The following is a 40,517-nucleotide window of genomic DNA, read 5'->3' as shown; positions in this document are numbered from 1 at the left end:
CTTCGGAACCGGGCCCTGACGGCCTCGCTCCCTCCCGTGCTGCAGGAGACGGGCAACATAGCCGAAGAGGTAATGCACGTCAACAGCAATTTTAACAAATTTATTAAAAAAGCTCGCAAGCCAGACGGCGAAAACATGAAATCAGCAAGTTAAGCTGGCTGGAAGCACCCTGGCCCAAGCCCGGAACTTCCAGTCAGTCAGTTTGCCCTGCACCTTACAGCCCCCTTTTCTCCAGCCAGCGCAGCAAGAAAACCACGCCGATGATGAAGACGGGGATCACCAGCCAGTGGTTGACGCCCAAGACCTGCGGCACCGTCAGCTTGCCGAGATCGCCCCAGGTGTAAACGGTGCGCAGCAGCCAGGGGTAGGCCTCGGCAAACAGGGCGGCCCCGGTGACCATGCCCAGGATTCCCCAGAAGGCGTCCACCCGACCCTCGCCCAGGGCGCCGGCGGAGGTGCCGGGGCAGTAGCCCAACAGCCCCCAGCCTAGACCGAAGAGCAGGCCGCCGATAATCACCGGGCCGGCCACCATACTCTTGATCGATAACTCGGCCAGGCCCAGGTCCTGCAGCAGGTAAACCCCAACCATGCCCACCATGACGCTGGTGAGCATGAACTTGACGATGGTCATGTCCAGTAGCCGCAGGGCTCCCAACTGCTTGTCATAACGGATTACCCGGGCCTTCTGGAGCAGAAAGCCGAACAAAAAGCCGGTGATCAGACCATAAAGTAACGAACTCATGATTTGCCACCTCCATAGACGATGCGGGCCATGATTACCCCGGCCACAAAGAAACAAATTAATGCCACAAACCCACTGACCGCTAGTTGAAGCGAACCGCTCAACCCGTGACCGCTGGGTCAGCCGTCGGCCAGCCGAGCACCGAACATGGCCACCACCCCGCCGGCAAAAGCCACCACTGCCCGTTTTACCGGGGTGTGACCAAAGCGCCGCTGCCACATATCCGGTACCGTCTGCAGGCGAAAAGTGCCGGAAGCCAGGGCGGCGACCAAAGAACCCAGGAAAATGCCGAAAACAAACATCCACTGCCAGTCGATCCCGGGGACCACCTTGACAAAGTAATCCATTTCTGCGACCCGTTCCGGACCCAACAACTGCTCGATCATCCCGGCGGTTCGCACAAACGAGGTGGACGCACCGAAAAACTGACCGGCCAGCAGCACCGACAGCACCCCCAGCAGGCCGGCCAAACCGCCGGCCAGATAGGGACTCCAGGCACCATTCTGTTTCATGATTCTTCCTCCTTGCTCTTTAAATTTTAAATGCAATAATTAAAGAACTGCGTACACTAAACCCCATATCATCACCAACACGACAGTGTTCAGCTGATAACAATCAATTGTCGTTATTCTAGCTCCCGATTGTCAAGGAAAAACGTTTTTTTATCAGGCGTGCTGTTGAAAACGACGCATGAACCGGCGGTCGATATAGTCTTTGATACGGAAAGCCAAACGGCCGCCGAAAATCAGCCAGCGTTTCTGGAGCACCCCGGTGTCATCACCCAGGTTGTAAATCAGCAGGTAGTCGCCGCCCGGGGCAAACGTCCGCAACTCGCCACCTTCCAGGGCCGCCAGCAGGTTGTGGCGCAGCACCGGGTTTTGCCGCACCGCATAAACCCCGACCTTGTCCAACGGTTGGGGTTCAAAGTAAATACAGTCGCCACCGCCGAATATCTGCGACTTCCCCGGGCAGTGCAGATATTCGTTGACCAGCAGGCCGCCGTCGGGCCCCACCGGCAGGCCGGAGTCGGCAAAGATGGGCGCGGGCCTGATCCCTTGGGCAAGAAAGATAAAATCCGCCTTGCAGTTGTTGTTCCTGCCCTCTATCACCACCCTGCCGTCGTGTATTTCCTGCACCCGGCCCGGCTCCACCACCTCGATATGCCGCCGCGCCAAAGAAGCGTTGACCCGCCGGCGCACCTCTTCGGAAGCCCGGCCCATCAGTTTACGACCAGCAAAGATTCGGATGCAGGGGCGCTGGTGGCCGGCCTCCCGCAGCAAGCGCCAGGTGTTGCCGGCGATTTCCACCGCCGAAGGCCCGCCGCCGATCACCGCCACTTTGGGGGGGCCTTCGATGGCCAGGGCCAGCAACTGTTGGCGAGCTTCCCACAGCCGCTCGATGGGCTTAACGGTAAAAATCGGCACCCCTTCGCCCTCGGCGGCGGTAATGGGCAAACTGGTCGGCACCTGGCTGCCGGCGTTGCAGGAAACCACATCATATGGGATGCGGCCGCCGTCGGCCAACTCCACCTCGCCCGCCACCGGGTCAATGCGGGTCACCCGGCCCAGCACGAAGGTGCCGCCCAGCTTTTCCACCTGCTGCTGGGTAGCGAAGCGAATATCCTCCGGCTGGTAGGTACCCCCCAGCATCCCCGGCCCCATTCCCGAATAATAATGGTAGGGCGAGGGCGCCACCACGGTTACCGAATGCCCCCGGCGAACGAAGTTGCCGATGGCGGCCAGGGTTTGCATGTGGGCATGCCCGCCGCCCACCAGCACCAGTTTTTTACCTGTTTTATGCGGCATTGTCCCCTTCCCCGGCCTGCTCCAACTCACGGGCCAACAGGGCCAGATGCTCTTTTTCTTCCGCCGCCATGGCCAGAAAAAACTCTCGGCTGGCGGCCACTTCGCTTTGTGCGGCCAGGCGCAGGTAAAGATCCTGGGCCTGGAATTCAAGCCCCATGGCCTGATCCAGGGCTTGGGCCGGGGTGGCGGAGGTAAACGATGTCGGGGGCCGGCCGCCTTCCAGCAGTTCATCCTGCCCGGCCGGCTCCAGGTTTTGGCCGGTTTTCTTGCGGTACTCAGCGGCCAGCCGGGCCTTGTGGCCGTCTTCCAGGCCCGCCAGGCGCTGGTAGGTTTTTTGCAGGGCGGCATCGCCGCTGTCGGCCGCCAGTTTAAGGTAAAAACGCTGCAGGCCGTCCTCCATGGCGTAGGCCAAAGCGGCGGCTTCGTCATATTCGGCCTCGGCGGGCAGCAGTTCCAGGCCCGCCTCGACGGGTCCGGCGGCCTTGCCTCCTTCCCAGGCCTTGATGCCGCCGGCCACATTGTAGACCTCCTTGAAGCCTTGACCGTTCAAATACTGGGCCGCCGCCCGGCTGCGCCCTCCCACGGCGCAATAAACCAGCACCGGCCGGGCCGGGTCCAGCTCGGCCTGACGCTGGGCCAGTTCCTTGATGGGAATCAGGCGCGCCCCCGGCAGGTGCTCCGCCTCGTACTCCTTGGGCTGGCGAACATCCAACAACTGGTACTCAGCGGCCGAACGTTGATCCATAAACTTACGTGCCTCGGCGGGGTCCAAAGACGGCGTGCGGGAAAAAAGTCTTTTCCAGTTCATTATCTACCTCTTATGCCTCGGTTATGGCGGTTGATCAGTCGCAAGCACCGGCATGCCGGCGCGGTCAGACGGCGGCCCGGCTGTACAGCACCGCCATAGGCAGGGTGGCAAAAAGATCGCCGCAGGTCAAGTAATTCCCGTCCGGCCCCGACAACACCGGCACCTTGCGGCCGGTCAGCAGATCCTGCCAGCCAGTGGCCTGGTCGGCGGCCCGGTCCAGCGGGGTGCTATCCTCCGGCAACGGCAGAACGGTATTCTGCCAGAGCTGTGGATTGAGCAACGCCATGGCCGGGGCGACCCCACCGGTACCCCCGGCACTTTTAACGGCCGAATCAGCCGCCGCTTCCAGTCTCGACCGGCCGGCATTGCCGCCGCCGGACTCCGGTGGCGTCCCAACCGCCGCCAGGGTGGCAAACCAGCGACCGGTGATCACCAGCAGCCGATGTTCCCGCCACTGACGCACAAAAGCGCAGAGATGCTCGCCACGCTCCCCCGTCGCGGTAAGAGGTTGATAGCCGCCTTCCCCAAAAAGTTCAGGAATTTGCCGTCGCAGATGCAACAGGCGGCTGGTGAGCAACAGCTTGAGGCGGCCGTCTTCCAGGTTGGCCAGCAGTTCTTTGATCATCTCCGCCGTGGCGGGCCGGGTCGGGTCCGGCAAGGCCGCCAGCAGTTCCCGCCGACGGCGGTAATCCACCGGTCGGCGGTTGTCCGGGTCCACCAGGGAAAAATCCCAGAGTTCGGTGCCCTGATACAGATCGGGCACGCCGGGGCTGGTCAGTTTAAGCAGCACCTGGGCCAGGGCGTTGAGGAGGCCGTAAGGGGCCAGTTGCCGGACCAGGGGAACAAAGTCGGCCAGGAAAGGATTGGCGCCGGTTAAACCACCCGGCCCGGCTACCCCGGGAGGGCTCAAAAGTTGCTCCACAAAACGGGCGACGGCCTCTTCGTAGGCCGCGTCCGGATTGAGCCAGGAGGTATGGGTTTTGGCCTCACGAATGACTTTAAGCATGTATTCCCGGATGCGCCCGCGATAGTCGCCCAGGGAGTCGCCCCCCGGATTGTAACCGTTTTGGGCGTTCAGCGGCCAGGAACCCAGCAGGGTCTGGTAGAGAAAATATTCGTCGTTGGGGCTGGGGGCCAGGCGGCCGTTGACCCGGCTTTTGCGGGAACGGTTCAGTCGGCGCCAGCGTTTGAGGTACCGGCCCCACAGCTCCGGTACTTCGCTGAGCACGTTGATCCGGGACCGGACATCCTCACTGCGCTTGCTGTCGTGGGTGGAGGTGGCCAGCATGGCTACGGGCCAGCGGCGCAACCGTTCCTGGGCGGCGTGATGAAAGGCCGCCGGACTCACATAAAAGCGGCGGGGATCACCGCCCACCTCGTTCAAGGAAAGCAGACGATTGGCCACATAAAAGGTGGTGTCCTCCAGGGCCTTGGCCATCACCGGGGCGGTGTACTGCTGAAATTTACGGATGAAACGGGCCGATAACGAAAATTCCGACATTTGCCCCGCCGACTCCCCGGCGACGGTCAACGCCTGCTCAGCCAACACCGAACCGGCGGCGCCGGCTCGGTCCCCGACCCCGGAACCATGCGATTCACCGGTCAGCAGACTACGAATGAAGTCATACAGGCCGCCGTCTCTGGCCCAGGCCCGTTTGCGGGCCTGGGCCACGGCCCATTCCACATGGCGCCGGTCTTCCGGGGCAACCTGGTAAATTGCCGCCCCGGCTTCCGCCGGGATGATATAGGTGCGATAAACGGGAAAAGCCGCCGTTATTTCGATCAGCGCCTCCCGCAGGCCGTTTAAGGTAAAATCCCGGGTATGGCGATCACCCTCGGCGATGTCCTTGAGCAGCCGGGCCAGCACCGTCAGTTCGCTGGCCAACTGGCCGGTGATGATCAGCTTCTTGCGCCGGTAAAGCAGCTCGTCGAAGTCCTGGCGGCGACCGACAAAACGGTGATAGATGCGGCTCAATACCGCCTCGTGGGCCGGCTGGACAAAGAGGCCGTTGACCTGATTGACAAAATCGTAACCGGTGGTGCCGTGTACCTGCCAATTTTTCGGCAGATGCTCATGGACGGCGAGGATTTTTTCCACCACCAGATAAATCCCGGCCGTTTCCCCGCCGCTCTTCTCCGCTGGGGTCGAACCCGGCCCCGCCACCGAGGACGAACCCGGTACCAGTTCCGGGGCGGCGTTACCCTCCGACCATGAAACCGGTCCGGTGCCGGAGTCCGCCCTTACCGCCGCCACCGCGGCCTGCAGGCGGCGGAAATATCCCGCCGGATCGCTTAGCCCGTCGGGGTGGTCCACCCGCAGGCCGTCGATCCGGCCGGCGGCCACCAGTTCCAGCAGCAGGCCATGGGTGGCGGTAAAAACCTCTTCCCGTTCCGCCTGCAGCCCGGCCAGGGAGTTGATATCGAAAAAACGGCGGTAGTTGATTTCATCGCCGGCCACCACCCAATGGGCCGGGCGATAAACCTGCTGTTCCAGCAGTTGATGCAGCCGCTCACCCCGCCGGGCAACGGCCTCCGGCCGGTGGTCGCCGGGCTGGTTGAAGTAATCGAGACATTGTTGCCAGAAGGTGTTGACCCAGGAAAACCGGGCGCCGAGCTCGCGCAACCGCTGCTTGGTGATCTCCTTGTCCCGCCGCCGCTCCTGCCGCCGCTCCGGCTCCCGGTCGGCCCGACCCGGCAGGTGGGCCAGGGCGGTGAGCAGGTTTTCCAACTCCGCCCGGCCCGGGTCATCGGCGGGCAGCCGGCGGCGTAACGCTTCCAGGCCGGGAGCCGCCACCGCCGGGTAGGTGACCGGGTCCAAGGGCAACCGGTGTTCGTAGTAGGCAAAGTGGAAGCTGCCGGCGGTTGAATCATAATCCAGCTTGATCTCGCCCTTATCCAGCGCCGCACCGTAAGGCTGACCCAGCAGGGGCAGCAGGATCTTGCCCCGCAGGGTTTCATGGGCCGGCCGCCAGTCGATGTCGAAGAAATCGGCATACTCGGCGGCGGGGCCGTTTTCCAGCACATCCTGCCACCAGGCATTGTCGGCTCCGCCCACCCCCATGTGGTTGGGCACAATATCGACGATCAGTCCCATGCCGTGTTCATGCAAACCCGCCACCAGACGGTCGAAATCCGCCCGCCCGCCCAGTTCCGGGTTCAGTTGGTGATGATCGACAATGTCATAGCCATGCATGCTGCCGAGCCGGGCCTTGAGCAGGGGCGAGGCGTAGCAATGGCTGACCCCCAGGCGATGAAGATAGGGCACCAGTTGGGCGGCGGCGGCAAAGGTAAAATCCCGGTTGAACTGCAGCCGGTAGGTGGCATAAGGAAAACTACGGGGCCGGGACGACATGGGCGGGCCTCCTGCGGGGCTGATGAACGGTTGTTTTTTGCTGTACAATCACCTTTCATTCCCGCAGACTGAGCAAAAGATCATGCCCCGGGAGCAATCTTGACAGCGGCCAAAGCGGAATTATTGTATCAGCCAAAAGGCTGGTGCGTTAACCAAAAAAACTGATTTCCAAGGAGGTACGTTATGGACATCAAAAAATTTTCCCCCTGGAATTGGTTCAAGAAGGAAAACGAGGAAAGCGGTTCCGTGGTGCCGGTGCGCCGCAGCGGTGCAACGGAGCAACAGCCCTCCCGTCTGCCGACCGGCCGGGCGCATGACCCCATCATGCAGTTGCACCGGGAGATGGACCGGCTGTTTGAAGACGCCTTTCGCGGCTTCGGCCTCGGCCCCCTTGGTCGGGAAGGGCTGCCCACCCCGGTGGCCACCGGCGGTCTGCTGCGCCCCAGCGTCGATATCACCGCCGGCGAAAAGGAGTACACCATCACCGTGGAAGTTCCCGGGGTGGCTGAAAATGACGTCAAGGTGGAGATCAGCGGCGACACCATGACCATCGGTGGCGAAAAGAAGCAGGAAAAGGAAGAGAAGGAAAAGGATTACTACCGCATGGAGCGCACCTACGGCTCCTTCCAGCGGGTTCTCTCCCTGCCTGACGATGCCGACGCCGACGGAGTGGCGGCCAACTTCAAAAACGGGGTGCTGAACATCACCGTGCCCCGGCGGCCCACCAGCGACAAGGACGTCAAGCAGATCGAGATCAAAAGCGCCTGAGCGCTTAAACCAGCAACCACCGCACCGACCAAGGGGGTAACCGGCCTGGTTGCGGATCGGCAACCAGGCTGAACAACTCCCGACCCGCCACCTCCGGGGCCGCCACCGGGTGCTTGCCCAGATTAGCCAGCAACATCAGCCTTTGTCCAGCCGCCAGCGGCCAGCTTACTTTGAGGCCGGTGGCGGCAAAAATTTGATATTCGGCTGCACCAACCGCCAGTTGCGGCAGCAGGGGGATGATTTCCCGGTGGCGCAGGGCCAGCAGGCGGCGGTGCAGGGTTAGCCAAGCCCGGTTGGCCGTTTTTTCCTTTTCCGCCCAGTCCAGCTTGCTGGCCTGAAAGGTGGCCGGGGCGGCGGGATCGGGAATCAAATGTTGTTGTTCGGGCGTGGTGAAGGCCGGAAAATCGGCGAATTCCCGGCGGCGGCCCGCAGTGACCAGTTGGGCCAGTTCGGGCCCGAAATCGGCAAAAAAGAGAAAGGGGGTGGCAGCCCCCCACTCCTGGCCCATGAAGAGCAGGGGGGGCGAAGGGGCCGGCAGCAGGATGGCGGTCAGGGCGCGCAGGGCCGCCGACGGGGCCAGTCGGGTCAACCGTTCGCCCAAGGCGCGGTTGCCGATCTGGTCGTGATTCTGGAGAAAATTCACCATGGCGGTGGGCGGCAGGTGCCGACTGGACTCTCCCCGCCGGCGGCCGCCGCGAAAGGGGGACGGCTCACCTTGGTAGGCAAAACCCTGGCTGAGACAGCGGCCCAGCAGTGCCAAGGGCCGGTCGGCATAATCGCGGTAATAGCCTTCCCCTTCGCCGGTGAGCAAAACATGGGCGGCGTGGTGCCAGTCGTCGTTCCACTGGGCGTTGTAATGGCGGGGTAAAGGCTCACCAGGCGCCGCCGCAAGCGGCGACCGGGCCGGGTCACGGGCCAGGAAACGGGCCTGGTTGGCGTCGTTTTCCAGGATCAGGTGCCGGGGGCGGTAGCCCGCCGGTTTATCGTCAACCGCCGGCCTTTCGCAACAACGCTCAACCTCGGCGGCCAGTTCAAACAAAAAATGGGGCTCGGAATCATCAAAGATGGCGTGCACCGCGTCCAGCCGCAGGCCGTCGAAGTTGTATTCCGTAAGCCAGTAGAGGGCGTTGTCGATGAAAAAGCGGCGCACCCAGCGACTTTGTGCGCCGTCGAAGTTGATGGCCTCCCCCCAGGGGGTTTGATGCCGCCGGGTGAAAAAGGGCGGGGCGTAGGTATGCAGGTAATTGCCCTCGGGACCGAAGTGGTTGTAGACCACGTCCAGCAGGACCATCAGGCCGCGGGCGTGGGCGGCGGCCACCAGGCTTTTCAAATCTTCCGGCTCGCCGTAGGGGGCCGCCGGAGCAAAGGGCAGCACCCCGTCGTAGCCCCAGTTGCGTTGCCCCGGAAAGGCCGCCAGGGGCATCAGCTCCAGGGCCGTTACCCCCAATTCGGCCAGGTAATCCAGCCGCTGCTCGGCGGCGGCCAGGGTGCCCTCGGGAGTAAAGCCGCCGATGTGCAGTTCGTACACCACCGCCTCCGCCCAGGGGCGGCCTGGCCACGCCCGGTCCGGCCAGGACCGGGCGGCGGGATCAACCACCCGGCTGGGGCCGTGCACCCCGGCCGGCTGAAAACGGGAGGCCGGGTCCGGCACCAGCAAACCGCCATCAATCCGGTAACAGTATAGATCACCGGCGGCGGCCCGGTGGCTGATCAGTTCAAACCACCCTTCCCCCGCCGCCGCCATGGCGACAACCTCCACCAAATCACCACGCGCCGCATTTTCCCGCCACCAGGCCGCCTGCAAACTGCCCAGGCCCCCCTCGCCGTCAGCAGCGGGGGCGGCAGCACCGACCATGGCGGGGGCGGCGGGCGGCGTGGTACCGCTAACGACCCGGTTTCCGGCCCGCCCCCCAGCCTGGCTGCCGGGTTGGCTGGCGGTCAAGCCCCCAGCCGACCCGACCAGACGGCACAACTCCACCCGGTCGGCGGCCGGGGCCCAGAGCCGGAAACGCACCCCGCCGCCGGACAGGCAGGCGGCGCCAAAAGGCATGTCATGACAACGCTGCATCATTTTTTGCGCAAATCATGGTCAACGTTCAGCCGTGCCGCAGATTCGGGCAAGCGACCGTCCGGGTACGCAAGCTTGGCCGATCGCCCGTAGATGTGGTGCTGCTGGACGTTCACCTGTCGGGGATGGGCCACCAGCAGGGCCAGGGAACGGGGCGCCAGGGGGAATTGTTCGCCGGGGCGCAGAAAACGCCCGGAGGCCGGTTCTGCGCCGCCGGGCCAGAAGGTGTCCAGCTCCACCTGCCAGAGCTTGGCCGGCGGCAGTTCGGGGATGGTAAAGGGAATTTCTTCGTGGTGGGCGTTGATCAGCAGCAGGAAGGAGTCGTCCCGCACCGGCCGGCCCCGCTCGTCTTCCTCGGCCATGGCCTGGCCGGCGAGAAAGATGCCCAGGCAGCGGGCAAACTCATGGCTCCACTCTTCGTCGCTCATCTCGCTGCCGCTTGGCGTCAGCCAAATGATATCTTTGAACTCGGAACTTTTCAGACTTCTCCCCTGAAAGAAACGGCGACGGCGAAAAACCCGGTGTTGACGGTTGAGTTGCAGCAACCGCTGGGTGAAAGAGAGCAACCTCTGCTGCTCTTCATCCAGCTCCCAGTCAAGCCAGCTCAGTTCATTATCCTGACAGTAGGCGTTATTGTTGCCCTGCTGACTGCGGCCGAACTCATCACCGGCGCAAAGCATGGGCACCCCCTGGGAGAGCAGCAGGGTGGCCAGCAGGTTGCGTTGCTGGCGAGCCCGCAAGGCGTTGATCTCGGGGTCGTCGGTGGGGCCTTCGGCGCCGCAGTTCCAGCTCCGGTTGTGGCTCTCGCCGTCCCGATTGTCCTCGCCGTTGGCCTCGTTATGTTTGTCGTTGTAGCTCACCAGGTCGCGCAGGGTGAAGCCGTCGTGGCAGGTGATGAAGTTGATGCTGGCGTGGGGACGGCGGCCGCCCCGTTCATACAGGTCGCTGGAGCCGGTGAGCCGATAGGCCAGATCGCCGATGGCGCCGCCCTCCCCTTTCCAGAAGGAGCGTACCTCGTCGCGGTAGCGGCCGTTCCATTCAGTCCAACCCACCGGGAAGTTGCCCACCTGGTAGCCGCCCTCCCCCAGATCCCAGGGCTCGGCGATCAGCTTCACCTGGGAAAGCACCGGATCCTGGTGGATGATGTCAAAAAAAGCCCCCAGCCGGTTCACCTCGTGCAGTTCCCGGGCCAGGGCCGAGGCCAGGTCGAAACGGAAGCCGTCCACGTGCATCTCCAGCACCCAGTAGCGCAGGCTGTCCATGATCAATTGCAGCACCCTGGGGTGCTGCATGTTGAGGGTGTTGCCGCAGCCGGTGTAGTCGCGGTAGTAACGCAACTGGTCGGGTTCCAGGCGGTAGTAGGCCCGGTTGTCGATGCCCCGGAAGGAGAAGGTCGGCCCCAGCTGGTTGCCCTCGGCGGTGTGGTTGTAGACCACGTCCAGAATCACTTCAATGCCGGCGGCATGCAGCGCCTTGACCATGCTCTTGAACTCGTCGACCCCGCTGTCGAAGCTGTAACGCCGTTCCGGGGCAAAAAAGCCGATGGTGTTGTAGCCCCAGTAGTTGCGCAAATCCCTGTCCACCAGGTGGCGTTCGTCCACCATGGCATGCACCGGCATCAGTTCCACGGCGGTGATCCCCAGGCGGCGGAGGTAGTCAATGGCCGGCTCACTGGCCAGTCCGGCGTAGGTGCCGCGCAAGTTTTCGGGGATCTGCGGCAATAGCTTGGTAAAACCTTTGACGTGCAACTCGTAGATCACCGTGTCATGCCAGGGGGTGGCCGGCGGCCGATCATCGCCCCAGGTAAAGGCGGGATCGATGACCCGGCATTTGGGCAGATAACGGGCGCTGTCCCGGCGATCCGGCGACAGGTCTTCCCGGCGGCCCCCCACCCGGTAACCGAACAGGGCGTCATGCCAGCGCAGCTCCCCGGCCAGGTCCTTGGCGTAGGGGTCCAACAGCAGCTTGGCGGGGTTGAAACGGTGCCCCTCTTCCGGCGCATAGGGGCCGTGCACCCGGTAGGCGTAGAGCCAGCCGGGCCGGGCCTGGGGAATATAACAGTGCCAGACCTGATCGGTTTGTTCCTTGAGTTCAAGAGAAGCGGTCTGCCGTCCCCGATGATCAAAGAGACACAGTTCAACCTTGGTGGCGTTTTCCGAAAAAAGCGCGAAATTAACCCCCAAGCCGTCCCAGGTGGCCCCCAGGGGATAGGGATGCCCCGGCCAAAAGGCAATTTGCTGTTGGTTCATGATCCTTTGCAACCTCCATTCCGGCAACCGGGGGCCGACCGTTTACTGTTCACAGCCTGCCCGCCCCCACAGGCATCCATCCCGTTTATCAGCCCGTTGAAAAACGGGATGTTAGCTCTGCCCTCTGTCCTCCGACTTCCGGATCTCACAACTCGATCCGGTATTCGGCCTGGTGCAGCAGGCCGACAATCAGGGCCAGGTATTCCCGCAGGTGGCGGGTGAGCAGAAAATTTTCCCGCACGAACTGGCGGGCCTTCTCGCCCATCTCCGCCATCCGATCGCGGCGGTAGAGCAGGTAACGAATCCGCAGTGCCGCCCCCTGGGGGGTGCGGACCAGGAAACCGGTCTGGTAGTTGACCACCTGCAGACGGATACCACCGGTATCGCCGCCGATCACCGGCTTGCCCTTCCACAGCCCCTCGGTGACCGTCAGCCCGAAACCCTCCTTGGTGGATTTCTGGATCACGATATCCGCCGCCCGCTGCAGGGCGTTGATGGTGCGATGGGCGTCCGGCGGCAGCAACAGTACCTTGACGTCGGGATCATCGCCGGCGGCCCGGCGGACATCCTGCAAGACCACCTCCCCTTCCGGATCGTCGGTGGCAGTACCGCCGGCCAGCACCAGTTGCAGGCCGGGCACGAACTTGCGGGCCAGACGGTGGGCCTCGATGACCCCCACCGGGTCCTTGAAGCGATCGAAGCGGGAAACCTGCAGCACCATGGGCCGCTCCGGGTCCAGATCAAACTCCTTGCGCACCCGGTCGATTTCAGCAGTCGGCAGTTCGATGTTTTTGTCGCTCAAGGGGTCGATGCTGGGGGGGATGATATATTCAGGATGGGGCAGGGCCTGGGCAAAGTCCGGCAGGGAAAAGACACTGGCGTCGTAAGGGGCGATATGGTCGCGCAGGTAGCGCCAGAGCGGCCGGTAGGGGCGGCTGGCGTCGATATGGCAGCGCCAGATCCAGCGGCCCCGACGGTTGGGGCACAACCCCAGCAGGGGGGCGGGCTGGGGGTCGTGGATAAAGACGAAATCCGCCGCCTCCAGTTGCTCCCGCAGTTTTTCAGCGTTTTCCCGGTTGGCTTCTTCATAGGCACGCAACAGAGAGTCGGCGATGGGCCCCCGGTGGCCCTGCAACCCGTTGTGCATGGCCTTGGTGCAACGGTAAAATTCATCGTTGCCGCTGATCACCTCCCAGCTGGTGTCAATTCCCAGTTCGTTGCTCAGCGGCACCAGTTTCTCCAGGATCTCCGCCACCCCGCCACCCACCCGAGTGGAGTTGACATGCACCACCTTCATCCCCTGCAGGGGAAGGGACAACTGCTGCAGATGGGCAATGACATCCTGCCCCACCACCTCGGCATAGGCCGCCAGCATCTCCTTCATGATTTCTCCTCCCCGTCGCAGAACTGCCGGCACAGGCCCACCAGCTCTTCCCGTACCTGGCTCAAGCTGGCGAAGAAGGGGTCGATCTTGCCCAGGCCACGGCGCAACTCCTCGTATTCCGCCCCGAAACCGGCCAACCAGAAGCTGAAGTCATCCCCGCCATCTTCCAGGCGGCGACGGGCGTCGATAAAGTGGTAAAACACCGAACCGGTGGCGATCTCCGGCAAAACCGCGGACATCTCCGAGGGGTGCTGCAGGGTTTTGCCGGTGGCAAAGATCACCAGTTGTGAGCGGAGAAATTCAAAGGGCCGCTCGGCCCGCAACCAGGGGGCAAGTTCACTGCTGTCCAGCCGTTCATCGATGATATCCAGCAACTCCCGGCGCAGGCTTTCCAATTTACGGTGCTCGCCGGGGTCCACCACCGCCAGCTGCTCGGCCAGCCCCGGTTCGTGCAGGTGGTGGCGGCACCAGGCGGCAAAGTCGTTGTTGAACTCCCGCTCCTCGAAACGGGCCCCCAGCAACCCACCCCAGAAGTGATGATAAACACTGTCCAGGGTAACATCCCGCAGATGATCGCGAAATTCGACCAGAGTAAAGGCCTTACGCCCGGTGGCGATGGCTATCAGGGAGCAGTCCTTGAGGGCGAAGGGTTGTTGGGCATGAACGGCGGCAGTTGCATGGTCAGAGGAATTGGTGGCAGCGGCGGCAGTGGCGGTCATGTCTCGGCTCCGGGTAGATATTAGACCTCGCCAGGCAAGCAATTGCTCCGGATGCCAGCCTGAAAACCCAGTATCAGGCCGAGCATGAGTTCTTGTCAAGCGCTAATAAAATCTTCGTCCCAACTACGACATGGAGTGGGCGCAGGATGGTGACCGGTTCTGGCTGCTGCAGGCGCGACCAATCACCGCCACCAACATCTGCACCTATTTCGCATTGCAATCGCAACCCACCATACAATTGCAAATAACTTCAGCAGCTAAATCCTTGACTTTGATCCTTCTTTTCCTGATGATTAGTGGAGTCTCCGCGCAATTAAAACTTCATCCCCAACCGCAGAGGGGAGGATACAGGATGAACCAGCAGAAACTTTACTACAAGCTCAACCTTATCTTCACTCTGTTGCTGCTCTTTCCCGTAGCGGGCTTTCTTTACTTCGGCTTCCAATACGGCTTTCTCGAAGATACCTCGGTACAGCTGGTCGTGGTCGTCGGGCTGGTTTATATCTTTGTCGGCTATACGCTGATGCGCCGATTGTTCGACAACATCATCGCCATCTCACAAACCATCGCCGACAAGACCGGCATCGCCGACAACAGCCAAAGCGAACTCCAGCAGATTATCTCTTCCTTCAACGCAATCGAGCAGCGCTTCCGGCAGAGTTCCGAGCGGCTGACCCAGAAGGCGCACGAGATTTCCACCCTCCGGGAACTTTCCGATCTCTGTTATGTAACCCTGGACCCGGGGGAAATTCTCCAGCTCACCCTGGAGCGGGCCCTGACCTTGACAAGAGCGGACATCGGCTCGGTCCAACTGCTGGACCAGGCCAAGCAGCACTTCGTGGTCAAGGCCAGCATCGGCCTGGGTGACTTCGTCAAGATTAACGACCGAATCGCCTTCGAAACTTCCGTCGGGAAGTACGCGGTGATCAACAAGAGTCCCCTGGTCGTCGAGGACATCGAAAAGGAACGCCGTTTCGGCCGTGCCAACCGGTCCCATTACGGCAGCAAGTCTTTCGTGATCATGCCCATCAAGACCATCAAGGATGTTATCGGGGTGCTGAGTCTCTCCCGGCGCGACGAGGCCGCAATCTTTCACCAGGAGGATATCGAAGCCCTAATCCCGCTCTTGAGCAATGCCGCCTTTACCTATGAAAATATTCGCCTGACCAACGACCTGGAACACACCCGGGAGCACCTGCAGGCGATCCGCAAAATCTTCAAATCGTTGAACTCCAGCCTCCAGAACAGCGAACTGCTGCACACCATTTTAAGCGAAATCCAGGAGGTTATTCCCTTTGAAATCGCCATCGTCCTGCTCCGCGACGAGAAGCGGGCCAACAAGCTCAAGGTCATCGACCTGTTGAGCCGCGAACCGGTGGATATCTCCATCGGAACCAGCTTTTCCTTTATAAGGTAATCTCCTGGACCGGGTCATGCAGCAGGGGGCGATTCGAGTGCTCGATGAGGACGCGACTCTGCAGCAGGAGGTCGGCGATCTCGTGTTGCCCGCCGCCGGCCGGGCATGCCTGCTGGCCCCTCTGGTCATGCAGGGCCGGGTCAGCGGCGTGGTACTGCTTTATGCCCGGGAGCCAAGCGTCTTCCACGAAACCCGGGCGATCACCGAAGGCATTATCAACATTATCTCGTTTGCCATCGAAGAGAGCCGGATGACCTCCCTGGTGGCCCAGCGCAATCAGGAGTTGGAAGAAATCAAACATATCGGCAGCGCCCTGGCTTCCTCCACCTTCGACATCCAGCAGGTGCTTGACTACACCATGGAGATGATCCGTTCACTGATGAACGTCGAGGCCGGCTCACTGGCCCTGTTGAAAGACGACGAGCTGGAATTCGTGGTCGCGTTTGAGATCGACGTGGCCCGCCTCCGGCAATACCGGCTCAAGCTGGGCCAGGGGATCGCCGGCACCGTCGCCTCGCGAGGGGAGGCCGTGGTCGAAAACGATGTCATCAATTCCCGGCATTTTTTCACCACCCTCGACCAAGTTGCCGATTTCGAGACCCGCTCGGTCCTCTGTGTGCCGATGTTCTCGCAGGGGCGGGTGATCGGAGTCATTGAGGTCCTGAACCGACGAGAGGGGGAATTCAGCGACCAGGACAAGGAGCTGCTGCAGTCCATCGCCACCTCGGTCAGCATCGCCCTGGAAAACGCCCGTCTGTACAAGGAAACCGTGGCCATGGCCGATAACGAACGCGGCATTCGTAAGATGTTCCAAAAATTCGTTCCCAAGGAGGTCGTCAACAAGATCATCGGCAACGGCGCCGAGCAGGCCCTGATCGAAGAATTCAGGACCATCACCCTGCTTAACCTGGATATCCGCGGCTTTACCGAAATGACCCGGCAAATCGGCCCCCACAAGAGCGTTACCATGCTCAACCACTTTTTTTCAGTAATGGGCGGCATCGTCTTCACCAACCACGGCATCATCGACAAGTACCTGGGCGATGGTTTCCTGGCCCTGTTCGGGGCGCCGCTTTCCTCGGCTCACGATGCCGACCATGCCATCACCGCCGCCCTGGCCATGCAGGAAATCCTGGGTGAACTCAACGAGAAATATTTCCGGGAGATCCTGGGGGCCGACATCGTCATCGGCATCAGCATCTACACCGGTGACGTGATTCTGGGCAACATCGGTTTTGAAATGAAGATGGACTACACGGTGATCGGCGACCCGGTCAACAAAGTTTTTGAACTGCAGGAGCTCACCCGCGCGACCCCCAACGGCATCCTCATCGACCCGGCCACCTCGCGCGCCAGCAGCAGCCGACTCAAGCTGCGGGAATTGGCGGTTGAGGTGGCCGGCGAAAGCGGGGTTTTCGAGTTGCTGGGCAAGAACGAACTCCCGACCTCGCGGTAACACTTGATTTAGGTATGTGGAGCGTCCCATGTTCGTAATAAAAAGACCATCAATAAAGGAAGAAATATTCTTTTGGGGAGCTATTTTCTCCTTTATCACCCTTGTCGTATTCGGGTTACTGTATTTCTCCAGCCTGGCGGCGACCAACGTTGATAAGGCCAAGAAATCACTTCAGGAAACCAACACCCGGGTCGGGATCGTCACCGACAGTCTGTTTAAGGAGATGCGCTTCACCGTCGACACCTTGACCGCTATTCCCCAGGTTGCCCACATCACCTCGGCGAACAGTCCCCAAGCAGCGCGAGCGCTGCTTATCTACGAGAAGATCACCCAGGCCAACGAAGACATCGGCTACCTCTACTCCGGATACGAAGACGGTAGCCTTCTGATCAACGACTACACCCCACCCGAAGGCTTTTATGCCCCGGCAAGACCATGGTACATCGCAGCCATTGCCAAAAAGCCGGAGCAATCTTTTGGCCTGCCGTACCGGGAAGCCAAGACAAATGAGTGGCTTATTTCCCAATCCAAGGCCTTGACCGATACCACCGGCCGCATCACCGGCGTGGTAAGCATCGATGTTTCTCTTGCACGGATCAACAACCTACTGGCCGAAAACAAAGAATACTCCTCACAACGAACATTTCTCCTGGACCGGGAAGGAAAGCTGATCATCCATCCCGACGAAGAATTAATCGGTCATGAATTACCGCACATCACAAACCAAATCAAAGACCGACGCGGTGAGGGTGAGTTTCTGTATACCGAAAACGGGGACACCCGTTGGGCGTTTTTCACCCCCTTGGAGCCTGTTGGCTGGACGGTTGTGACCACTGTCAAACGCAGCGAGGTGATCGCCCCGATTCTGATCACAACTTTCTACTACACCCTGGGCGTAGCGCTCGTTGCTCTCATCCTGGGAGGCCTGCAGAGCCGTTATCTCGGCAAGAGACTGGCAGAACCGCTAACCCGGCTGGGGAAAAGGATCGCAGAAATCGTCGAAGGGCGACCCAAAACCGGCTTCGAATATAACCAGTCCAATCACGAAATTGCCACCATTGCCAACCACATCGAGGAGTTGACGGAACGAGCCCTGCAGAGAAAGGCCAATGAGTTGCAAACGATTCTAGAGTCCTCCAGGGACGGCATTCTGGTGACGGACAACCATGGCCGGGTTACCTATGCCAACTCTCACTATAAAGAGATGTGGCACCTCCCGCTGGAGCCCCCCCTCAAGGCGGATGTTCACCACCTGGCCACCATGATCGCCGGCCAGATCGCAGAGCCGGAAAGTTTTTTTGCCAGGGCCAAAGCCCTGAACTCCTCTCTAAACGAAGATACGGATAAGCTTAACCTCAATGATGGCCGAGTTTTTGAATGGTTTTCATGCCCGGTCATGGATGAGGCAAACATGCTTGAAGGCAGATTATGGAACTTCAGGGACATAACCACTCGTAAACGCGCCGAAGAGAGCCTGTTCCGAATGGCCACCACCGACCACCTGACCGAACTTTATAATCGTCAGTACTTTGAGGCGGAACTGGCTCAGGCGCTGTCCCGTACACAGCGCTACAGCAGCAAAATTTCGCTGGTCATGTTCGATGTTGATCACTTCAAGGCGGTCAATGATACATACGGCCATGATGCCGGCGACCGAGTGCTGTACGAACTGGGCCGGCGGGCCACCGCAACCCTGCGGGGACCGGACACCCTGGCACGATGGGGTGGCGAGGAGTTCGTCGTCATCATGCCGGAAACCATCGCAACCGAAGCCGGTCAGATGGCCGAGCGACTACGCCTGAAAACGGCGGGAAAACCTTTCCCGGGTGTGGGCTCGATCACCATCAGCCTGGGGGTCACCAGCATCCATCCGAGCGACAACAGCAATACCGTGCTGAAGCGGCTGGACAACGCCCTTTATGAAGCCAAGCGCTCGGGACGCAACAGGGTGGAGGTGGTCGGCGCGCATGCGCCATCCATCTCTGAACCATAAGTGCGTCTTAAGAGGAGCCTAGGAGTCTGTTGGTGAAGTCCTCCCCGGAAGCCGGGACCGAAGTCCGGCTCACGATAATTCTGTATACTGTCCCCGGAATACCCGAGCCCTACGTCATGCCGATATATATGGCATGGCACCGCACACCGGCCGCAAGGCCTGATCCCCATGGTGGACGACCGCCAGGAGCACCATGTCGAGGTGAGTTTGAACTGAAGACTATTATCGGCTTACCCGCCTCCCACTGAAGATGCCAGTTCGGCGCGACGCACATGGGTTTCTTTCGGCTGTTCGCTTTCTCGGAATCAGAACCAATTGACAACCCACTATTAAATCGCGCTTTTTGTTGCACAGAGTTCCGTTTTCGGGAAACCAGCCCTCCGACCCCGAGCTGGTCCGATTTAATGAGATGTGTGTTTTTTGCACCAGATACAGGCACAAGAGGTTGCGCGGAGCATTTGGCATGCATGTTGCAGTCATCTCCGACAGCAGCCATTACAGGAGGCGCGGCAAAGTTCTGCTGGCCTGGATTGCGCCCGGGTACCTAAGCACATGAGTTGAATCGTCAATTAAGTTCGGCAACTTCACAAGACAACAAACAGACAAGGAGCAAGCAATGAAAGCAAAAACGGTTGTAAGAAGTATGGTTTTGGCGACGGCGGGGCTGGTGTTCGGTGCTGGCAGCGCTTTGGCTGTTGAGTTCAGTTTTACCGGTGAATACGAATACACCGACGACAGTATTTCTTTTGGTGAAGGGATACTGGCCACTAATCCCGAAGGCGACTTGTTGGCTGGTGGAACCGTGATCATCGACCCGTTGCCGATTGACACCAACGGCGTTTTCGGCGATGGAGGGTATTTTGCGAATGCCTTTACGGTTGCCCATGATGGTCTTGGGGGCACTGTGTTTATCGCCGACTTTGAGGTGGCAGAATTGGAAGGTGAAGAATCCGTGGCCACCATCAATAGCACTCCGACTGTGAATCTATGGAACATCGTGGCAGGTGATTTCTACACTGGCGGCTCAGCGATCGCCGATATCTTCATCGGCATGGGGCAAGGATATACGGTCCTCACGATGCAGTCTGAAAATTTTTGGGGATTGCTGAACAGCGGAACCTCCTTTGAAGGCACTTTCTCCGGAACAGCCTACCCCGGTGATCCGTCACAGGTGCCGGAGCCTGCTTCCATGCTGCTCTTTGGCGCCGGTCTGGCCGGCGTGGCCGGGATTAGCCGGCGGCGGGGGCGGGTGCAGCGGAATGCTTAAGCAAAGCTGATTCATCTAGTTTGACGATTATAATGGCCTCGCCCCTGTTTTCAAAGTGGCGGGGCCGTCTTGTTTGTGCAGGGGGTCGGCACACCGGGGCGATCAGCGCCTGTTCCAGTTCCCGTTCGCTGTGTTCCTCGCCCAGTTCCAGAAAATCGAAGGTATATTCGTCCTTTACCGCCAATTTGGCCTGAGCGCGGAGCTCCGGTGTCAATGCCTGATCGAAATTTGTCTGGCCGAGCAGAGATTTCTCGTAGCTCTGATTTTCGATCTGGTGAAACAGCACATTTTTTGACCACCCAAACTTGCTGGTCATGCGGATGTAGAATTCTCGTTCCAGCGGATCGGAGCAGCGTTCCATGATGACGATGTTATGGCTCCAACCGATTTCTCGCACCAGCGGTGCGAGTTTTTCAACTTCTTGATAGGTTTCAAAAAAACCCTTCATTCGCCACAAGTTGGAGGCCGAGAAACCGCCCACGCCGGGAAATTCCGCCCGCAGATCTGCGGCCAGATTTTCCACCACCGCCTTGCCCCAGCCTTCAGCATCCTGTCGCTCCACGATCATCCGCCCGATGTCCCAGTAAAGCCCAACCAGCTCGGTGTTGACCGCCTTCAGTGCGGCATACTGCGCCGACCGCACCCGCTCCTTGACCAAAGCCAGCAGGCCCGCATAGTCTGTGGGAAGGTCCGAATTATCCTTTTTGCGCTTTTCGCGTGTTTCGCGGTTCATATCGAGCGCACCTCCGTACGAGTGTGGCCGGTTCCCTTGCCGGCCCGGATTCCGCGAGATTGGGAGCCGGCCTGGACGACAAATTCACCGCCATCCAGACGGGCGGTGGCGTGGATGCCGGGCCTGGGAGTATGCAACTCGAACAGGACGGGGGCGTCCTCGCCGTTTTCAAGCCGGACCTTGCCGATTTGCCGGGCTTCCTCAAAGTTTTTTCCGCACATAAAATCCTTTACTTTTTGCCCATATAGCCGATGGATACACGATTTAACCCGCTCTAAAATCTCAGAGGCCGTAATTTTTACGAATGGTTTTCCTGCATCGTTTTTCCGGATTTGAAATTATACATGAAAAATCTTATTATATTTTATAACGATAAAAACATAACAAAGATCAGCGTATTTCAGTTTCCATCCCTGAATATGTCTATATAACGCCTGAAGATGAAAATCCTGTTTCTCTGGAATCCGGTGACCTCCTGCAGGATACCCATATCCACCAGAGACGCGATCAGGCTATTGGCCGGCACATATTTGATTTTCAGCACTTCCATGGCTCTGTTGACGCTGATCGTCGGTGTCCCGTAGAGATAAAGAATGAGCTGCCGGGCGTTCTCAGCCCGGCGACCAAGTTTGAAAATTTCAGCGTCAAGTTCCTGCCGCAGCGCCAGGATGCGCTGAAAGGTCCTTTTGCCGCTTTCGGCGGTCTCAATTACCGCTTGCAGAAAAAAACGCACCCAATGACCGATGTCGTTGGATTCGCGCACACGGGTCAGGGCGTCGTAATAGGCTCCCCGGTGCTTTTCCAGATGAGCGGAAAGGTAGAGCGACGGCTTGCTCAGCAACTCGTGGCTGACCAGATAAAGCGTGATCAGAAGGCGGCCGATGCAGCCGTTGCCGTCCAAAAACGGGTGAATGGTCTCAAACTGATAGTGGCTCAAAGCGCAGCGGATCAGGTGGGGAACGGCAACATTGTCGTTATGCCAGAAGGCTTCCAGGTCGGTCAAAAGATCGACCATGTCCTCGTGGTTGAGGGGGAATAAAAGCGGCATCGGCAAGACTCGCGCCCCCGATCCAGTTCTGGCTGCGACGAAACTCTCCAGGGGTCTTGCGCTCGCCCCGGACGCCGCTCATCAGGATTTCATGGGTGTGGCGCAGCAGACGCAGGGAGAGCGGCAGGGTCTTCAACTCTTCGATGGCCGTGTTCATGGCTCGGACGTAATTCTGCACCTCGTGCCAGTCATCACGGCGTTCCGGCAGGATGGCCTCCTCTTCCAGCACCGCCTCGTCCATCTCGGTGCGGGTTCCCTCGATGCGGCTGGAGGTGTTCGCCTCTTTGATGATGTGCATGCGGATAAAAAGGTCGACATCCGGCACAATCAGCGTGAAGGCGTTTAGTTCACCCAGCGATTTCGTCGCCTTTTCAAACAGAACGTTGATGCGCGGATCTTCCCATGACCAAACCTGGTTGATAGGAGAAGGCAAGAAACTCTGGTATTGGTATTGCTGCTTGTAGCTACCGGAAACAAACGCTTCGAATTTCATCGTCCTCCTCGTTTTTTCATTACCCATCCTGGTTCAGGTTTTCGGCTTCCCATTCCTTGTAGGTTTTGTTGGTGGCCGGGAGTCTCCATTCGATGGTGCCGTTGGCCGGGGAAGCGGTCACCGGCTTGAGCTGGGGCCGGGTCTGGGCCGGAAAGCAACGGATGGATTCGGCCAATTTGTGAACCGATAGAGATGTAACAGGCAGTGCCTGTTGAATCTCTTTCACCCAACCTGTTCTCCGCCACATCCCGATAATACTCCCGCTCTTTGGTGTTTCAGGGATTTTTGGCATTAATCACCTGGATAAAACATCTTGCCAATGACTTATCTATAGCTTATGCTAAATAAGCATGAACCGGATCGAGTGGACGCCAAAAGCATACCGTCAGCTTCGCAAACTTCGTAACCCGCAAGTGGCGGAATTTATCTTTGATGCGGTGGACTCTTTGACCTCGTGGCCCGACTGCCAAAACGTCAAACATCTTACAAATCATGAATACCAGTACCGGCTCCGAGTGGGCCGCTACCGGGTGTTTTTTAATGTCAGCGAAGAAACCGTTACCATCATCACCGTTCAGGAGGTGAAAAAACGCGATGAGCGCACATATTAACTACCAGACCATCATGGAGCACGGGAAGCCGGTTTTTGCCGTGGTGCCTTATCAGGATTTCATGCGGCTTATCGGTCCGACCGCCACCATTCCCCATGAGGTCGTGGGCCTGGTGGTGAAGAAAAATTATAGCCTGTTGCGGGCCTGGCGGGAGCATCTCGGGATTACGCAAGATGAAATGGCCAGGCGCTTGCATGTCAAGCAAGCCGCCGTCTCCCAGCAGGAAGCCCCGGACAAAAAGCCCCGCCGCGCCACCCTGGAAAAATGGGCCGCCGCGCTGGGCTTGAACGTCGAGCAGTTGCGGGAGCAGGCATGAAACAGACTTCTTTGCTGGCGACAAACAGTTACCTGAAAGACCGCGACCGCCGTGATCAGCGCCTGCGCCGAACGGTCTTGACCTCCAGCGCCGTGGAAGGTGTGGGCAAGTCCGCCGTCAAGGCGCTGGGCTTGGATCAGAAACCGGCATTGCCTACTCCTGCCGAAGGGTCCGCGCCAGAACCATCCTGAATATTCATTGCTTTTAGTGCATATTTTGTCGGTCAGCCATGCCCGACAACACGACTTGATGATCATTTTTAGTATTTCATGATCGACTAGCCTGCTAGCGATTTTTAATTCCCTCGAATTCGGGGGAATTAAAATCAGGTTATAGTTTTGTTGGTGGCGTGGAGTTTCCATTCGATGGTGCCGTTGGCCGGGGAAGCGGTCACCGGCTTGAGCTGGGGCCGGGTCTGGGCCGGAAAGCAGTCGATGCGCAGGGCCGGCTTCAGCTTTTATTCCAGCAACTCCGGGTGGTGCTCTTTCAGCCACTTGAGGACGATCTGCCGCAACTCTTCCGTAAAGGCAATCAGCTCGTCCGCATCCGCCTTGCCCACCACCCCGATCTGATCGTATTCGACGATGTTTCTTTTGGCCCGGCAGGCATCGAGATACTGCACATCGGGGTTCCTGGCCTTGCCCAAGATCAGTGCCAATGCCTGAATGGTTCGGTAATGCTGCAAGGTCCGCTCCGCCTTGTAGCCTTCGGCATAAAGCAGGATGGCGCACAGTTTGAGGGCGGCGTTATAGGCGATGCCGAATTGCCAGTCGTAGGAAATGCCGCCTTCTCTGGCGTCCTGCACATCCCGGTCAACAATTTTCAGCAGATTATCGATCTCTTCCCGGCTCGTCTGGTGTCGGCGTAGTCAGCCGTTTTCAGCCCATTGCATCAAGCTCATCTTGATCCCCAATGATGAAGATTTTGTTTGCCGCCATGATCCGGGTGATAAAATGGTTGCCGGCTGCGTGGCGGGCCTTGAAGTCCTCAAGGCTGAGGACATGGGGGTTGATCTCGCGGCCGATCTGTTCCGCTACTCCGGCCAGCAGGCCGGTTAAACCCCGCAGGCCGAGCTGGCCGATCACCAGCAGATCGATATCACTGGCCGCCGTTTCCTCCTGGCGGGCGATGGAACCGAAGACGAATGCGAGTTTGATATCCGGGCTTTTTCCCAGCGCTCGGCGCAAGATATCGACTAGGCCCACGGTTTTCAAAACCAGGCCATGAAGATCGGGATACAGGGGATGGTCTGAATTGGCGCGGTAATAGGTGCGATTGCCGTCCTTGCGCGACGCCACCAGATCCAGCCGGTGCAGCCGGGCCAGTTCGTTTTGCATGGTGCCGATGGCGCACCCTGCCTGCCGGGCCATTTCCCGCATATGCAACTCCGACTTCTTCGCCCCAAAAAGAAGCCGAAAAACTTCCGCCCGCGCCTTCGATGAGAGAATTTCCGCCAGGATGGTCATAGTGTATGATTATTACAGACAATCGTACGGTAAAACAAGTCATTTTGTCCGGCCGAGCTTTTCACCCTTCCTGGTTCAGGTTTTCGGCTTCCCATTCTTTGTAGGTTTTGTTGGTGGCCGGGAGTTTCCATTCGATGGTGCCGTTGGCCGGGCGGCCGTTGACTACGGCGGCGGCTGCGCTGGGGCTTTTGAAGGCGTAGTTTTCCGTGAAGAGGCAGCGGCCATCTTGGGATGAGAGTACCCCGGTGGTCACCAGCTCGGCGAGCAGTTTGCTGTAGCTGGTGTGGCCGGTCCCCTTGCCGGCCCGGATTCCGCGCGATTGGGAGCCGGCCTGGACGACAAATTCACCGCCATCCAGACGGGCGGTGGCGTGGACGCCGTGCCTGGGTTTGTTTGGCTCAAACTTGGCCCAAAGCCCAAATATCGCCATACTAAAAACCTCTTAAAATCAGTTTATTACTTGCGAACGAGCTGACTTGAGCCAAGTTCAATACCTCGATAAGGGGTAAATTGAGCCAAACCAGGAAGGATCATTCCCGGTCAGTATTCTGTAACGAGTGCCGCCACGGACTCAGCATGCCATCCGGTTTCCTTGGGCGTTTCAATGAAACACTCCCTCCTGTTAAAAACAGGTCAAGCAAATCAATATGCATAACCCTGTGTTTTAAAATCAAATTTGCATGAATCGCCTCAATGTACGGCTTCTCCAGTCAAGCAACGGTCAAGCAAATTTTATGGCGGCCATCATGCCCACCACGGCAGATATTTTCTGGCTTTGCTGCCGACTGTTTCATCATGGCAGCGGATCAGGCCAACCTCAATGGTATCCCGGATGATCCGCGAGGCCATGGAGCTGTTCTTCTCCTCAATCCCAAACCGCTCCCGCAGGGTCGTATTGGTCATGAAATCTCGCTGCACATACCGTAGGCAGGCGTGCAGGTAACAAGCGCGGATGCGATCAGCTTTATCCATTTCCCGGAATTCCAGATGCGCAAAGAGAACGGCCCGCGTATGTTCATCGGTCGTTTCAAACAGCGGCGCGGAGAGTTGATACAACTCGGTCTGAAAGACCACTCAGCAATCGCAGCAGCCAGCTTTCCAGCTCTTCGTTGCCGACCTTCGTACTGATGGGGTCGAAGGCGGTTCCGACGACCTCATGGGTATTATCATCCACGCCCCAGACCAGGTAGGCATGCACCTTGCCCAGCAGCGCGGCGGCATTGGCCAGCGCGGAGAGGTATTCGCCGATCTGCTCCGGATCATCATTGTTGTGCTTGAACTCCACCCATTCGGTTTCTTGTGGAAGCTTGCGCAACTCGTTGAGCAGGCCGAGCAGATATTCCGTGGTCCGGTCGATGGTCATGGTTTCTGCTTCTCCCGTAAAGCTATGAATTCCTCACACAAAGGCGTGAAGGTTTTTAGTGCGTCACTACCCTTCCTGGTTCAGGTTTTCGGCTTCCCATTCTTTGTAGGTTTTGTTGGTGGCCGGGAGTTTCCATTCGATGGTGCCGTTGGCCGGGCGGCCGTTGACTACGGCGGCGGCTGCACTGGGGCTTTTGAAGGCGTAGTTTTCCGTGAAGACGCAGCGGCCATCTTGGGATGAGAGTACCCCGGTGGTTACCAGCTCGGCGAGCAGTTTGCTGTAGTTCGAGCTCAGGCGATAATGAGACAATACCTTCAAGCAACCCCTGTTTACCATCGATATGGGCCGGTAGAGCAATTCCACCTGCTTCGATGATATGTTTCACGGTATCCACAAAGCCGGTTGACGTGGATTTATTCGGATCACCGTAGCCAGATGTAATTCCGCACGCCCCCAGAACGCCGGTCACCTTTTGACTGTCGCAACTCGGGTCAAAAATCGCGAGCAGATGAACCCGGCTGCTGCTGTTGGCAACTGTGATCTCAAACCCCGGGAAAATGGTCAGATCCCTGTACCACCCGGGCCTTGTGTCACGGTCTCGAAGCTCCTTGTTCTTTGCCTTCAACACATCAATCCAGCCGCCCGCGTTGTGATCGGTTATCACCACACAGTCGAGACCGGATTCCATAGCTTTCTGGAGCCATTCCTCCAGTTCGATACTCTTGAAGGATTCATCACCCCGGCCGTAATCGTCCGACTTGGGAGTATGTGTGTGGAAATCAAGCTTCCACCATTTGCTTCCTATGTACGCTGTTGAACTCATTTCACCATCCCCCTCAGCCGGGCAAACAGCTTGTCGATGTATCTGTCACGGTCATTGGTCATGAACAGCACGTGCATATCCTCGAGCTCGTCCTGTGTGTTATCCCATTTCAGTTGTGGGTATCGCGTCCAGGAAAGGATGAAGCTGTTGAGGATCACGGTTGGGTCCTTCAAACGTTGCTCGACATCCTTGATCCGCTTGTGGAACAGAACCTTCTCGCTGGCGGGGCCTTCGTGCAAAAGGCCGTGCGGCTCGATGAAGGTGACGTACTGTTTCTCGCCAATCAGTATCCACAGAATGAAATCGGGGTGGAAGTTGCCCGCCTCGAAGAATCCCACGCCTTTGCCCCGGCTCATGTTCCTGAGCAGGAAGAGTTCCATTCCTTCCTTTTCCAGAGCGGCTTTGTGGCCGTCGCCCCAGGTCTTCAGATCGGTGACAAACTGATATTCGCTCTCGTTGAGGGCGACAGGCAGGATGGTGATTTTCCCTCCGCGCCGAACGTGAAAAAGCGGCTGGAACAGGTGCTTGCCGAAATTGCAGGCGTTCAGATCGCCAACCTTCAGCAGATCATCCTTCTTCTGTTCGAGATCCTTCTTGATCTGCTGAATTCCCTGAATGACCTGTTCTTCATCGCCATCCACGATGAGCTGGTAGAATTCCTCCTGCGGGATGTTGTCATCATCCGGCGTCAGGTCACGTAGCTCCAGGCGCGGTTCGATGTATTCCCGTTTGCGATAGTTGTAGTAGTGATCGCAGTACCGCTTCAGAAGCTCTGACGCCACCTGCTGGAGCAAGAGCACGCCATCAAAGGTTGCCGGATTCAGGCGGGTTTCGGGCAGGTAGAGGGTGTACCAGTTCGGGTCCCCCAGCAGACGTTGAATGCCATCCTTGGTGATATTGAAGTTGTACCAGCTCCGTTCGCGCTTGAACCGCTCCAGCTCGAAAAAGAGCGTGTCATAATCCAGCAGAGCCAAATGCTGTTCACGTAACGATACCTTGTCCTTCTGGGTCGCCAGGGATGTACCGCGTGACTGCATGGCCTGAATGCGCGGGTACCAGTCGGCGACTACCGTGTTGTGCGTCATGTAGTCCGGGATATCCCCGACAGTGGGAACCGCTGCATCTTTCTTGAAGTCGTATTCCTTGCCGTCAGAGGCCTTCCGCTTAGGGCGGAGGATTTTAAGCTTCTTGCCGAAGTCATAGGTGACATTCAGCGGGATGGTAATGATCTTGCGGCGCTCGTTGCCGGGTAGGCCTTCCTCTTTGAGGAACTCGCGGAACTTCTCCATGAAGTCGGCTTCGATGCCGAACACGTTGAGGGTTTCCAATTCCTCGATGAAGGTCGGCCGGAGCGGAGCATGGGAATGGCCGCTGCGCTTGAGGCTCCACTCATAACCCTTCAAGCGGACACCGCGCCCAAAGAGCTGAATGATCTGCGAGCCTTCCGAGCGTCCGACATGCATCAGGCCCATGGTGCTGACGCGCCAGCAGTCCCAGCCTTCAACGAATTTCTTCGAGCCGATAAGCAGATTGACCGGTGACGTGGAATCCTTCACGGAGGCGAACATCGCCTCCGTGAAGTCACTGTCTTCCACGGTCAGTCGTGTGCCATTCTGTGCTGCCACTTCGGCCACGTGGTCGCACAGGCTCTTGGCATCACCGACGTTGATCAGACCGAAGGGCGTCTCGCTCGTGCCCACACGCAAGGCCACTTCGCCGGATTCGCCTTTGATGCGATCCAGTGACAAATGGCCGCCTGCGGCATGGTTAAACAGCCTGGCGAGAATGTCCCGGTAGAGGGCTTCAACGGTTTCACCGACATTCATGGACCGGGCTAGGTAGGTAAAGGCTCCGGCAAAGATGTCATTTCCATCCTTGTCCAGCAGGCCGGTATCCTGGCCTTTGCCGGTGAGGATTTCGTGCATGCGCCGCGTAGCCACTTGGCTGTTGTCGAGGAAGTCGGCGATAAACTGGATGATGAGCGCCACGTCCGTGGCCACGATCTGTTCATCCTTGCTCATCTTGCCGGAGGAAACCGTGCTGCCGACAAAGACCCATAGCGGCTTTTCCAGATTGAACGTCTCGAAATCCTTCGCCTTTTCCTCGTAGATCCGGAGTTGCTGATAGAATTTCAGCAGACAAGCAGTCATGTAAACGGAGTGGGCCTCCTCGAAGGATTCGGGCAGATTGAGAATCTGGTAATCCTTACCGAAACCGTCCTCATAGAACCACCGATAGGAATAATCAAAAATCACCGTTTTTGCGTAGGTGTTTTCAAATTTGTCACTTTTGGCTACAGCAACTGCCTGTTCAAAAGTCGCCGAATACTCGAAGGTAAAACCCTTTTCACATAGTTTTCCCCGCCGCTTGAACCAGGCGTTTTCCTCTTCCTTGGCCTTGTTGCCTGACAATCCGCGATGGCCTTCGTCCACCAGAAGCAGGTTCTGGTCACCAAGACTTCGAGTGGCGATGGTGTTCGGCCCCTCCTGATCGGCCAGTTTGGTAATCTCCAGCACATCCACCCGCTCAAGGCCTTGGGCAAGACCGAACAGCCCGCCACGGGATTGCAGGTAGTTGCCTGCAGAAATATCGCTCTCCCGAAACTCGGTGATGTGTTGCTCCGAGAGACGCTCATTGGGCGTCAGCAGGATGACCCGGGAGAGTTCTTTACCCTTCCCGTGTCTTGCGGCGTAGTGCCGGTATTGCAGCAGGTTGACGTGCATTAGCAGCGTCTTGCCGCTGCCGGTGGCGTTCTGCATGCAGAGCTTGTTCAGGTCATCCTCGTTGTAAGGCGGCACATCGGCGTAATCGTCCCAGTGGCGGTTGAAACGCAGGGCGAATGCATTGAGATCGGCGAGCAACCCTTCACGATTGCCAAAAAAGCGGTCCAGGTAGATTTCAACAAAGATCAGGGTCAGCCATTGGTAGTATTTCCACCCAATCGGGCGGTGGCGCTTTTCGTTGATCGCCTGGGTATGGCGAACAATGTTCTGCTCATAGGTCAACAGCATATCCCGACTGATGCGAAAGCCCGGGAAATCAGCCGTTGGATCGGCATAGCTGAAGAGCGGACTATCGCCGAGATGGTGGTAGAAGAAATGCAGATTATCCTTGTCCAACCCTTCCAGGCGCGGATCACGGATGGGTTCGGCCAACTTGTGAAAGGGGCGAACCACCTTGCCATTTACTTTGTGTTCGGCGAGCGGATCGATGCCGAACAGGCTTATGAGCCACTGGTTGAGCAGCAGCTTGTTGCGGAAGGCGTGTTGCTGCGGGCCTCTGGCCCGGCCCCTGGTTCTACCCCTTGGCATGGCCGCCTCCCTTCGTGTCTTGCAGGTTTTGTGGACGGCAAAACCCGGGAAACGATCCGCAAAGTGGTTTGTGGCTATTCTGCGATCCATAAACCGATTCGCGTATTGCAAGGCAGCGCTTGCGATACACAAAGCCAATAGATGTGGTCAGGCGATACACAAGTTCCATCATACGATCTGCCTCCCCTCGGCAATATTCAGCAATTCCGGGAAACAGAGAACCGCGGCGCGCCTGCCACTACCGGGACGCAGTTCGCGCAAAACATCCGCCGCTTTCAGTTGACGAAGCAATCCCATGGCGGTGGGTTTGTGGATACCCGTGCGTCTGATGAAGTCCGTTGTTTCGAAGATCGGACGATCAAAAATTGCGTCCAGCAGATGCACGGTGTACTGGGAGTGGGTGATGCCATGAATTCGTCTTTTCATCGCATCGTACAGGTCCATGATTGCCTTGACTTTGGCGTTATTGTGCTTCGCCTGCACAGTGATGGCCGTCAGGAAGAAGGCAATCCAGCCATTCCAGTCGCCTTCACGCGAAATATTCTGCAACCGCGCATAGTATTCTTCCCGGTGGTTTTCCAGGTAGGAACTCAGGTAGAACATCGGCTGCGAAAGCTTCTTCTTCTGATATAGGAATAGCGGGATCAGGATTCGTCCGATTCGCCCATTTCCATCCTTGAACGGATGCAGTAGCTCAAACTGGGCATGAACTACCGCCGTTTGCAGCAGCAAGTCAACATCATTGCTGGCCATGTAGCGCTGCCACGCTTCCAGGTGATCCTGTAACTGCAAAGGATTGGGCGGAACGAAGCTGGCCTGTTCGATGGTGCAGCCGTACTTGCCGATCCAGTTCTGATCCTTGCGAAATTCACCGGGGGTTTTGTCTTGTCCGCGCACGCTGTTGAGCAGAATCCTGTGTAACTCCCGCACGAACGACAGGGTGATGGGGCGATCCTCAAGATATTGATGCGAACCACGCAACGCTTCGCGGTAATTGATGATTTCCTGAATGTCTTTTGCCTTTTCACCCTCCTTGAGGATACCGGCTTCCTGTTCCAGAACCTCATCGACTGTAGCCTGGGTTCCTTCGATTTTTGAAGAAAGCACGGCCTCCTCATTGGTCAGCGGTGACAGCATGATCGAAGGATTAACAATTCCCTGCAGCAGCCCATCATACCGGGCCAATTCCGCATTGGCATTGCCAACCAGGGAAAACAACTGCTTATAGTCCAGCCCTTCCAGTGGCAATTTATTCGGTTCGTAGGGTTTCATGAATCGCCTCCGTGCCTGGGTGCGGCATGAACCGACAAGCCTTCCTTGTCAGTTGCAAAAGCTAATCCGTGTCCATCGATGTTCATCTGTGGTTCTCTTTCGTACTTAGTTCGTGGTTACTCATCCTTCCATCTCCCACATGCGCTTCATGAACTCTTCTTCGATGAGGCGGACCTTCCAGTTCTCGTCAGGAAGCGCGAGGTTGGGCAGATTGTTGCTGCCGTTGACGTAGATGGTGTCGAACTCGAAATCGCGGGTGCTGATGCGGTTCTTCTGGAACCATTCATCCAGCATCAGGTTGTCCTGCTCGATGTCGTCGGTGAGCTTGCGCCAGACGACCAAAACCTTTTCCCGCTGGCCATTGTTGGGATTGGCCGCGTCCTTGGGCACCCAGCCTTCGACTTTGCGGAACCACCACGGGCCGCCTTCGTCCTGGCGGATGCGGCCATCCACCACCAGCTTGGTGTGCTGGTCTTCGGGCAGCTCCGGGTCCGTGATGCGCTTGAAGGTCGCCTGGAAGGTTTGCGGCACGGATGTGTGCAGCACGCGCAGGCCGATCAGATAGTTGAAGGTCTCGATCAGGTCGACCGCACGGGTGGCGTACTCGTCCGTCCCCGGCTTTTTGACCTCCAGGGTGTAAGCGGTCGGATCGGCAAAGGCGTCGATATTGAGCAGCGACTGACTTCCCCGTGTCTCCACATCCAGCAGGTAGCGGAGCATGTAGTCTTCTTTGAGCGCCGGGTTGGCAGCTACTGCCCTTTTACGCTGGGGGTGGTGGTCGAGGCGCAGGTTGTTGAGCGTGTCCTCGTAGGATTCCAGACGGACGTATTTGAAGCAGTTAGAAATTCCATCAGTCCTAGATGTCGGTTTTCCATCACTCCAAGAATTGGAATAAATGGCTTTTTGAACACGCGGCTTGGTGGCTGTACCAAAGTAGTCCCCCATTTCCACTAAGACGTATTTTCTTTTGCCATTATCGCTTCTATTCAGATTTAGAACTGCGTGCCCCGTTGTTCCTGACCCAGCAAAGTAATCGAGGATGGTAGCCCTGTGATCACCAAATGTTTGTGCCCAAAGTGCAGTCTCGACTGTATAGATCGATTTTGGATAGTCGAATGCTCCTCGAAGACCCAAGTCTCCAAGAACATTTGACCCATGGATGCCAGCATTGAATTTGCTGTCTGTCCAATTGCTGAAGAGCGTTTCCCTTTTTCCGTCGTGATCTATCGTTTGATAAACCGTTCCACGGTCAGAAACGATAAGTTCGCCATCTTGGGCTCTTTTCTTTCCAGTCAAATGGCTAGAACGCCAAACACGCTCTTCACCTTTTGAGTTGATCGGGTAAATCCGCTGGTGCCCTTCGGGCGTATTCTCAGTAGGATATGCTTCCCCGAGAGGAACTGGCGGTTCAGCATCTACAATCTGATTAGTTCTTGGGTCCAGTAACAAGGCATAGAAACTCTTCCACCTGCCTGAACGGTAGTTGTTTTCTGCTGTTCCGCTCCGCATAAAGCTTCGCTCTTCCTGATAGTCATCTTTGGGTTGACCCAAATAGGATGGAGCATCCGCCGGGCTGCAAAGAATCAAATATTCGTGAGTCCTCGACAAGCGACCGCCTGCTCCTTGAGGATGGTGATTGACTACAACCACAGAGCGTTCGAGTGTGGGGAATAAACCATCCAATAAAGCCGCCAGATTGACAAACTCGTAATCGTCGATAGCTAATCCGAAAGAATAAGTATTCTGCCAAAATGCGGGTGTAATCCTTGCTACATTGGCGATTAAAGACAGCCAAGACGAATGCTTGTACTGGTTCTTATAAACAATTTCGGAGTGAACGGTGTTGTAAGGTGGATCGATGTAAGTTGCGCGAACCTGCTTTCGGTATCTTTCCTCTATCAGTTTCAACGCCTGAAAATTCTCCGAGTGAATCAGCAGGCCATCGCACTGCTCATCGAAGTTCTCAATCGACGCCACCAGCCGTGCCTTGAAGCTGTCATCGAAAAAGCGGGTATCCAGCACCAGCTTGTTGTTGGCCTTGAGGAACTCGACCGTCAAAGGCCGCGAGAACCCCGGGCTGTGCAGATCGGCCTGGATTTCGTCGATGGCGAACAGCCTGATCCTCTCTTCACACTGCGCATCACAGGCGGCCACTTCCGCGTAGAGTTCCTCGGGAACCCGGTCGAGGGTGATGCAGTAGTTGGTTTCAATAATGAACTTCTTCTTGAGCCAGAGCTTTTTCTGAAAATCCTCAAGCTGGGCCAGAAAGTCGATCAGCTTGCCCGCGATCTTGCGCAGCACCTTGATCTTGGCCAGATAGCTTTCGACCGCCGGGGCTTCGGCGTTTTCAATGTCATCAAGGCGCATGACCTCGTTCTTGATGTAGAAGTCCAGCTCCCGGCGTAGAAAGCCGCCCAGGTCCTTATGAATGAAATAGTCCATGGTGTTGCGGGCCGTGTACTGGTTCACGTACTTGGCCAGCACTGGGCGCTTCTTGTCGCTGTCGGTCGGAGCGGGGACCTTGAACAGACGCAGATATTCCGCGATCTGTTTTTCGTGTTCGCCACCGGCGGCAGCCATGGCCTGGAGACGCTCCAGTATGGTCTCCACCGCCTCGGTGTTGCGCTTGTCCCGCCAGGTGTTTTCCTGGCCGGTTTTTTCCGGGTCGGGCCGGTATTCAAAATTGACGACCAGCTCGCCGGTTTCGGTCAGGGCGACGGGATTTTCGGCATGCAGAATGAAGAAACGTTTGTTGGCCTCGGAGGCCTTGACGTTGCCGTGCTCGCCCTCGGTGGCCTCGACGACGCGAAAGTGGACTTTGAGCGGGGAATCGTCCTCTGCTCCGAGCAGGATACCGATCTGATTCTGCTGCCGCAGGGCGCGGATCTCTTGCGCCTGCCGCAAATCGAAAGTGAAGTTGGAAAAATACTCGGCGCTCTTGATGTAATACTGGTCGGCGTTGGCCCAGTGCAGTTTCACTTCCTCGCCGTTGTAGGGCACGGCAAAGGGTGCTGCCTTGCCGGACGTTTCCCGGGTATAATAGCGGCGGGAGATGAAGTCGCCGTCATCGTAGTAGCGCTCAAAGAAGCGATACAAGTGGTCATAGACGTCGGCCTCGGCGCTAGCCGTATCCTTGACTGCATCCAGCGCGGCCTTGGCCTTTTTGACCGGCTCGGTCTCTTCCGGATTGGGAGCGCCGAAATCCTTGGCGGTCTGAATGGCCTTCTCGTAGGCGGCCTGCAGCTCGGCCTTGCGGGCCTCGTCCACATCGCCGAAGGCATCCGCCACGATTTTCAACAGGTCGGTGCTGATGAATTCCTGAACTTCCTGCGCCTTGGCGTGCATGATGCGGTAAAAGCCGAAATCGAGATCCGGCTGGTCGAGCTGGAACAGCTCGGAAAGCTTCTTCAAAAGGCGGCTGCGAAGTTGTTCGGCTGATGGCATTGTTATCTCCTGATTCCTTAAATCACGCTCCACCGGATGGTGAACACCGGCGTGACAGTTGTTTTCTGTTGCATACGTTTTTCGAGCGATTCCACGAGGCGGTCACGCTTTTCAGCAATCTCGTCCTCGATGTCGAAGATCCGCTCGCGTAAATTGCGCTTCTTCCGCTCGAGCTTGGCGATTTCTTCCTGCAGGCTGTGCTGCTCCTCGATGGTGGGAGCCTGGCGGCTGCGCCGTTGCAGGTCGCGGATCTGGCGTTTGGTATCGTCCAATTCTTTTTGGGCCGCCATTTCCATGTCCTCGGCCCATTTGTCGAGCTGGTCACGGGCTTCGGAGAAGTGGCGGTTGTTCTCCTCCAGGTTTTTGGCCAGGGTCGCCTGCACATGCCGCTTTGAATCGGCATCAAGCCGTTGCTTCACCTGTTCATTGATCATTGTCAATTGTCCATTGACCCGCCCGCTGCAATTAAACAGCTTTTCGCAGGTTTCCTGGTCGATGTTGTTGTCCGTATCGTCCATTCCCGAGAAAAGCATATACTCCTCGAAATCAAATGATTCGATGTGGAGTCGCTGAAGGCTCAGCCAGCCGGACCGCCCCTTGAGACGTTCCACCACGGCGATGCGGGTGGAGTGCCCGGAAATATCAAAAACGACTTCGGCAGGCGGGCAAGGCCTTTCCTTAGCCTCACTCAATACGTGCTCTCCCAACGGATGACTGAGCCGGTAGAGATACTCCCCGGGTATATTCTCCTGGGTTTTGGAGATCAGGTGATACCGCCCGGTCGAGACATGAGGAGCCGGGCTGTTGTTCAGGGTGAAAGAGAAATCCGCATCATCAAAAACAGCATGGGTTTCCAGGGCGTGGCGGGTGACCGACCAAAACAGACGGCCAATCCGGTCCAGTCGTTCTTGGGTTCCAGCCAGGTTGACCTTCAGCCGCTCGTGCACGTCTTCGTCAAAATGCTCCAGCAGCATCTTTCGGGTGTCACGCATTCTGGTCTGAATCTGCTCATCGAGTTCGAATCGCAGCTTTTCAAAAGCGGTCTGAATTTCCTCTTCGCTCCGGCATTCTTGATAGATCTCGAGAATTCGGCGCTCAAAATCCACCCCGGCTTCGATGGAGCCCAGTACTTCGTCGCTGGCACCGAAAACCCCGGTAAACAGATTGAATTTATGCTCAAGCAACTCGTGGACGCGCCGGTCGGCCTCGTTGCGCTCGTTGAGGAAATTGATGACCACCACGTCGTGTTTTTGGCCGTAACGGTGGCAACGGCCTATCCGCTGTTCAATGCGCTGAGGATTCCAGGGCAAATCAAAATTGACGATGGCCGAGCAGAACTGAAGGTTAAGGCCTTCGGCACCGGCTTCTGTCGCGATCAAGACACTTGCCTGGTCACGGAAACGATCAATGATTGCCGCTCTGAGATCCACTTGACGAGAACCGGTAGCGCGACCTGACTCCTTGTTGGCGGCAAGCCACTCTTTATAAATTTGACCGGAGGCATCATCCTTGTTGGTGCCATTGAACGTCAGCACCTGACCGGCATAGCCATTCCCCTCAAGGAAGTCTTTGAGCCAGTTCTGAGTTCGCCGTGATTCGGTAAAGACGACCACTTTTTTGGCCGCGCCCATGTCTTCCATGACGCTGAAGCCAATGTCCAAGGCCTTCAGGAGCGCTCTGGTTTTTGTGTCGATGCCAAGACTTCTGGCCCAGCGAATGTAGTCGGTCAGCTCTTCAATTTCAGCATTGAGCTTTTCCAGATCAATCTTTTTAGTCTGCGGTTCCGGTTCTATCTCAGGTGTTGGGGATTCGTCATCGATGAGACCATCTTCTTCGTCCTCGAGGATTTCATCGAGCAGATCGTCATCAATGTCCTCACCAGAAATCAGCAGATCCAAGGCGCTTGCGTTCTGCCTGGCTTCGTCCCTCAATTTCAGCAGACGGTCACGCATGATCTCAAGTGTTCCGGCAACGGCGTGGGGCGATGATGCCAGAACTTTTCGGACAAGAAGTATGAGCAGGTGTTTCTGCCCTGATGGGAGCGCATAGGTTTCGTCACGCATGAGATAGCTGGAAACCGCCTCATATAGTTTGTGCTCTTGCTCCGTGGGCTTGAACGGTCGGGTAATGAGTTTGCGCTCGGTGTAGCGCACGAATTCGATAACCTGGCTACGGAGCGAACGCCAGCAGAATGCGCCCAGGCGTTCCCGCAGGCCGGAAATATCACCGCCATAGTTGATGTACTGCGTTCTGAAAGATGCCAAGTCACCAAACAGCCGGTCATCGATCAGGGTCGAAAGGCCATAGAGTTCGAGCAGGGAGTTTTGCAGCGGCGTCGCCGTCAGGAGCAGCTTTTTGCGATCTTCTGTTGCCCAACGGATACGCTGACCCAGCCGGTTGCTTTCACGGTAGGCATTGCGAAGCTTATGGGCTTCGTCGATAACCACCAAGTCCCAGGCAATCTCTTTGAGTTCTTCCGCCCGGCTGGCGGCAAAGTGCATGGAGCAGACGACGATTTGCTTGTCCCTGAACGGGTTCGGAACACCAAGCCTTTGCTGATCTTTATAGGTTTTTGCATCCAGAACGATGGATGGCAGGTTGAATTTTTCGGAGAGTTCCAGCGCCCACTGCTTGCGGAGAGAGGCAGGGCTGATGACCAGAATGTTCCGCCTGCGTTCTGCCCAGTATTGACATAGTACAAGACCTGCCTCGATGGTCTTGCCAAGGCCGACTTCATCGGCGAGCAGCACGCCCTTTGAAAGGGGTGAGCGTAATGCGAAAAGAGCTGCTTCAATCTGGTGAGGATTCAGGTCTACGCATGCATCGAACAGCGCACGGCCAAGGCGGTCGACACCGGTGCCACCGACCCGGCTCAATTCATGCGCGTAGTAGCTTGCATGGTAGTCGGTGATCATTCCTTCCAATCCTTCTTATTGCGATCAGCCGCGCCGCCAGCTTTCACCCACTCGTCGACTTCGTCTTTCTTGAACTTCCAAAGACGGCCCATGCGATGGGCGGGCATCGCATGCTTGTCGATCCAGCGGTAAACGGTGTCACTGCTGACACCGAGGTACTTGCCTATCTCGTCTACTGATAACCAGCGGTCTTCCAACAAGGTCATTTCCATAACTCCTCATGGGAGATAGGCTTATTACCATAACAGAGGCGGTAATGGGGTTCCATGGCACTGTTTCCCAACTTGAGACTGCATCTGATATATTTAGGCAGGGACAGATTGTCAAACGCTTTCGTCCGGATAAGACCGCAATAGCATGCTCGAGGACGTAGCCATCGGCCGCTGGTGACTCTCTCCGTAATTAAGGGAGGCAAACATCCAGTAGATCCTGGCCGGGATCGGAGTGCGTCCACCCAGCACATCTACCCTCACCCGTTGGTACATGCTGCGCCCGTCGGGTCGAACGCCCTCCAGCCGGTCGATGGACGGCAAAAAACGCCGCCGGCCTGGTCGCTGATCCGGCGGCGGTCGTGGTCGTCAAGCTGCCGGTCCAGGCGGGCCAGGCGGCCGGCCAGGGAGGAGACGGTGTCTTCGTCCCGCGCCCCCATCATCACCCCCATGGCCAGGTCTTTCAGCGCCACCGAGGGTTTGGTGATCAGCGGCTGGCTGGCGGTTTTCAGCGATTTGGTCACCCCCACGGCATCGACGATCACGTAGTGGTTTTTGCCGCCGGGGGCGGACGGGGTCACCTTTTTCAGGCCGTCGGCGTCCAGGGTGCGGGTGCCCCGGCCCTTCATCTGCTCGAAGTAGTTGCGGCTTTTGACATCGCGCATGAAGAGCAGGCATTCCAGGGGTTTGACATCGGTGCCGGTGGCGATCATGTCCACGGTGACGGCGATCCGGGGGTAGAAGTCGTTGCGGAACTGGGCCAGCACCGATTTAGGGTCTTCCTCGGCCTGGTAGGTGATCTTCTTGCAGAACTGGTTGCCCTCGCCGAACTCCCGGCGCACGGTGTGGATGATGTCGTCGGCGTGGCTGTCGGTCTTGGCGAAGATCAGGGTTTTGGGCACTTCCCGACGGCCGGGGAAGATTTCCGGCAGCTTGGCCTTGAAGGCGCGGATCACGGTGCGGATCTGGTCCGGGTTGACGATGGCGCGGTCCAGTTGTTTGGCCGAGTAGGCCAGCTCTTCATCTTGCTCGGCGGGGTTGGCCTCTTCGGCGGCTTCGTCCAGGGGTTCGTCCTTGAGCAGGGAGTAGAGGCGCTGGATGGTGCTGATGCAGACCTGGCTGTCCGGCGCCACGTAGGAAGACTTGAGGCGCTGGACCGTGTAGAGTTCGGTGAACTTGCGGTTGTCGTCGTTGGGCAGGTAGCTCATGAACTCCTGCTCGGCCTGTTCGCCCAGGTTTTTGGTATCCACCAGGAAGAGGACGCGCTGGGCCCCGGCGTGTTTGAGCAGCCGGTAAACGGCGGTGATGGCGGTGAAGGTTTTGCCGGAGCCGGTGGCCATCTGGACCAGGGCCCGGGGATGGTCCGCCTGGAAGGAGGCTTCCAGGTTGGTGATGGCGCTGACCTGGCAGGCCCGCAGGCCTTCGGGGTTGAGCGGCGGCAGGTTTTGCAGGCGGGCGCGCAGGGTGGCGGACTGGCTGAGTTGCTCGGCCACGGCGGCCGGGGTGGGGAAGTTGAAGATTTCCCGGGCCCGGGGTTTGGGGTCGCGGTTGTCGGTGAGGCGGGTAATGATGCCGGTGGCCTCGCAGACCAGGGGCAGCGGGGTGTTGTTGTTGACCCACTTGAGTTTGGCGCTGGCGTAGCGGCCGGATTGATCTTCGACGGTGGTTAGCTTGTGGCCCTGTTCTTCGGCCTTGGCTTCGATTACCCCGGCGGCCTGGCCGTTGACGAAGAGGACGTAGTCGGCGGGGCCGACGTCGGTGCGGTATTCGCGCACCGCGATGCCGGGGTCGGCGTTGAAGTCGATGGCGCGGTTATCCTGCACCACCCAGCCCGCCAGGGCCAGTTGCCGGTCGATGCGGTCGCGGGCGATTTGTTCCGGGTTCTGGTTGGGCGGCAAGTTGTTGTTCCTCCCCCTTATACAGCCTTTTGCCGACTATCAACATAGGCGTCCAGCAACTGCCTGATCATCCGCTGATATTGAGTGTGATGCTTGCCGGCTTCCTCCTTGAAAAAGGATACGCTCTTTTTACTCAGAGTAATCGTCACCTTCACCGACTCTTCCCGAAAGGCAAGTTCTTCCGGAGAGGGGAGAAAGTCCGGGATCACCCGCAAATCCCCAAGGGGTTCATCGCTGTACTTGATTTTCCTGCTCATAAATCACCTTTCCCTTGCGCCAGTAACCGGCCCCGATGATGCGGATCACTTGGTTGCGAAAAGTAAACCTCACGGTGAGGATGCCGCCGCCGACCTTGCCAAAACAATAATAACGCTGTTCCTGGTCGCTGTGGTTTAAATCTTCCGCGATCACGCGGCGAGGATCGGCAAAAGCGTATTGTGCCTCGCTGAAACTGACCCCGTGTTTTTGATCGTTTTCGCGGTCTTTATTGGGGTCCCATTCAAAATCTGCTTTTGGCATATCTTAACTTTATCACAATTGGGGCATAGCGCCATATTTTTTTATGGTTGGCCAGAGGATAACGACGC

32 protein-coding genes and 4 pseudogenes are annotated in these 40,517 nt (G+C 57.9%); 8 read left to right on the top strand and 28 right to left on the bottom strand.

What is annotated here, in order from left to right:
- Nucleotides 1-214 precede the first annotated feature (214 nt).
- The 5 genes from P0N66_RS12500 to treY all read right to left on the bottom strand — a co-directional run bounded on the left by P0N66_RS12500 (nucleotide 215) and on the right by treY (nucleotide 6,707).
- A complete protein-coding gene (locus tag P0N66_RS12500) occupies nucleotides 215-742 on the bottom strand; it encodes a YeeE/YedE thiosulfate transporter family protein (RefSeq protein ID WP_275805925.1) in 528 nt (175 codons plus the stop codon).
- Nucleotides 739-1,254, bottom strand: coding sequence for a YeeE/YedE thiosulfate transporter family protein (locus P0N66_RS12495; protein ID WP_275805923.1), 516 nt, complete (start codon nucleotides 1,252-1,254; stop codon nucleotides 739-741). Before P0N66_RS12495 ends, P0N66_RS12500 begins: the two co-directional genes overlap by 4 nt.
- Nucleotides 1,255-1,407: 153 nt before the next feature.
- Nucleotides 1,408-2,547, bottom strand: coding sequence for an NAD(P)/FAD-dependent oxidoreductase (locus P0N66_RS12490; RefSeq protein WP_275805921.1), 1,140 nt, complete (start codon nucleotides 2,545-2,547; stop codon nucleotides 1,408-1,410).
- Nucleotides 2,537-3,355 carry a rhodanese-like domain-containing protein gene (locus P0N66_RS12485; RefSeq protein WP_275805919.1) on the bottom strand — a complete coding sequence of 273 codons (819 nt, stop codon included), beginning with the start codon at nucleotides 3,353-3,355 and terminating at the stop codon, nucleotides 2,537-2,539. The genes P0N66_RS12490 and P0N66_RS12485 overlap by 11 nt, the downstream gene beginning before the upstream one ends.
- A 64-nt stretch (nucleotides 3,356-3,419) precedes the next feature.
- A complete protein-coding gene (gene treY / locus P0N66_RS12480) occupies nucleotides 3,420-6,707 on the bottom strand; it encodes a malto-oligosyltrehalose synthase (RefSeq protein WP_275805917.1) in 3,288 nt (1,095 codons plus the stop codon).
- A 183-nt stretch (nucleotides 6,708-6,890) separates the two neighbouring features.
- Here treY and P0N66_RS12475 point away from each other — a divergent pair, with 183 nt between their 5' ends.
- On the top strand, nucleotides 6,891-7,475 hold the full coding sequence (locus P0N66_RS12475; protein WP_275805915.1) for an Hsp20/alpha crystallin family protein: 585 nt from the start codon (nucleotides 6,891-6,893) through the stop codon (nucleotides 7,473-7,475).
- Between the two features lie 4 nt (nucleotides 7,476-7,479).
- Here the strand turns inward: P0N66_RS12475 and treZ are convergent, their stop codons facing one another.
- The 4 genes from treZ to P0N66_RS12455 all read right to left on the bottom strand — a co-directional run bounded on the left by treZ (nucleotide 7,480) and on the right by P0N66_RS12455 (nucleotide 13,895).
- A complete protein-coding gene (gene treZ / locus P0N66_RS12470; protein WP_431190051.1) occupies nucleotides 7,480-9,543 on the bottom strand; it encodes a malto-oligosyltrehalose trehalohydrolase in 2,064 nt (687 codons plus the stop codon).
- The gene (gene glgX / locus P0N66_RS12465; protein WP_275805911.1) at nucleotides 9,543-11,792 is read right to left on the bottom strand and encodes a glycogen debranching protein GlgX; all 2,250 of its coding nucleotides are present in this window, start codon (nucleotides 11,790-11,792) and stop codon (nucleotides 9,543-9,545) included. Before glgX ends, treZ begins: the two co-directional genes overlap by 1 nt.
- 145 nt (nucleotides 11,793-11,937) lie before the next feature.
- Complete coding sequence (locus P0N66_RS12460) at nucleotides 11,938-13,176, bottom strand: glycosyltransferase (RefSeq protein WP_275805909.1); 1,239 nt, start codon at nucleotides 13,174-13,176, stop codon at nucleotides 11,938-11,940.
- Nucleotides 13,173-13,895: a DUF5752 family protein gene (locus tag P0N66_RS12455; protein WP_275805907.1), complete on the bottom strand. Its 723-nt coding sequence runs from the start codon at nucleotides 13,893-13,895 to the stop codon at nucleotides 13,173-13,175. The genes P0N66_RS12460 and P0N66_RS12455 overlap by 4 nt, the downstream gene beginning before the upstream one ends.
- Nucleotides 13,896-14,247: 352 nt before the next feature.
- Here P0N66_RS12455 and P0N66_RS12450 point away from each other — a divergent pair, with 352 nt between their 5' ends.
- The 4 genes from P0N66_RS12450 (at nucleotide 14,248) to P0N66_RS12435 (ending at nucleotide 20,028) form a co-directional block, all read left to right on the top strand.
- Nucleotides 14,248-15,312, top strand: coding sequence for a GAF domain-containing protein (locus tag P0N66_RS12450; RefSeq protein WP_275805906.1), 1,065 nt, complete (start codon nucleotides 14,248-14,250; stop codon nucleotides 15,310-15,312).
- Nucleotides 15,313-15,328: 16 nt separating this feature from the next.
- Nucleotides 15,329-16,768 carry an adenylate/guanylate cyclase domain-containing protein gene (locus P0N66_RS12445; protein WP_275805904.1) on the top strand — a complete coding sequence of 480 codons (1,440 nt, stop codon included), beginning with the start codon at nucleotides 15,329-15,331 and terminating at the stop codon, nucleotides 16,766-16,768.
- A gap of 28 nt (nucleotides 16,769-16,796) precedes the next feature.
- Nucleotides 16,797-18,761, top strand: a complete 1,965-nt coding sequence (locus tag P0N66_RS12440) for a diguanylate cyclase (RefSeq protein ID WP_275805902.1) — start codon at nucleotides 16,797-16,799, stop codon at nucleotides 18,759-18,761.
- A gap of 616 nt (nucleotides 18,762-19,377) precedes the next feature.
- Complete coding sequence (locus P0N66_RS12435) at nucleotides 19,378-20,028, top strand: PEP-CTERM sorting domain-containing protein (protein ID WP_275805900.1); 651 nt, start codon at nucleotides 19,378-19,380, stop codon at nucleotides 20,026-20,028.
- 91 nt (nucleotides 20,029-20,119) lie between these two features.
- Here the strand turns inward: P0N66_RS12435 and P0N66_RS12430 are convergent.
- From P0N66_RS12430 to P0N66_RS12410, 4 genes and pseudogenes are all read right to left on the bottom strand, one after another.
- Nucleotides 20,120-20,761 (bottom strand): annotated as a pseudogene (locus P0N66_RS12430) (DUF1016 N-terminal domain-containing protein); the annotation flags it as partial.
- Nucleotides 20,758-20,982 (bottom strand): hypothetical protein, encoded by a 225-nt coding sequence (locus P0N66_RS12425; protein WP_275805896.1) that lies wholly within the window; start codon nucleotides 20,980-20,982, stop codon nucleotides 20,758-20,760. The gene P0N66_RS12425 and the pseudogene P0N66_RS12430, both read right to left, overlap by 4 nt.
- A gap of 179 nt (nucleotides 20,983-21,161) precedes the next feature.
- Nucleotides 21,162-22,302, bottom strand: a pseudogene (locus tag P0N66_RS12945) (Fic family protein).
- Nucleotides 22,303-22,321: 19 nt separating this feature from the next.
- Entirely contained in the window at nucleotides 22,322-22,477 is a 156-nt protein-coding gene (locus tag P0N66_RS12410) for a hypothetical protein (protein WP_275805892.1), read from the bottom strand.
- 175 nt (nucleotides 22,478-22,652) lie between these two features.
- Here P0N66_RS12410 and P0N66_RS12405 point away from each other — a divergent pair, with 175 nt between their 5' ends.
- The 3 genes from P0N66_RS12405 to P0N66_RS12395 are packed head-to-tail and all read left to right on the top strand — an operon-like array spanning nucleotide 22,653 to nucleotide 23,420.
- Nucleotides 22,653-22,913 (top strand): type II toxin-antitoxin system RelE family toxin, encoded by a 261-nt coding sequence (locus P0N66_RS12405; protein ID WP_275805890.1) that lies wholly within the window; start codon nucleotides 22,653-22,655, stop codon nucleotides 22,911-22,913.
- A complete protein-coding gene (locus P0N66_RS12400) occupies nucleotides 22,897-23,229 on the top strand; it encodes a helix-turn-helix domain-containing protein (RefSeq protein WP_275805888.1) in 333 nt (110 codons plus the stop codon). Before P0N66_RS12405 ends, P0N66_RS12400 begins: the two co-directional genes overlap by 17 nt.
- Nucleotides 23,226-23,420, top strand: a complete 195-nt coding sequence (locus P0N66_RS12395; RefSeq protein WP_275805887.1) for a hypothetical protein — start codon at nucleotides 23,226-23,228, stop codon at nucleotides 23,418-23,420. The genes P0N66_RS12400 and P0N66_RS12395 overlap by 4 nt, the downstream gene beginning before the upstream one ends.
- 266 nt (nucleotides 23,421-23,686) lie before the next feature.
- Here the strand turns inward: P0N66_RS12395 and P0N66_RS12390 are convergent, their stop codons facing one another.
- The 15 genes and pseudogenes from P0N66_RS12390 to P0N66_RS12325 all read right to left on the bottom strand — a co-directional run bounded on the left by P0N66_RS12390 (nucleotide 23,687) and on the right by P0N66_RS12325 (nucleotide 40,449).
- Nucleotides 23,687-24,034: a hypothetical protein gene (locus P0N66_RS12390; protein ID WP_275805885.1), complete on the bottom strand. Its 348-nt coding sequence runs from the start codon at nucleotides 24,032-24,034 to the stop codon at nucleotides 23,687-23,689.
- Between the two features lie 73 nt (nucleotides 24,035-24,107).
- On the bottom strand, nucleotides 24,108-24,608 hold the full coding sequence (locus P0N66_RS12385) for a nucleotidyltransferase domain-containing protein (protein WP_275805883.1): 501 nt from the start codon (nucleotides 24,606-24,608) through the stop codon (nucleotides 24,108-24,110).
- Between the two features lie 148 nt (nucleotides 24,609-24,756).
- A complete protein-coding gene (locus P0N66_RS12380; RefSeq protein WP_275805881.1) occupies nucleotides 24,757-25,125 on the bottom strand; it encodes a DUF4357 domain-containing protein in 369 nt (122 codons plus the stop codon).
- Between the two features lie 314 nt (nucleotides 25,126-25,439).
- Nucleotides 25,440-25,667, bottom strand: a complete 228-nt coding sequence (locus tag P0N66_RS12375; protein WP_275805879.1) for a hypothetical protein — start codon at nucleotides 25,665-25,667, stop codon at nucleotides 25,440-25,442.
- 55 nt (nucleotides 25,668-25,722) lie between these two features.
- Entirely contained in the window at nucleotides 25,723-26,058 is a 336-nt protein-coding gene (locus P0N66_RS12370; RefSeq protein WP_275805877.1) for an RNA-binding domain-containing protein, read from the bottom strand.
- A 66-nt stretch (nucleotides 26,059-26,124) separates the two neighbouring features.
- Entirely contained in the window at nucleotides 26,125-26,394 is a 270-nt protein-coding gene (locus P0N66_RS12365; protein WP_431190050.1) for a DUF4357 domain-containing protein, read from the bottom strand.
- Nucleotides 26,342-26,881: pseudogene (locus tag P0N66_RS12940) on the bottom strand (PHP domain-containing protein); the annotation flags it as partial. The gene P0N66_RS12365 and the pseudogene P0N66_RS12940, both read right to left, overlap by 53 nt.
- On the bottom strand, nucleotides 26,878-30,282 hold the full coding sequence (locus P0N66_RS12360) for a DEAD/DEAH box helicase family protein (RefSeq protein WP_275805874.1): 3,405 nt from the start codon (nucleotides 30,280-30,282) through the stop codon (nucleotides 26,878-26,880). The gene P0N66_RS12360 and the pseudogene P0N66_RS12940, both read right to left, overlap by 4 nt.
- A gap of 78 nt (nucleotides 30,283-30,360) precedes the next feature.
- Nucleotides 30,361-31,464, bottom strand: coding sequence for a Fic family protein (locus P0N66_RS12355; protein ID WP_275805872.1), 1,104 nt, complete (start codon nucleotides 31,462-31,464; stop codon nucleotides 30,361-30,363).
- A 120-nt stretch (nucleotides 31,465-31,584) separates the two neighbouring features.
- Entirely contained in the window at nucleotides 31,585-34,908 is a 3,324-nt protein-coding gene (locus P0N66_RS12350) for a DNA methyltransferase (RefSeq protein WP_275805870.1), read from the bottom strand.
- Between the two features lie 17 nt (nucleotides 34,909-34,925).
- Entirely contained in the window at nucleotides 34,926-37,823 is a 2,898-nt protein-coding gene (locus tag P0N66_RS12345) for an SNF2-related protein (protein ID WP_275805868.1), read from the bottom strand.
- Complete coding sequence (locus P0N66_RS12340) at nucleotides 37,820-38,029, bottom strand: helix-turn-helix domain-containing protein (protein ID WP_275805866.1); 210 nt, start codon at nucleotides 38,027-38,029, stop codon at nucleotides 37,820-37,822. The genes P0N66_RS12345 and P0N66_RS12340 overlap by 4 nt, the downstream gene beginning before the upstream one ends.
- Before the next feature lie 329 nt (nucleotides 38,030-38,358).
- Nucleotides 38,359-39,930 (bottom strand): annotated as a pseudogene (locus P0N66_RS12335) (DEAD/DEAH box helicase family protein); the annotation flags it as partial.
- A 17-nt stretch (nucleotides 39,931-39,947) separates the two neighbouring features.
- A complete protein-coding gene (locus P0N66_RS12330) occupies nucleotides 39,948-40,187 on the bottom strand; it encodes a hypothetical protein (RefSeq protein WP_275805862.1) in 240 nt (79 codons plus the stop codon).
- Complete coding sequence (locus P0N66_RS12325) at nucleotides 40,159-40,449, bottom strand: BrnT family toxin (protein WP_275805860.1); 291 nt, start codon at nucleotides 40,447-40,449, stop codon at nucleotides 40,159-40,161. The genes P0N66_RS12330 and P0N66_RS12325 overlap by 29 nt, the downstream gene beginning before the upstream one ends.
- Between the last annotated feature and the right edge of the window lie 68 nt (nucleotides 40,450-40,517).

It is taken from the genome of Desulfurivibrio dismutans, from assembly GCF_029210385.1.
In the GTDB taxonomy this organism is placed as follows: Bacteria; Desulfobacterota; Desulfobulbia; order Desulfobulbales; family Desulfurivibrionaceae; genus Desulfurivibrio; species Desulfurivibrio dismutans.
This window is presented reverse-complemented; position numbering and strand designations above follow the sequence as displayed.

Coding starts and splice junctions, on each gene's coding strand:
- P0N66_RS12380 (WP_275805881.1), bottom strand. CDS start 25,125: ATGGCGATATTTGGGCTTTGGGCCAAGTTTGAGCCAAACAAACCCAGG.
- P0N66_RS12460 (WP_275805909.1), bottom strand. CDS start 13,176: ATGAAGGAGATGCTGGCGGCCTATGCCGAGGTGGTGGGGCAGGATGTC.
- P0N66_RS12500 (WP_275805925.1), bottom strand. CDS start 742: ATGAGTTCGTTACTTTATGGTCTGATCACCGGCTTTTTGTTCGGCTTT.
- P0N66_RS12485 (WP_275805919.1), bottom strand. CDS start 3,355: ATGAACTGGAAAAGACTTTTTTCCCGCACGCCGTCTTTGGACCCCGCC.
- P0N66_RS12405 (WP_275805890.1), top strand. CDS start 22,653: ATGAACCGGATCGAGTGGACGCCAAAAGCATACCGTCAGCTTCGCAAA.
- P0N66_RS12425 (WP_275805896.1), bottom strand. CDS start 20,982: ATGTGCGGAAAAAACTTTGAGGAAGCCCGGCAAATCGGCAAGGTCCGG.
- P0N66_RS12385 (WP_275805883.1), bottom strand. CDS start 24,608: ATGCGGGAAATGGCCCGGCAGGCAGGGTGCGCCATCGGCACCATGCAA.
- P0N66_RS12445 (WP_275805904.1), top strand. CDS start 15,329: ATGCAGCAGGGGGCGATTCGAGTGCTCGATGAGGACGCGACTCTGCAG.
- P0N66_RS12330 (WP_275805862.1), bottom strand. CDS start 40,187: ATGAGCAGGAAAATCAAGTACAGCGATGAACCCCTTGGGGATTTGCGG.
- P0N66_RS12355 (WP_275805872.1), bottom strand. CDS start 31,464: ATGAAACCCTACGAACCGAATAAATTGCCACTGGAAGGGCTGGACTAT.
- P0N66_RS12345 (WP_275805868.1), bottom strand. CDS start 37,823: ATGATCACCGACTACCATGCAAGCTACTACGCGCATGAATTGAGCCGG.
- P0N66_RS12340 (WP_275805866.1), bottom strand. CDS start 38,029: ATGACCTTGTTGGAAGACCGCTGGTTATCAGTAGACGAGATAGGCAAG.
- treZ (WP_431190051.1), bottom strand. CDS start 9,543: ATGCAGCGTTGTCATGACATGCCTTTTGGCGCCGCCTGCCTGTCCGGC.
- P0N66_RS12440 (WP_275805902.1), top strand. CDS start 16,797: ATGTTCGTAATAAAAAGACCATCAATAAAGGAAGAAATATTCTTTTGG.
- P0N66_RS12370 (WP_275805877.1), bottom strand. CDS start 26,058: ATGACCATCGACCGGACCACGGAATATCTGCTCGGCCTGCTCAACGAG.
- glgX (WP_275805911.1), bottom strand. CDS start 11,792: ATGAACCAACAGCAAATTGCCTTTTGGCCGGGGCATCCCTATCCCCTG.
- P0N66_RS12450 (WP_275805906.1), top strand. CDS start 14,248: ATGAACCAGCAGAAACTTTACTACAAGCTCAACCTTATCTTCACTCTG.
- P0N66_RS12365 (WP_431190050.1), bottom strand. CDS start 26,394: ATGGTAAACAGGGGTTGCTTGAAGGTATTGTCTCATTATCGCCTGAGC.
- P0N66_RS12490 (WP_275805921.1), bottom strand. CDS start 2,547: ATGCCGCATAAAACAGGTAAAAAACTGGTGCTGGTGGGCGGCGGGCAT.
- P0N66_RS12360 (WP_275805874.1), bottom strand. CDS start 30,282: ATGGATCGCAGAATAGCCACAAACCACTTTGCGGATCGTTTCCCGGGT.
- P0N66_RS12325 (WP_275805860.1), bottom strand. CDS start 40,449: ATGCCAAAAGCAGATTTTGAATGGGACCCCAATAAAGACCGCGAAAAC.
- P0N66_RS12455 (WP_275805907.1), bottom strand. CDS start 13,895: ATGACCGCCACTGCCGCCGCTGCCACCAATTCCTCTGACCATGCAACT.
- P0N66_RS12395 (WP_275805887.1), top strand. CDS start 23,226: ATGAAACAGACTTCTTTGCTGGCGACAAACAGTTACCTGAAAGACCGC.
- treY (WP_275805917.1), bottom strand. CDS start 6,707: ATGTCGTCCCGGCCCCGTAGTTTTCCTTATGCCACCTACCGGCTGCAG.
- P0N66_RS12475 (WP_275805915.1), top strand. CDS start 6,891: ATGGACATCAAAAAATTTTCCCCCTGGAATTGGTTCAAGAAGGAAAAC.
- P0N66_RS12375 (WP_275805879.1), bottom strand. CDS start 25,667: ATGGATAAAGCTGATCGCATCCGCGCTTGTTACCTGCACGCCTGCCTA.
- P0N66_RS12435 (WP_275805900.1), top strand. CDS start 19,378: ATGAAAGCAAAAACGGTTGTAAGAAGTATGGTTTTGGCGACGGCGGGG.
- P0N66_RS12350 (WP_275805870.1), bottom strand. CDS start 34,908: ATGCCATCAGCCGAACAACTTCGCAGCCGCCTTTTGAAGAAGCTTTCC.
- P0N66_RS12400 (WP_275805888.1), top strand. CDS start 22,897: ATGAGCGCACATATTAACTACCAGACCATCATGGAGCACGGGAAGCCG.